Below are 41291 nucleotides of genomic sequence, written 5' to 3' on the forward strand. Positions count from 1 at the left end.
CTATTGCAATTAGTCGACTTGCTTTAAAGAAAAAACTTGATCAATGCTAAGGCCTTAAGGCGGTGGTTGTTACTTATACTGACGCATTAATTTATACTAATGCATTTTTTTTTAATACTGATGCATTTGTTATTTCAACCCACTCCCTTGTAATTTCGACCTTCGGTAAGAAATCATTTATTTGGGTTGATTAAGATCTCTTGTCCCCTTTGACAACCTATGGACTCATGAAGGTTTGCCCATCGGTGTGGTTCGATAAGTCCTACTCGACCCACAAGAACACTATACTTGTAATTACTAGACGCTTAATTATTATATAAATCACTTATATCTGATGCTGAAAGTGCTCGGTTATAGATCCTCACGTCATCCATTTCCCCTATGAAGTAATCTGCAGCTTGCGGTGAAGTGACAGGCATCGTAGCTACTCGGGTGATATCTGATGTAACTGCGGGAGTTCCCAGTAGGTTATCTACTGATACATCCGGTTGACCATTAATATAGATAGTCATCGTCCCATTACGATATGTCATGGCTACATGGTACCATTGGTTATGGGTTAATGAAGTTGTCGAGGTTAGATATTCTGGCTTATCAAGCCTAATACCAGCATAAATACGACTATCAGCAGTTAATTGTATAGAAAAAGGATGTATATAATGGCCTTTGCGTATAATGAAACCACCATCAGCATGTGTTTTCACCCAAATTGCAATTGTCAGCTCATTGGTTTCAGAGATTGCAAAGTCATTCTCTCCTAGATCTAAGTAATCCTGGCCATCAAAGAATAATGCACCTTCTTGGTTGTTTAGCCTATCAACGACCGGTTCAGTGCACGACCGGTTCAGTGCCAGAGTCTACCACATTATCGATATTACCTGTGGCGTCATTAATATTACCTGCACTTATTGGTAACCAAACTTGCAGTGCCTCATCCATAGAACATTTATCATACCAACACATATATGATTTATCGTCACACGCAATAGTTTCACAATTAGCGAGATTAGGACAAAGTGACGCATCAGCTGTAGCGATACAAACACCAGAGTTGCAATGAGAGGATTTGCCACACTCACCAGCAACGCTGCATGTATTGGCGTCATTTGGAATGTTCTCACAGCCTCCGCCTGAAGCTGCAATGCAGACGTCATCTGTACAGGGGTTGCTATCGTTGCATAGCTGGTTCATTGGCAAATATGGGCATTGTTGAGTTTGTGCATTACAGTCTAGCGTACAATCGAGGTCATCAGACGGGCAAGGTATAGGGCCTGCTACACATTTGCCATTATTGCAGGTCTCACCATTACACCAATTACATTCTTTATCACCTAAGCATTCAGCTTGACTGCAGAATAACTTAGCCCAGAGCACATAAAGACTTTTACCAAAGCGCAGCTCAGCTTCACTGGTATGTGGATGCCTGCCAGTCGTTTCGTTATATTCTTGACAACAAGTGCGTAAATTTGTGCCTTCAAATACACATTCACAATCTGGATAATTCCACCCTTGCTCGGTCTTGAGGCATAGTTCATTAGTAATCAGACTGCGTTCTCTAGTAGAGATAACGTCGGTGTAATCAAAGATAGGTACCATCCCATCATAATCTGCAAAAAGCATGGTATTAAAGGCGTTGGCAGTTGTAGTATCTTCATGTCCACCATAATCGCCACAGTAAATATTGCAGGCAAAATAAATAAAATGAATATAATTGAAATCAGCTCTTAAACCATCAAGCATTTCTGTATAGGCAATATATAACTCATCATAATAGTCGTAATTATCCCCATCGGCTCGCATCTCAAGCATGGCAACATCTATATCGTCATAATAATAATCCCTGACAGTACTCTCAAACTCAGGGATGGTTTTCGGTCTTGGCAACTCACAAAGGTTGAGAACAATGTTGCTTATGGCAAATGCATTTTCTGGAGGAACATTAGGATCAGAAGAAGTAGAAGAAATGTAAGGAATTTCACTGCCATCACGCAGGTTATATTGTTTTTTAGATATGTAGTACCTGTCATGATCGAGCAATGCTAATTCAAAAATACCATTAAGAAGATTTTGGCCATATGAACGACTGTGTAAAAGATATTTCTTGCTGCGAATGATTTCTAGGCATTCATCAGTAATGCTATCAAACTCAGTATTAGTCTCGTGGCCCCCAACATATATACCAGCTGGATAAAATACCGGGTCATGGTTATCTGGTTTATCATCACCGCCTGAGGTATTGTTATTGCCTGACGGCTCAGTATTTTGATTATTATTATTATTATTATTGCTACTGTTATTATTATTTACGTTTTGGCTGCTGGTATCATTATTCGGTTCAGAAACAATGTTGAGAGGCTCATTGCAAGCTGCACAGAATAACGAGCAAAAAACACAAATCTTTGAAAGCCAGTAGACCATATCATTACCTCGATATTAACTGAGTTTATTATTATTTGCTTACTCTTTTTAGTATACGTTGCCCTTTCCATACAGTATCTTTTTTTAACCAAATTATTTAAATAATTGACGAATTAATATTGCAAGCACCACTATTAATGAAAATAAATACCCACTAGCCGCAGCCTGACAACCAGATTGAGCACTCATAAAGCTTTTCTTTTTATTATTAGATTCTGATTCACTTTGTTCATTATCTGGTATATTATTTTGATTCGGATGATCTACTGCTGGGCCAGTATTTGCATCATCAGGAAAATCCGGCACGCTGTAACCATCATAGATAGCTTGAGCTACAGCGCTTTTGTTGCCGTTACTGTCAAAGGCGCGAGCGGTAATTATTTTTGCCGTGGTTTTAAAAGGGACGGTATAAAAATTTGAGTTTTCATCAGGAATACTATCATCTAAAGTATAACGAATCGTTGCAGTTGGCTCAGAACATACAATAGTAATTTCTAATGAATCGCTAGCATATACATCCGGCACCGGGCTGATACCCACATATGCGGTATCAATAGGGATAGGATGATTGCCCCCGGGTAGCTTATAGCGGTAAGTCTCCCACATGTATTTCTCAAATGGGTCAGAAAATTTATATAATTCATTTATAGTTGTTTTCGTGGTTATCCAGGTGGCAAATAAATTACCGGTATACTTTACTATTGTATCTTTTATGCTCTGCAAATCTGCCATGCGCCAACGGTCAGCATAAGCGAAAAAAGAAGCATGATTCCATAAAGGTTCTGCTTTCATCATACGAGCGGCAAGTGCTTGGCCTGACATGTATGGATTAGTACAACAAAGTTTATATTCATAACTATTAGCGTCATGCCCATCTCTTGTCCAAGTGCTGGGGTAGCGGGTATCTGTCCTTGACTCAAGCTGCGTAATATGGCTTTGAAAGGCTACATTTTCGCCACTCCAGGTAGGAGCAAAATAATAATGTTGATCTTCACTGAAGATCGCCCCCGCCAACGTCTGCATATCTTTATCTTCTAACATCATACCGGCAAAAATAATCGGCCACTTGCGACCGCTATGGCATCCTCCTATAGCTTGCCACTCAGTACGCGCGCCACTGTTGACGAGACCCCACAAATCAATACCTACTTGAATATAATTTATTAGCAGTCGTTCTTTTTGCAGTTGTGGATAATTAAGGTGCAGCATTAACGCCGCTTTACTAACAGCCCATACAAACCATTGACCATAAGATGGCATGTGATCATACGGCGCTTCCTTGCCAAATGGTATATGATCAAGCCAAGGTTGCTGAAATTTACGGATCCATTCTTCGATATCCGGCGCATTATCAGGTAGGGGCAGAGAACTTAAAAGCTCGCGTTTAAGATTACGAGCTAGATAAACATGACTTTTCGTAGGGTCATTAGCTGGTGGTGGCGCATAAGATGGCCTAAAAGCATCCGGTGGTTGCGGAGTAGCAACACAGGTAAGTATCGGCGCCGTATCAATGGGCCGGACATAATAACTATAATTTTTTTCTTCCATATTATATTCTGGTTCTAATGGCCGACTCTTAGTAGAAACCAACGAATCACCCGGATTTAATGTAATAATCGGTTTTTTAAAATTTTCAGGATGATAATAATCTCCTACGAAGCCTAAACGGCTGTCATAAGCTGCAGTACGGCAACAGGGATTTATCATCGAGCCATTGCGAGCCCACTGATTCGGCCAATCTATTACTTCATTAATATGACATTTACTTAAATAACCTTCTCCCTCTCGCTTTCCACCTGGTCCTCTTGGGCATTCAATTAATGTCCAACCTGCATCTACAACCTGCTGGCCGAACAACGGTGGAGGATCAATATCTATAATAGTTGCCTGGCCTACCACATACCAGTCGCCATTGATAAATTTACCAACCGGCATTGGTTTATCAAACGTCCAGGTAACTCCGTATTGTTCTATAATTTGTCTATTTTCTAACTGTGGGATCTGTATATCCATATCTTGGGTATAAACAGTAGTTGGAATAGGATCTATGTGCGAATAGCCCCAGTCCTCCTGCGCAAAACACTTTTGACTTGATAATAGTAAAATAGTAAATGCGAAAGAAAATAATGCTAGATAATATACAAATGAGCCACTTACAGAACTAACTTGTAAGCCTTTTCCTGCGTCGCTCCCGCGAAAGCGGGAATCTATAATGTACTGTTTTTGCTTTTTGTTATGGATTCCCGCTTGTACGGGAATAGCGTTTTTTCGATTTATTTTTAAAATTCTATTCAGTATTACAAATGGATTAAGTAAATAACATTTATTATACTGTTTCATTTGCTTACTCCTTGGTTGCTATCTCAAATTTCGAGATAGCCCCGGCAATACCAAATTTATTAATCGATCTCACTTCAAGATATGTTTCTACTGAATCAAGCTGCCAGAGATAAGACTCCTTATTATATTCAAACCATTCACCACCATCTATGCGGATCTGATAGGTTTTTAAATTAGGAGTGAATGTTTTAAAACTTAAGGTGATTGTTGCTGCGTCTTGTATCTCAGCGGTAACTTGTACTTGTTGCATAGCAAAGTAGGGGTCTTTTGCTGGGTCTTCGGTAGGAATTATTAATGATGATGCTCCAGAAAGCCATTCGGTGGTGTCATCTGAAGCTGAGCAGATATTTTGAGTACATCTAGTGATAATGCTCCATCCATATTGCGGCAGCTCATTCATAAAATTAGTATTGGGAAGATAGCAATTATTAGCGAATTCCTCCGCCGGGTAACCATCTTTTTTATAATATTTCTTGTTGGGGTCTTTTAGGTCTTCTGGAAAATCTAGAGTATCTTGAAATTCTCGATATTTATCTGGAGGTACTAGTGCTGCTATTGCCGCTGCCCCAACTTCAAGCGCCTTTTGTATTCTTGGCAGTTGATCGTTGAGATATTTTTTTCGATGTTCATAAATAATCAGATTGGCGCCATTGGTAGCAAAGAAATCCTGGCGAATCTCATAAGCATTTAGTGGCATACCCTTTAAATTAGTTACATAGACATCCTGCATTGGATCTAACATGATCCACTTGCCATATTGATTAGACCATAATTCAGTAACGCTATGCTGTGCAGTAGCTTTAGTATAATAACCTAAGCTAAAAACACTGGGCCGCTTTAAGGCCACATGGCGACAAATCCAACCCAACGAAGCTGCGGCTGACACCAAAATCTGCACAGCTTGACTACAATTGGCTCGATCACCATTCGCCAACCGCTCAAGAATAAATAAAGCCCCTGTAGGCACTTCTTTAGGATATTCTGGTTCAGGTGCCCCGTATAATTTAATTTGATGAAACACCCACTCCATAAGTAGTATTTGCCTTTCAAATTCTGTAGCGCCGGATTGAATTACTTCATCAAGCTTATACTTGGTGCGCAATGTGTGCAGTTTTTCATTTTCAAAGGTGTCAAAGCCGAACTGCTCAAACCGCTGTGTATATATATTATCTACATAGGGCTCGACACTTGGTTCGGTGATAGTTAATGTTGCCGTGTTGCCGATAGGTATTGTCTTAATGTTTTGTATCTGAGTGTCATGCGGCTCATATTCTTCGTATGGTTTTTCTTCTATATTTGGGTCTGATTGAGGTGTATCAGAAGTACTGACTTGTCCTACATTGCCGCACCCTAGACTGAATATAACGACAAGTATTACACTACTGGGTGCTACTATTAAGGAAAAATTCATTTTGAATTCTCGCATAGTTAGACATCACCTAATAAGAATTCAAATCGAATTCTTAACTGCATGCCCGTTAGTTCCAGTTAAGGGATAAAATGTTCAAAAAATGTAAGTTGATATTTATTTGATGAATATTTTTACGTATTTTCTTTTGATAAAGTTGGGTCTTCTGTTTTCTAATGTGGATCTTCTGTTATTGAAGGAGCACTTGGTCCTGATAAAGTCTGCTCTGTCATTTCATTGGATAGTGGAAAAACAAGGAGAGTTACAACCCGAAGAAAGCGCAAAAGTCTATGTCATAACTCAGCACTGGTGCCAACTCATAGCCAACAGGATCACGTTACGGCACAAGAGCATGTTTCTTACGACAAAACAGGTTCGAGGGTGAGTATCAGACCTCAAATAGGGGTTGTGCTATGCTAGATTTGGCCGTGTTGGTTTGCGAGGATGACGTTCGGTGCCATTGGCATTATCGAGCGTGGTGCACAAGTGTTCTCTGGATATCTCTTTTCATAGAAGAAGGAATTAGCACATATTTTTAAGTTACATCAGGTTGATCGTAGACCAAGAAACTTTGGCTTTCAATATTAGTGGCGATAAACCCACCTATCTTTGAAGCACCTCGCATAATAGCGTTAATGCTAACCAGCAACATTTTCCACGAATAAGACAAAGCAACCGCACCATAGTCGTACGGTACAATCAGCGATGTCTTTTCTTTTTCGCGTGGCATAAGATGGGTATAAGATGCAAGCAGGCTAAAACCATTTATTTCTCTGGTACGCAGCTCAAACTCGAGATCCTGGATAATCGATTCACCACTATTGCGATAGGGTAGATTGTTTTGTGGTGGCTGTATGAGATTGTCGATCTTAGTGTGGAAAAATGTCATTGTACCTTGAGCATAATCTAAAAACTTTTGTGCATAGCCATCGTCGCGGTAGTGCTTGACAAAGGCAGCTACTTTTAAAGCATCAAGTTTATTGGCAAGGTTGATAGCAACATAACGATTGTTGAGATCACCACTGGCTACCATTGAATTGTTACGCTTGCGATTGGTCTTTATATCAATAACTCCTAAAAAGGCATTAGCACCATATAGAGCAGAACCTGGTCCACGAATGATTTCAACCTGCTCAACATTCTCGATAGCGATGGGATTAATAGCGCCACCAGTAAACATGTCGTTAAGCCGTTGCCCATCAATCAACACTAAGACATAATCATGTTCAGTTGTATTGCGACCACGTACCGATATGCGAAACACTCCATTACCATTGTCAGTTGTACCCTGAAACCCAGGAACAAAGTTAAGCAATCGCTCTATAGTACGAACACCAAGACGCATAATATCTTTGCGCGTAAAAACCGTTACCGATGAAGGCGCTTCCAAATTCGTTGTTTGCTGCACAAGAAATGCCCAATTTACGCAACTCTCGATAAATGCGAGGGCTTCCATATTTACAATTATGCGCCATATAAATATTGCGTATTTGCACCAATAAAAGCTCATCTTGTTGCTGTCGTTTTTGTTGCATACCGTCATCAAGCCATTGGTAATAGCCTGAGCGCGATAGCCGCAAAAAACGGCAGAGCAAGTTAGTTGGGTACCTATTTATCAATTGATGCATCAAGCGGTGTACCTTACCGATGCAATTTCGCGAAAAAAGTTGTAGCTTTCTTGAGTATCTCACGCTCCATTTTTAGCGTTTTGTTCTCATGGCGAAGCTTCCTAAGCTCTTCGTCGCGCTCGGTTAGGCGGCCATGACCTGAAAAGAAAATCGTCGCTGCAGCGGTGGAGATCGACAAGCTATGCCAGTATGTCCCATCGCTCAGCCGCAGCTACACAGGCCGCCGTCCCGACCCACCACCCTGGGAGCTGTGCTGGCCGAGGCTTCGCTGGATTCGGGCTTGACAACGGGGGGCCTTCTCATGGAAGTCGGGATTTACCTATCTGTGTCAAGCATTGTTCATGTCCAATAGAATTGCAACTGCCAGGCACACAGTAGCGTATTAAAATACTATCTAAATAAGTGTATGCCTCACGACCACTGAATGTGAGACTATGTTCTCCTTTTAAAAGACTCCATATTGTTGGTTCACGATCACTACAGGTATCGCTGCAGGTCTCTTCAGTGCTAATATTGGTTACATTTACAGCTTGCCAAGAAAATTCAGATAACTGACCAGCATGATAAACGGTTGGTTCGTTGCCGGTTGTTGCGCCATCATCAATTGTTACAAAAAACGAATTACAGGCGCCACTGTTAGTACAGTAGGGTAATACAGGTTGGGTGCGTATGCGAGCATCGATGACATACTGGCCTGAATAAGGAGCAAAAAAAGTAAAACTAAATAAGCCCGCATTCTCTTCGTTAGTAAACACATAGTTACCTCCAGAGGCATTTACATCATCGCCAATTTGCATCGGGGTTACTATTTGGGCATCTTCAGCTTCTAAATAAATACAAGCAGATTCTGGATAGGCTTCAATGTTACGATAGCCACAGCCACTATTAGTTATAGCTGTAAAAAATATTGCGATTATAATTATATAGAGATTACTGGTCACTTTCTCGCCTCTAATGCACGCAATAATTGCACAGCATCGTTGTGAAAACGACCTTGTGGATAATTGGTAATATATTTTTTAAGTAATTTTAATCCACGCTGTTTGTTAGGCGAATGATCAATGGCAAGCTGTGCTGCAGCATAAAAAGCATCTTCGGCTTGAGTTGTGCCCGGGTAAGTGCGGGTGACGGTTAAATAACTTTCAATGGCAATAGCCGGATGTCCGTCAGCAAGTTCTGCCTCGGCTTCAACAATCGCCAGTTCGGCGAGCCAATGCTTATTATATCGAGTATTATTACGGGCACGGCGAATAAGTATACGCGCCTCTTTGATACGGCGTGCCTTAATACGTGTGCGTATTTCAGCTATACTTGGAGTTTTGGGTGCTAACGTTTTATCTGATTTCGTCGATTTGACTATAGCTTTATTGGTAGATGATGTGGCGCCTATAGCATTGTTTGTAACCGAAGACTTCATACTTAAAGAATTAGCTTTGATCCGTTGGGCTTTACCTGAACCAAGAATACTATTTTGACCAGTAGCGATCTCAGTGACTTCGATTTGTCCTTGCTGTACTGTAACCACTGTTGTTGTAGCAATATCATTGCGCTTTACGGTAAAGCGAGTACCGATTACACGTATTTTTGCCTCAGCAGTTGCTACGAGTAATGGTGCGTTTTGTGGCTGTGGCTTGACCTGTAGATTAATAGAGCCTTTATGAAGAACGATTTTTGTGTTTAATTTATTATTAATATAAACTTTGGTGCCTGTATTTAGTTGTATCTGTGACTTGTCTCTAAGTTGCAACATCGCATCGCTTTTGGCGAACAGCAGAACTTCATCAATGAACAAATCACCGTCTTTAAGTAACGATACGTTATCAATTGCAACTTGGCCAGCAATAATTTTATTGCCATGATTTTCAAACCGCTTCATGAAAGCAATGCCAATTACAGCGCAAATAAGTGTAGCCAAGGCCAAACCGAGAACTGGCCTAAGCATTATGCGGCGTTTGGGTGTGGCTATAGATAATCGGGCAATGGTAGAAGATAAAAGTCGTTGCTGCTCATTATCATTAAGTATTGGTGGTAAGGTTTGCCTAAGTTCATAAAGAGCAGTTTGTACTAAAATTTTGTATGAATGACAGCTTTTGCAATCTTGTAAATGTTGAGCTGACGCTACCGCAAGAGATGCATCAGGTGAGCCTTCTAAAGTTAGTTGCACTAATTCTTCGCGTATAATTTTGCATCTATCAATCATTATTATTCACCTCCTCCCCATATGAAACACAAGCATTAACTTCTTCAGTCATACCTCGAGCAAAAGCTTTACGCGCCCAATAGAGTCGCAAGCGCGTTGTTGAACGGCCTGCGTTCATCATCGTGGCGATATCGTCAACACAGTGTCCCATTGCCCGTAATACAAAAGCAATACGATGATTAACAGAAAGTTTTCCAAGTACACGATGGCATTTAGCAAGAGCTTCGCGAGCTTCTAAGCGTTGTTGCAAATTTTGAGGATCAACTACTTTCTCTTGCATATAATCCTCACTGCTTACAAATCCGCGTGTTTTTCTTTGTCGCCAAAAATCTCTTACAACATTCACACATATGCTACCCACCCAGCTAGAAAGCGCAGCTTCTTGGCGCAGATGTTTAAGACCAATAAGTAATCGTAGATAGACCGTTTGTTGCAGGTCATCGAGATCTGCCATTGAGCCCACGAGTCTAAATAAAAAGCCACGAACCAAATCAGAGCACTCATATAACACCAGTTTTTGAGCTGAACGATCTCCTTGGGTCGCTCGTTTAATTACCTCTTTACTCAAGTCTGAGACACGATTACACCTCTTTGTTGATTTGACGGAGCTTGAGGTCATTTGACTAAAACCGTGTTGCGATTGCGATCGCAAGGTTAGGTTGCACCCATCCAGACTGATATACAGGTTGTTTAAGTACTAGAATTCTCAGGTTTTTTCTGAGCACATCAGCTCCGAGGTGTAGCAGAATATCAAAATGAGATGTAGTATGAAGTACTCCTCCGACACCCACGGATATAAATGGAAGAAGTGTTGAAAGATGACGGGGCATAGTTTCACCTGCGTGCAATTTGGTATCGGTACGAAAATAAAGTACCCCACTTTCAAGATCGGTAAAAAATGAAAACATACCGCCAGCGATTCGTTGTGCAAAATAATAGCGCCCAAGCGCAGCAAATCGTGTAACTGCAGTATTACCTGCACCAGTTTGGGTTATTTCATGATGTCGCAGGCTTTGGGTACCGCTAATACCTGCTAACCATGATCCTTGAGCCCAAAATATTAATCCCCCAAAAGATGGTATTACCGTTTTAGAAAGAGTTAAGGTGCTACCCATGGCTATTAATTCAATGCCAACACCTTTTGCTGGTTGAGCATTTTTTTCATGCGCGTCGTTTTCATTAGCCAAAGCAAGCGGTAAAGTCGGCAAGGTTTTTTGTGCATTTTGTTCAATATGATTGGCATCTTCTTGATGAAGCATCATCGCGGTACGCAAGGCACTGCGTAACTTAATTGCAGCTAAACGATAAATCCGCGAATCATTAATCTGATTGCTATTAAAGTTTACTTCTACGGCTAAGGGTTTAGCATCAATTTGATTTACCACCATTACACAGGCAGAAAATCTAACACCAATATCCACAGCAAGACTTGACCACCAGGCGACATAAGTTGAACTATGTTGTTTTGCTAGTCTTAATGCTACCTGGCGCTGTTCGTCGATATTGTCGATAAATTTTGTTTTTACAATTTGGTGGGGGATATCATTTAAGTAAACAGACAAATATTTATTTAATATTGTTTTATTTAGACTTTGTTCTAGAGGGGTATATTCGATTAAAAGCACAGGTGGTGTCTGTAGAGCTAAGAGATCACCAGCACCTACGATGAGAGTAAAAATAACCACCAAAATTTGTAATAATTGGTGGATATATTGTTTGTAGGATGCTTTATTCTTCACAACAGACCTACACCAAGGGCTATCTCGAAAAGTGATTAAATTACATTAAAGATAAATAACTCCATTTCTCCGCGGCGGTATTTTAAATGAATTCAATGCTAAAGTGTGGCTAATTTCTGCAATGATTGCAAGTACGCCTGTGGTACACCAATGTCAAATCGCTGTCCTTGTACCATGTAACCAATAACTCCATCTTCTCGGCGTAGCCTATCAAGGCAAGAAGTAAGTTGAAATTCGCCTTTTTCCCTAATGTTGTTTGCTATATGCTCTTCTAAATAGTTGAAAATTTGTGCTGATAAAACATATTGTCCAAAAATAGTGCAATATTGATCTTCTGGTAGTCCTGCCATGCGTAAATACTGAGTGGCATATTCAATGTTAGGTTTTTCGGCAAACTCAGATATTGTCATTGTTGATGGCGGATCTAGCCAAGTGCCAACTACTGTTCCAAAATGATGAATTAATTCTGCGGGTGTAGTATGTAATCCTACAACGCTTTGTCCGTATTTTTCATAAACCTCAAGCAATTGGCGGGCGCAGGCCGTATCAGTATTTGAGGCATATAAATGGTCACCGAGCATTAACAAGAAAGGCTCATTACCTACCCATTCACGAGTGCAGTATACAGCGTCACCAAAACCATTTTGAGTTTCTTGTTCAATAAAAGTAATTTTATGTCCGATATTAAGTATATAATCAGATAATTCCTTAGCTTCTTTTGATAACTTTGCATAATGTTCTATTACTGGTGGTGTGTGAAAATAGTCTTCAAATAATTGCTGGTCACCTTTTTGTACTATAATGCATATTTTTTCAATATCAGCAGCTAGCGCTTCTTCAACTATTAATTGAATAACCGGCTTGGCTATGCCGTGTTTGTCAATTATTGGAAACATTTCTTTTTTCATGGTTTTAGTGGCTGGAAATAGTCTAGTGCCAAATCCAGCCGCAGGAATTACTGCCTTTCGTACTTTTTTTGCACAAGAGAGTATAAGCTTAAGGCATTTCATCTGCAGCTCAGATTCAATAATTTCAATTACTTTATTTTGAGTGTCTTCATTTTTAACCAGTAATTGTGCAGTGCCGTCTCCCTGTGAACCTACCCCTTTGCCCCCGAGAATATAGGGTTGCAATGCCGGGTAAGTTAGCAATTTATGCAATACCGGCGCCGTGAGTTGCGACGGGCATGCGGGTTGGCAGTACGTATCAAATTCTGCCTGCGATTTAGTCATTAATTTACCAAGAGTATTGGCGTCTCCAGTTTCAATAGCTTTCACTGCTTGTTTGGTAATATCTGTACTGATAACGCCTAAATATTTTTGTACACCACGCTGTAGTTCATTATCAGCGAAAGGATAACATTTATTTAATTTGCTAAGAATTTCGCGAGTGTCTTTGCCTGCGCAAAGATCTACAATGACAAAGTAAAAATTATCACCAATTGGTATTTCATCAACTTCAATGCGATCACCATCAAAAGTCATTATTACTGGGCGGGTGCCATAAGCACAACCTTGATCTAATCGACCACAACGAGATGGAGTAGTGATCTCACCCAAGTAACCAAATTCCATCTCGCCGCGTATTGTCATTTTTAAATCGTATATTCGATTAAAAGCACGAGCTACAAGGACGCAGGTGGCAGCACTAGAAGATAACCCCTTTTTCACTGGAAGATCAGTATGGTAATTATTAATTTCTAAACCATATACGCGATAATGGGTTAGTATTTGATAAGCAACTCCAGCTATATAGCTAAACATACCGCCGTTTTGCGCGGCGGCAAGGAGTTTTTCTCTATCCATGGGCAAATCTAAAACTTCATCATTTAGAGATGTTCTAAAAATGAGTCTAGATGGGTGAGGTGTTACTTCAGAATATAGGCCTTGATTTGTTCCAGAAATTAGAGCGAATCCCATTTCTAAATCGCCATTTATGCGACGATATCCACCAGCCCAATCAGTATGTTCCCCAAAAAGACAAATACGACCTGGAACAAAGATTTTCATTAATTTTCACGCTTTCAGTCTACAATTTGAATGACACACTAAAAATAACTTTTTTGGTAATTTTGGCTAAAATCGAGTATAAGCTTTTTAGATACTGACTTTGTTTTCTTTATGCCACAATTGTTGTCATTATCATTAGTTATTTAATAGCATCAAGATGTTAGTAGCGCAGCGAGATTGGTGCTTGTATTTTAAGGCAAAAACGCCGCTTATAGACAGCTACATATGAACCAGTCTCAATCAACAAAGCAGTTTGCAACTGCTAATTTAGATGAGCAATTTCGTTTTGCTTTCGCAAATTCCCCTATAGGCCTAGCTCTTTGCAACTCTGAAGGTATCTGTATTGAAGCAAATTATAAAATGATATCTATGCTTGAATATTCGATTTCAGACATTAAAGGAAAGGTAATAGCATCTTTTGCATATGCTGACGACTCCATTCTCATTACTGAAAAACAGCAACAATTAAACAACACTCAGACAAACTTGGTGTTTGAATCACGTTTTAAAACCAATTCAGGCAATATATTTTGGGCTGAAGTTAATATTTTTTTAATTCAAGATATTAATAGTGGGCCTGCTTATTTTCTTATTTCAATATTAGATATTACTAAATTGAAATCAGCTGAAACCGAAATTAGCTATCTCTTAAATCTGCAAAAAGAAGAAAAGGCGTTTGCTGAAAGCATAGTGCAAACCGCTCAAGCTATTGTGTTAGTTCTCAGTCCATTTGGTAAAATTGTTACCTTTAATCCATATTTAGAGAAATTATCAGGGTGGAGTTTAAAAGAAGTTATAGGTCGGGATTGGTTTGATGTTTTTTTGCCACAAAAAGTTCGAGAATACACACGCGAATTATTTCAACGTGCTATCGCTGATTCGCCAACTCAAGGTAATATTGATTGCATTGTCACACGTGATGGTCGTGAGCTTTATATTGAGTGGTATGATAAAACTTTAAAAGATTCAAATGGTTATATTACCGGTTTACTATCAGTTGGGCAGGATGTAACAGCGCGTAAAAAAGTAGAAGAGACTTTAAATTATCAAAAGATGCTGCTTGAATCACAAAATCAAGCATCCCTGGATGGTATTATTAATATAGACGTTCAAGGACGTATTTTGTGGCACAATCGTAGGTTTGTCGACATGTGGGGGATACCGCAAGAGGTGCTAGCAGTAGGACATGAAGGGGCAATTCTTAATTACATACGCACCCAAATTCGTGATCCTGATACATTTTTGGATAAATTAAATAACCACAATGTACTTGAAGATAGCAGAAGCCAAAATGAATTTTATTCAAATGATGGTCGAGTTTTTGATTGCTATTGCTCGCCGATGATGAATGATGAAGGCAAGCTTTTGGGTCGCGTATGTGTATTTCGTGACATCACCGAACGTAAACTTGCTGAAACCGAACGACAGCAATTACAAACTCGTCTGGCTCAATCTGATCGTTTATCTAGCATGGGGATGTTAGCCGCAGGTGTGGCACATGAAATTAATAATCCACTTTCATACGTATTATATAATATTGAAAGTTTAGTAGAGGATATACCAAAACTTTCTGAATTTACTCAGCGTTGTCATGCAGCATTATTAGCTCAGGTCGGCCAGGAGGATATATTAGAAATATTAGGGGATACCCAGCGTGTTTTTGACCGTATGTTATTTGATGATGTAAGTGATCGTTTGCGTGACGCTCTCTCTGGAGCTTATCGAATAAAAAACATATCACGTAGTCTTGGTACTTTTTCACGTGTTGAACATAATAGGTTGGCTCCAGTAAATATTCAAACTTGTATAGAACATGCCGCAGCGATGGGATTTAATGAAATCAAATATCGCGCTAGGTTCGTTAAAGATTTTTCACAAGTGCCGTTAGTGTTAGCTTCTGATGGAAAATTGGCACAAGTGTTTTTAAATTTACTAATTAATGCAGCTCATTCAATCGATGAAGGTCATGTTTCACAAAATGAGGTTCGCGTACGTACTTGGAGTATTGATGACAAGGTATTTGCTGAAGTGAGTGATACCGGTAAAGGAATAGCACCAGAAAATCAAAAGAAGATTTTTGACCCATTTTTTAGCACCAAAGGTATTGGAGTAGGTACTGGACTAGGTCTCTCCATATGCAAAAATATAATTGAAGAATTCGGCGGTACGATTTCTTTCACAAGTGAATTAGGTAAAGGCACAAAATTTTTAATTATCTTGCCACGCCTACCTGAAGATTGGGACAAAAATATAGAAACAAACGAAATTTATGATGACTCAGAAAAATCATCAATACGAGGCCGTATTCTTATTATTGATGATGAAGCAAGTATTAGGTCATCTATTAATAAGATGCTAAGACATGAGCATAATATTATATCTGTCGAATCAGGTCTTGAAGCAAAAGATTTAATCGAAAAAGATCAAAACTTTGATTTAATTTTTTGTGATTTAATGATGCCAGAAATGTCAGGCATGGAGTTACATTCTTGGCTAACAAAGCATCATAATAAACTAGCTGAGCAGGTAGTTTTTATTACCGGTGGTGCTTTTACCCCAGGCGCTTCTGAGTATTTATCGAAGGTTGGTAATTTACGTTTAGAAAAGCCTTTTGATACTAAAAATTTTAAAAAAATAACTAATGAATTATTGTTAGCTTCTAAAAGCCGTAACATTGTTTAGAGCAGTTCAAGAGGAAACTGCTCTAACGTCGAGGTCGCTTGCGATTTTTGCTTTTGGCCTTGTTTGTTCTTGAGTTTTTCTTTTTAGCTTTCTTTTTTGATTTTAATCTTTTTTTAGCTTTCTTTTTAGTAGATGCGTTATCTTTTGTCTTTTCTGCAATTACATTATTATTAGGATTTAGTACATCAACAAAAGCGTTATCTGCAGTTTTGGGTTCTGGTGCAATAGTATTAATTTTTTCTAATAGTTCTTTTGCTTTTTGGGCATCAAGTTGTTCAAGTGCGACTACCGCATTTTTTGCCCCAGCAATATCACCACCATTTAACTGAGCTAGGCCAAGTCCATAGTTCGTTTGTGCATCAGTCGGTTTGATCATTATTGCACGGCGAAACGCCTCAATTGCAGTTTTCCAGCGTTTGCGTTTAATGGAAGCCTCGCCTAAACGGTTTTGAAGTTCGAAATCATCGGTAAGTATCGCGGCTGCTTGATCAAGAAGACGTAAATTTTCACTATCGGAATCATTAGCTGGGTCTAAAGTCGAAACTAATAGTTGGTAACATTCGCTACTTGTCGTATCTAATTTTAATGCTTGCTTTGCTTCTGCTAGTGCCTGCGGCATTAGATGATAATCTCGATATACTGTTGCGAGTTCAGCGTGCACGCGTGCATCTTGCTTATATTGTCTGACTGCAGGTTTGAGAATACTTAAAGCATCATCAAGACGACCAAGTAATCGTAACGTACGCCCACTTCCTGCAATCGCTTCAATGTTGGTAGCATCATAGAGACGAGCTTTGTCAAACATATAATTAGCTTCAGTATAGCGTCGGCTTTTTTCATATAATTTGCCAAGGTTAACTTGCAGTTGGGCCAAATTTTGTTGGCTTATCTCAGCAGCATTATGTCTTATCGCACGTTTAAGTACATTAATTGCTGCTATACGCTGTTCATTTGCATCTTTTGCCAGTGCTAATTCAATAGTTGCATCAATCAGCAAAGGCTCAATTGATAGGGCAGTATTTAACGATGATATTGCTTCATTATATTGTCCGGCTTGTCTTAGTGCCATCCCAAGGCATAAATGCGATACTGCTGCATCTGGCATGTCTCTAAGTAATGATTGGCAAAAAGGTATCGCTTTATCGCCATGCCCCTGACGTGTAAGCAATAAAGCAATTGCATAAGTCAATTCGTTGCTTTCACCAATTGCTTTGGCTTTTGCAATATTTTTTTCAGCTTCGTTTAGATTTTCTAAACCAATTAAAGCTAAGGCTAAACCTATTAAGGCTGATTGTGACTGCGGATTTTTTTTGATTTCTTGATTATACTGCTGTTCGGCAGCCTTGTATTGGCCACTAGCAATTAAGCTGTCGCTACCACCACCACCAGCATGTTGGATGCTGGGAGCACAAGCCGACAACGCTATTACGAATAATGGCCATATCCAGCATATGCGCAAGTAAACAAACGACATACAACTTTGATATTCTATCATTATCGCACAATAACGCTATAGCTTGACTTCAAAAAATGAGAAAAACTTTTAAATTACCTGAGCGGCAGCGATGTAGTCTTTTACGGCTTGTTCTATTCCAACCTCTAATGCATGACAGATAAGATGATGGCCGATTGATACTTCTTCAAGGTTTTCCATCTCTTGCACGAGCAAGGGTAGGTTTTCGTGGGTTAAATCGTGCCCAGCATTGACTCCTAAACCTACCTTGTGTGCTTGTTGGGCACTTAGAATTACAGCACCTAATTCTGGTTCAACATGGCCTAAATTGAAGGCGCGAGCGTAAGGTTCAGTATATATTTCGATGCGATCAGCACCAATTTCACCTGCTACTTTTACGCTTTGCTCATCTCCTGCTTCAACAAATAAACTAACGCGAATACCTTCTGTTTTTAAACGTTTTATTACGGGTTCAAGTAAAAACGCCCATTTTTTTACCTCCCACCCATGATTGCTAGTTAATTCACCAGGTTTTACTGGCACTAATGTGCACTGAGTTGGATGACATTCAAGTACCAGAGCAACAAATTCTTCGCGAATATCACCTTCAAAATTAGTCTCAGCAGCTTTCACTTCACGTACTACCATGCGAGCATCGTCAGGAGTGATATGCCTCTGATCGGCGCGAGGGTGCACGGTTATGCCATCAGCACCTAACTTTACAATTTTACGAACAAAATGAATAAGGTTTGGTTCTTGTCCACCACGAGCATTTCGTAGTGTAGCAATTTTGTTGACGTTGACGCTTAGCTTAGCCATATTGCCATCCAAGAGGTTGATGGTTAGTAATTACTTTGTGTCAATAACAGACCTGTGACATTACTAACAGAGATCTGTGACCAAACACAGACGATCAATCGTTTTTTATATTTAATGCCTTGTGTCAGAAGGAGAAACTCTGTAAAAGACTTACTTTAACAGATGGTGGTTAATTTTTCGACAGTGGGGCTAGCATAACTTAGACGCAGTGAGCCGTGAAATTATTGGGAAAATGGCTTGACGTCCCTTGGTTGTGTCGCATATCGCCTGCCCTCATTGTGTAAAACTCGTCACAGATAACGGCGCTAACGGGGGGTGGTGCTATGGAGAGCGGTGCAATGGCCCAACGCGGTCTCGACTCTGATTCCCTTGAGCAAGTATTAAGGAGCATTTCGCAATTTGCGGCCAGATCGGTATCACTGTCTTGGCGACTAGCCACAGATGATAGCCATGAATTTCCTATCGATATAATTAAGCAACTAATGGGCCCTGAAGTTGGACTACATTTAATTTATATTCCTGAGGAATTCGGCGGTCTTGACGCTGGGGCTTATGATACTTCTCGTGTTAGCGAGGCAATGGCGCGTGTTGATCTTGGTTTAGCTACAGCGTTTTTTGCTATTTCCTTGGGTCTTGATCCTATAGCTGTTGGTGCGACACCAGAACAAAAACAAAAATGGATGACTAAAGTCGCCGAGGAGGGCTTACTTGTTGCCTATGGCGTTACTGAACCTAGTGCTGGTTCAGATCTGGGTGCCTTAAAAGCAAAAGCTGAACGTTTCGAGCGTGATGGCAAGAAGTATTATCGTATCTCGGGTAACAAACAATTTATTACCAATGGTGGTGTTGCAGACATTTATACAATTTTAGCAAACACCGAGGCTGGTCCAACTTTTTTTATTGTAGAAAAAGGTACTCCCGGTTTAAGCGCGGGCAAACCCGAGGATAAACATGGTATTCGGATGTCCAATACCTGCGCTCTTACCCTCGACGATGTTGAAGTTCCCGAAGAAAACGTAATTGGTGGTATTGAAGGTCGCGGATTAGCTCAGGCACAACAAGTGTTTGGTTATACCCGGCTAATGGTGGCTGCTTTTGGTCTTGGCGGCGGTGAAGCGGCATTGGCCCGCATGATTGGGTACTCACGTGAGCGACGCCAAGGTGGTAGCCTATTAGCAGAGAAGCAGGCCTATACTCATAAACTTATTGTTCCTAATGCAATTAGATTGGCAGCAGCTCGGGCTTATATAGAGTACGTAGCAACTCGACTTGATTCTGGCGAAGAAGATCTGCAAACCGAAGGGGCTATTGCAAAACTATGTGCCAGTGAAGCCGGTGTTGATGCTGCCGATGCCGCTATTCAAGCTCACGGTGGTTATGGTTACATTCGCGAATATGAGGTCGAGAAGATCCGTCGTGATGTTAGAATTACTACTATTTATGAAGGTACTAGCGAGATTATGCAGTGGACTATCGCTCGTGACCGTTGGCGCCTGTTTTTACAATCACAAGGCGGTTTCTATCGTGATTTAGCTAACAGCCTTGATAGTCTACATGCTCAAACACCAGATGTTGGAGCAAATATTGCTGCATTAGGTATACGTTCTTTACATGCGCTTTTTGACCGAGCTCGTGAAAAACGACTCACTCGCCATCAACATGTGCTTTTTAGACTTGGTGAATTATGCATGCAGGCCGAGACTGCCGCAACTTTAGCAAGAGCAGCAGCCGGAGCAGCACGTGGTCCAAAACCTACAGCTAATACACATAAAGCTATGGCGCGTGTTTATGCTCGCGAAGCAGCAGCAAAAGTTGTCAATGAAGGTATTAAATGGGTTAGAGGCTGTGACGCACAAGAAGATACAACTTTGCTTGAGCGAAATTTACGACTTTCTGAAATTAATGCCGCTTATAGTGGGATGATGGCCGATCTCGATACGATCGCGCACGAGCTATGCGCCGTCGAGTCATCGTTTGGACAATCTAAAAATAGGGGGTGTCCCTAAATGTCTCCCGTCGATCTTCACGAAATCCGCTACTTATGTCCACGTGCTCGCAGAAATCCTGCCTGCGACTTGCCACAAGCAAGCCTCAGCATGATTTTGCTGCGCGCGTGGCCATCGTTTACGCGTCTTTCGTGAATTTCTCGGTCCAACATTTAGGGACACCCCCTAATTAAGGCGGCATCATTAGTATATTTTTAAAGCATTCGAGACCATAGGGCCTTGAGAGAAGAGAGGTACGGTATGAACCACGATGAGCGTGGCGTAAAATCAGCTCAAAATGCTATCGCTGTTGTAGGCGTGTCGGCAATTTTGCCTGATGCGCCTGATGCGGCATCATTTTGGCAAAATATAGTTACTGGCCGCTACAGTATTACTGAAGTGCCACATAATCGTTGGAAACCAAGTGACCACTATGATCCGGATCCTAAAGTACCAGATAAAACTTATTGTAAATTAGGTGCGTTTATTCGCGATTATAAGTTTGATAGCTTAAAATATCGCATTCCACCCCCGGTTGCTGCTTTAATGGACCCGGCACAACAGTGGATGCTTGATTGTGCTCGTCAAGCTTTAATTGATTCAGGTCATCCTGACAACAAAGTTGATCCAGAACGTATTGGGGTAATTGTTGGTAATGCTCTTGGTGGTGAGCAGTATCAAGAAACTACTATGCGTATGACCTGGCCCTATATCGAGCAAGCCATGCTTGAAGCGCCAGAATTTGCATCGTTATCAGAAAGCGCTCGTAAAAATATTTTGGCAATAGCTAAGCAACGCTTTTTGTCTCATTGGCCTCCTATTAATGCCGATACCATGCCCGGTGAATTGGGCAATGTTATCGCAGGTCGTGTCACCAATGTGCTTGATTTACGCGGACCCAATTTTGCCACTGATGCCGCTTGTGCTTCTTCTTTGGCAGCACTTGATGCCGCGATTGGTATTCTTATACAAGGGCGTGCTGATGCCATGGTGCTTGGTGGTGTTGATCGCACCATGAGTCCGGCAACTTTTGTTAAATTTTCAAAAATTGGTGCCTTATCGCCAGATGGCAGCCGTCCATTTGATGTGGGTGCAAATGGCTTTGTGATGGGTGAAGGTTGCGTGGCATTAGTGCTGCGCCGTCTTGCCGATGCTGAACGCGATGGCGCTCGTATATATGGAGTTATTCGCGCAATTGGTGCTTCAAGCGACGGTAAGGGCAAAGGTATTACTGCTCCTAATCCTAAGGGTCAAGTAATAGCTATTCGTCGTGCTTATGAACAAGCAGGTATTTCTCCTGCGACAATTGGTCTGATTGAAGCACACGGGACATCTACCAAAGTTGGCGATGCGGCTGAGGCAGAATGTCTTGGCACTTTCTTTGAAGGTATGGGTTTGCCAACTCATAGTATTGCGCTCGGTTCGGTAAAATCGCAAATCGGCCATCTTAAGAGTGCAGCAGGTACAGCAGGGTTACTCAAAGCGGTATTTGCACTTCATCACAAAATTTTGCCGCCAACGATTAACGTACGCCAAACTGACCCTGATGTTCACTACGATAAATTGCCAATTTATATTAATCAAGAGGTGCAACCTTGGGAGCGCCCCAATTCTGGTGTGCGTAGAGCAGCGGTTTCGTCTTTTGGTTTTGGTGGCACTAATTTTCACGTACTGCTCGAAGAACACGTTCCCGGTATGCTTAAAGATTTAACCAAGGTACAAGTTAGCGTTCCTGGTAATGTAAAAAAAGGCAATGATGGTTTTGTTTGTTTGGGTGCAGTATCACCAACAGCATTACGCGAACGTTTGCAAGTGACAATTAATGATGCAGAGCGTGTGGCTACTGGACCATCAATAACCAACACTGATATCTGTGCTAATGAACGTATTGCTATTACATTCTCTAGTGCGTCAGAACTTGCCGATAAAGCTAAACAGGCACTGAACACCTTGGATAAAGATGACCCTCAATCATGGCGTTTTATGCGTAATCGAGGGATTTATCGTGGCCAGGGTCAAAAGCCTAAAATAGCTTTTTTATTCCCGGGGCAAGGTTCTCAGTATTTAGGTATGCTGCAAGAGCTTCGGGATAGTGAACCTGAAGTACGCGCCACATTTGATGAAGCTGATGCTACTATGGCCGAAAGTCTCAAAGGACTTTTGTCTAATTATATCTACGCCGAAAAGAGTGAAGCAGCAGATGATGCTTTACGTGATACCGCCATTTGTCAGCCAGCCATGCTCGCTGCTGATATTGGGCTTTATCGTTTGCTTGCGCGTTATGGGATCAACCCTGACTTAGTTATGGGTCATAGTCTCGGTGAGTATGCTGCCTTAGTTGCCGCTGGCATGATCACCTTTGCGAATGCAGTGCGCGCAGTGTCAGCACGTGCGCGTGAAATGTCTAATGTTAGTATTGCTGACAATGGTCGTATGGCTTCAATTTTTGCGCCGTATGAAGTTGTCGAACAAGTATTAAATGAAATCGATGGTTATGTCGTTCCAGCAAATTTTAATGGAAGCAAGCAAACGGTTATCGGTGGTGCAACTAAAGCTGTTGAAGAGGCTGTTGCCAAGTTTACTAATCAAAATATTAGAGCAGTTTTATTACCCGTTTCGCATGCATTCCATACGGAAATTGTTGCACCTGCAAGTAAACCATTAAGACAAGTGCTATCGACACTTGATTTGCAACCGCCAAAATTACCAATTATTAGCAATGTTACTGCACAACCATATCCAAAAGAAGCAGCACAACATGAAGAGCGTCTCGATTTATTAGGTCGTCAAGTTGCTTCGCCTGTGCAATTTACCCGAGGACTAAAGAGCGCATATCAGCTTGGTGTGCGTATTTTTGTTGAAGTCGGCCCTCGCAAGGTATTGGCGACATTTGTTGAAGATGTACTTGGTGATAAAGGTGACGTTATCGCACTTTGTACTAATCAACCTAAAGTTGGTCAACGAGAGTCTTTTATTCAGGCGCTTGCGGGACTTGCAGCGGCTGGTTTTGGCACATCAACGTCAACCAGTAATGATGAAACAATGGAGGTATCTAATTACGCTACTTCCATTACCAACAATTACTCAACGCAATTAGCTGCTAATCAACAACCAGCTATTGCAAATGCGAGTGATGCTATGCACTTAGAATTAGGTCGTGCGTTTGCACGTTTTCTTGAAGAAGGTACACGAATTTATCAACAGGCAGGTGGCACTGTTGCTGCAAATATTAGCAGAGCAGCTACTTCTACTGCCGCAACCGGATCAATAGTCGTTAGCGGTGCTTCATTGGGTCTGCCGGGGCGTACTCGTGAAGTATTTTCTGAAGATAATTTTGACCGCATTTTAAGAGGCGAGAGTTTTATTGAGCCGGTGCCACAAGACGTTCGTGAACGCATGGCTAAAAAGCGCATTACCCGTTTAGTCAAAGGCCGTGATGGCAGTGCTAATCTTGAAGCAATTAGTGATCCGTCAGAAGTTATTAAACTTGCTGGCCAAATGGGTCATCTTGACCTGATTAATGAATTTGGCATTGATAAAGATCGAGTTGCTGCATTTGATATTACTACCAAGCTAGCTGTTGGTGCGGCAATAACCGCTTTGCGTGATGCTGGTATTCCGCTTGTTCGACGCTATCGTCAGACCAGTCGCGGCACATATTTGCCAGAGCGTTGGGTTTTACCTGATTCACTCATGGATGAAACTGGTGTGGTATTTGCTTCAGCATGGCCAGCTGCTGAAGCTATGTTATCGGATAGTGCTAATTATTATACTGATAAGAGTTTACGCGACCGCATTAGCGATTTAATGAATATTCGTGAGCAAGTTAGCGGCGATGCTGCTCGTTTGCTTGACGAACAAATCACAGCGCTCACTGAAGAACTTGAAAAACATAACTTTACTTTTGACCGTCGCTACATTTTCCGTTCTTTAGCAATGGGTCATTCACAAGTTGCTGAGTTAATTGGCGCTCGCGGTCCTAATGTACAGGTTAATGCAGCTTGTGCATCAGCAGCAACCGCAATGAATGTAGCTACTGAATGGATCCGGAATGGGCGTTGTCGTCGTGTTATAGTAGTTTCTGCTGACGCTACTAGTACTGGTCATGTATTTGATTGGATTGGTGCTGGTATGTTGGCTACCGGAGCGGCTACTGCTGAGGCGGATGTTACTAAAGCAGCTTTACCGTTTGATCGTCGTCGTAACGGTATGATTATCGGTATGGGCGCCAGTGGTTTAATCGTTGAGGCAGAAGATGCGGTACGTGAACGTGGTATGCGTGGTATCGTTGAGATTTTAGGGATTGAACAATCAAATAGCGCCTTCCATGGCACTCGTCTTGATGTTGATCATATCAGCGCAATGATGGAACGGTTAATTACTTCAGTTGAGCAACGTTACGGAATTAACCGCGCTGATATCGCCAAAAATGGTGTATTTGTTTCGCATGAAACTTATACCCCTGCGCGTGGGGGCAGTGCCGCAGCCGAGATTCATTCAGTACGTCGTGCGTTTAAAGATCACGCTAACGAAATAATTATAGCTAACACCAAAGGTATGACCGGTCATGCCATGGGGGCTGGTGTTGAAGAAGCTGTAACAGTTAAGATACTCGAAACCGGTAATATTCCTGCGTTGCCAAACTTACGTGAACCAGATCCTGATCTTGGTCAGCTAAAATTATCAATGGGCGGGCAGCATAAAGTTCGTTACGCCGTCCGTTTTGCGGCGGGCTTTGGTTCACAATTGGTACTTAGCGTATTTCGTAAGGTTCGTGGCCCACGTCAGGCAGATAAAGCTTTATATCAACAATGGGTTGAAGCACTGTCTGGTCGTCCAGGCGCAGTTCTCGAAGTTGAGCAGAAGACTTTACGTGTACGCGATGATGGCCCACCAAAGGCGATTCCTGCTACGTCACGTTGGTCTTATGGGTTAGGACCATCTTTAAACGCCGAAGTTGAAGGTGTTGTCGGTAGTTCACCTACAATTACCCCAGCGGCATTTGTACCTACGTCAGTAGTTATGACTCCTGTGCAAACAGCTCCGGTAATAAATTCTGCGGCTTCATTATCTACTCCTGTATCTTCGGTTGCTGCACCAACAATGGCTGTTGCAGCTCCAGCTTCTACGGGTGATGCAATTGCAGATAAGTTATTAGCCGCAGTTGCTCAAAAGACAGGCTATCCAACCAGTATGCTTGCCTTAGATCTCGACCTTGAAGCAGATCTTGGCATAGATACTGTTAAGCAAGCCGAGGTTTTCTCAGAGATCCGAACAATATTTGATCTACCTCGCAGAGATGATTTACGACTTCGCGATTACCCAACCCTTGGTCATCTTGTTCGTCTTGTTAACGAGCTTCGTCCTGATTTAGTATCGGCCTCAATTTCTTCTCCAACAACATTAGCTATTACAGTACCAGAACAAACAGCTACTGTTGCAGATGCGGCTTCTGTTGGTGATGCAATAGCAGATAAGCTATTAATCGCAGTTGCTGACAAGACCGGCTATCCAACTAGTATGCTTGCCTTAGATCTCGACCTTGAAGCAGATCTTGGCATTGATACGGTTAAGCAAGCTGAGATTTTCTCAGAGATCCGAACAATATTTGATTTACCTCGCAAAGATGATTTGCGACTTAGAGATTACCCAACCCTTGGTCATCTTGTTCGTCTTGTTGGCGAGCTTCGTCCTGACCTTGCTTCTGCCCCAGCAGATTCAGTTTCTACTGCCGCGCCAACTTTAGCAACTCCGCCTGCATCACCACCGATAAGTGTAGCAGCAGTTAGTGGAGCATCAGCAAGCGATCAAGTAACAACGAAATTACTTGATATGGTTGCCGATACCACAGGTTACCCGCAAGAGATGTTGGCTTTAGATCTCGATCTTGAGGCAGATCTTGGTATTGATACAGTCAAGCAGGCTGAAATATTCAGCAAGCTACGTGAAGGTTTTGAGTTACCTAAGCGTGACGATTTAAAACTACGTGATTATCCGACCTTGGGTCATCTTGTACGTTTAATAGGTGAGTTACGACCAGAGCTTACCGCTCAAACTGCAGTAGGGAGCGCCCCAGTAGCGAGAGTATCTGCAACTCCTACAACAGCGCCGGCGTCTGCACCACAAACAAATACAACCTCTACTAGTGGTGATGAACTCACGGTAAAAATGCTATCTTTAGTGGCTTCTATTACAGGCTATCCCCAAGAGATGTTGGATTTAGACCTAGATTTAGAGGCGGATCTTGGTATTGATACAGTCAAGCAAGCAGAAATCTTCAGTAAACTGCGGGAAGAATTTGCTTTGCCACGACGCGATGATCTTAAGTTGCGTGACTACCCAACATTAGCAAAACTGCTTGAGCTAGTACGCACTTTAAAGGCTGAATCAACAACGACTACGGCAACAGTTGCAAATAATGAAGCCCAAACATCGGCTGTTGTAAAAACTGAAAAGACCAACCCACATGTTCGCCGAGTTCCTGTACCGGTTTTACGCCCTGATTTAACTTTGTGTAAGTTAACTTCAGTTAAACTTGAATCTGGTAAGCGAGTAGTTATTGCTCCAGATGAAAACGGTGTTGCTAGTAATTTGCAACAAGCATTAAGCAAACGTGGCGTTGAAGTACTGATGGTTGAGAATAAACCGGTTGAAGAACAAACCAAGGCTTGGTTAGAAGCAGGTGCCATCGACGGTATTTTTGATTTAAGTGCACTTGATCCTGAGCCTGATTTGTATACAGCGACTATCGAAGAAGTTCGCAGCTCCTTAAAAATAAGAGTTGATCGGCTATCGCGACTTTGTCGTGAGCTTTTAAGCTCTGTTGGTAAAGATGGTGGTTTTATTATCGCAGCTACTCGTTTGGGTGGTTTGCATGGCTACGGTTCACTACCAGCATTAGCTCCTGCAGGTGGCGCAATAACCGGATTCATTAAGGCAATTGGTCGAGAGCAACCACAATGCTTAGTAAAAGCAGTTGATTTTTCTGCTGATAGCGAAGCTTTGCAAATAGTAGCTACACTTATTTACGAAACTGAACGTGATCCAGAGCCAGTAGAAGTTGGTTATGCTTTTGGCGCTCGTCATGTAATCAGCTTTAATGAAGTAGCATTACCTGCAACTAGTGACATTAAACCGCTTAATAAAGATGCAGCGATTTTTGTAACGGGTGCTGCTGGTGGAATTACTGCAGCTATTGCCGCTGATATTGCTGGACGTTGTCATGGCACTTTCTATCTTACTGATATTGTTCCGGTGCCAGCTGAGAACAATCCAGATCGAGATCGACTAAAAAGTGATCGCGAAGGATTAAAGCGAGATATTTTTGAGCGACATAAAAGCACAGGTCAAAGAGTTACCCCGGCACAGATTGAATCTACACTTGCAGCTCTTGAACGCGAAAAGGCGCTTGTAGATGCAATGCAAGCTATCACTAATGCCGGTGGGCGTGTGCATTATTACTCGGCAGATTCGCGAGATTGGGCAGCAGTAAACGCTATTGTACAAGAGATTAAGAAGTCTCATAAAGGACTTGATCTTATCATTCATGCTGCTGGACTTGAACGTAGCCGTTTTCTTGCCGAAAAATCAGCCGATGAGTTCGAAAGAGTGTTTGAGGTCAAAGCTTTAGGTTTGGCTAATGTGCTGCGGGCAACTAAAGATATGCCAATCGGCGCGATGGTGTGTTTCTCTTCAGTTGCTGGGCGTTTTGGTAATGCGGCGCAGACTGACTATAGCTCAGCTAACGACTTTTTATGTAAAGCGATGTCAGGGTTAGCCATTGCTCGTCCTGAAGTAAGAGGTCTGGCCATCGACTGGACAGCCTGGGGTGACGTCGGTATGGCAACTCGTGGCAGCATTCCCGAAATGATGCGTAGGGCTGGTATTGATGTATTGCCTTTGGCAGAAGGTTTACCTGTTGTTTGGAATGAAGTTACTGCTGGCACTAAGGGCGAAGTTGTTATTGCTAAAAATTTAGGGCTTTTGGTTGCTCCACGTGATGCAACTGGTGGGATTGATCAAGAACTTATTAATGCGCGTATTGAAAGTAATAATTTGCCAATGATTGGTCATGTTGTTTCAATGCATATTTATGAGGGATTACGCATTGAAACAAACCTTGATCCCAAGAGTGAGCCGTTTTTAATTGATCATCAAATTGATGGCGTTCCGGTTCTTCCTGGGGTTATGGGGGTTGAGGGCTTTGTTGAGGTTGCCCATTTATTATTGCCTGAACATCGAGTTGAGAGCCTTGAGAATGTACGTTTTCAAGCACCACTAAAATATCATCGTCATCAATCACGACCTGGTATTTTCCGTGCAATGCTTCACTGTGAAAGTGATGATGTTGTAATTGCAGATATTACGCTTTCATCAACTCAAAGACTTGCTGATGGACAAGACCACGAGAAGCAACACTTCTGTGGTACTGTTAGAATGATACGTAGTACTACACCTCGTACACTTAAGCGTAATGGCAAACATTCTTCAGGTCGACGTCGTGGCAAAATTCAATCAGAAGATATTTATCGTATCTTCTTTCATGGTCCTTCATATCAAGTAATTGAAGGAATTGATGCAACTGAACGCGGTGCTCGTGGTCATATGCGTACACAATTGCCACCAGCATTAGCAAAGAAAGGCCACGCGACAGTCTTTTCTCCACGTGTCATTGAATTATGCTTACAGACAGCTGGTGTTTATGAAATGGGTACAAGTGGGCGTATGGCTTTACCTGCGGCAATAGATAAAATGATTACCCATGATATCCCAGGCGAGGCCGAAGAATTAACAGCAGAAATCGAACCCCGTAAGACTGATGATGGACTGTCTTTTGATGCTCGTGTTAGCGATGCAAAAGGGCGTATCTATTTTGAACTCAAAGGCTATCGTACTTCAGCCTTACCAACACCTTTGCCTGATACTTTAGTGTCACCGCTTCGTAATGCTTTCAATAAGGAAAGAGCATGATTTTTTGGCATCTGGAGGACTCTTCTCGTCAACTAGAAAATAGTGACGAGCCCCCAGCTTACTTGCTGTCAGAGGTAGAGTGTGAGTTTTTTAGGGCTTTACGCATACCTAAACGCCGTAGAGATTGGCTGTTGGGTAGAAAGACGGTAAAGTACTTATGTATTCATTATTTTTCACGGCAAGGAAAATCGTTTAAGCCAATACAAATTTCTGTAATTAATGCCGCAGATGGCGCGCCAGAGGTTTTTAATCAGGATGGTGAGCGTTTGCCAATTACAGTATCTCTTAGTCACCGTGATAGCATAGCAGTTGCAGCACTTAGTGCAGGATTAGAAGTTAAGTTGGGTATCGATCTCGAACTTTGTGAGAAGCGTCCAGATGGTTTTGCCTCTGATTTTTTTACTTTGTCTGAAGTTAGTTTAATTGAGCAAGCAAACGTAGCAGAGCGAGATCGATTAACAACTGAAGTATGGTCATTAAAAGAAGCAGCATTGAAAGCTTTGCGTGTTGGGCTTCGTGCTGACACTCGTAGTATTGAAGTTGAGCCACGATGTGAGGCTAATACTGGCTGGGGTTTAGCAAAAGTAAAAGACCGTGATGGTATTATTAATAAAGCTTTCGTGCATGATATTGGACCTTATGTAGTTTCGGTAGCATGGCTCGATAAGAGCTTTGTTGGTGCACCGATTGAGGAGCAAGAATTAGTATGAGTGAGCAATATACAGGTAAGTTCTCTCGTATCGCTATCATCAATCGCGGTGAGCCTGCGATGCGTCTTATTAGAGCTGTTCGTGATTGGAATGCATCTGGTAAAGACAAGATACAAACAATCGCGTTTTATACTGAGCCAGATCGTCAAGCTCTATATGTTCGCGAAGCCGATTATACTTATAATCTTGGCCCTGCGATGTTTGCTGATGAGAATGACTGTGATGAGAATGGCCGACCTCGCAGTAAATGCCGTTATCTTGATTATAAGAGTTTAAAAGAAGCTCTTATTGAAACAAAAGCGCAAGCTGCTTGGGTTGGATGGGGTTTTGTTGCCGAGCACGCTCAGTTTGCGCAAATGTGCCAGGATATGGGAGTTATTTTTATCGGCCCTAGTGCTGAGGCAATGCGACGCTTAGGTGATAAAATTGCTTCAAAACAACTGGCTGAAGGTGCTGGAGTTCCAGTAGCACCTTGGAGTGGTGGCAAAGTCACATCCATAAAACAAGCTCGTCAAGTAGTTGAAAAAATCGGCTATCCGCTAATGGTAAAAGCCAGTGCAGGTGGTGGCGGTCGTGGTATTCGACATGTTAAAAAACCTGATGAATTAGAATACGCCGTTGAATCCTCGATGAATGAGGCATTAAAGGCATTTGGTGATAGCACGATTTTCATCGAAGCGTGCGTGACTGGTGCTCGGCATATCGAAATACAAGTGATAGCTGATAGCTTTGGTGAAGTGTGGGCTTTAGGAACTCGTGATTGTACTGCTCAACGCTCACGCCAAAAAGTAATCGAAGAAGCACCTTCAACTGCCTTATCTGCTCGATCTGAAGCAGAATTACGTCAAGCTGCAGTGAATCTTGCAAAGGCGGCAAAATACTGCAATGCAGGTACGGTTGAGTTTTTATACGACCCGATTAAAGACGTCTCTTATTTTATGGAAATGAATACACGTCTGCAGGTCGAGCATCCGGTTACCGAAGAGACTACGGGTATAGATTTAGTCATAATGCAACTTGCAGTTGCGCAAGGTGAGCGTATTGTTGGTGAACCACCAGCAACCGTAGGTCATGCTATTGAGGTTCGTTTATGTGCTGAAGATCCTGACCGTGGTTTCGCTCCAGCACCTGGGCGAGTTTTAGGTTTTCGCCCACCACTCGGCTCAGGAGTAAGAACGGATTCTGGTGTACGTGAAGGTGACAACATACCTTTAGAATTCGATTCTATGATTCTAAAAATAATTGCTCGTGGTAGTACTCGAACTGAAGCAATTGCTCGCCTTAGAAGAGCTTTAGATGAAACGCGTGTGGTTATTGAAGGAGGCACTACTAATCGAGCATTTTTAACTCGACTTCTCGAACATCCAGAATTTATTTCTAATAATTTTGATACTCAATGGATTGATAATTTGATGCAACAAGGTGGAGTTCAAGCTGGTCCACAAGCATCAGTAGCGCTAATCGCTACAGCAATTCGCCTTCATGAGCGTCAACTTAGTGAACAAGCATTGAATTTCTTTGCAGCGGCGGCACGCGGTCGTCCAAATATGCCAGCACAAGAGCATCGTGCAATCGAATTACGTTATGACGGTGGTACTTATGAGTTTCGTGTTGCAAAACTAGGCCCGGATACTTATCGTCTTGCAATTGATAGCAACTCCATTGATGTTACCTATGAATCTGACGGGCAACATGAAGCTCGTTTATCATTCGTAACTGCTGATGGAAAATCTTGTCATCGTATTGTTAGTATGAATAGCGGTGCTGATTATCTCGTTGAAGTTGACAGCAATAGTTATCGAATTAGTGGTGATCCTGGTGGTGTAGTTCGTGCTCCTGCACCAGGTTTAGTTCTCGCAATGCATGTGGCTGAAGGCGATCACGTTGATGCAGGTGCGCGTTTACTTAGCCTTGAAGCCATGAAAATGGAAATGCCGTTAACAGCTTCTGTTTCTGGTCGTGTCAGAAAATTGTTGGTTAGCAAAAGTATGCAAGTTGGTGCCGGTGATGCTTTACTGATTCTTGAACCCGAAGGTACACAAACGACAGAAGCAAAAAAAGGCTCTCGTCTAAATTTTCCTCAACAGAATAGTGTTGATGATTTTTCTGCCGTTCTTGATGATATGCGTCGTGTGATGCTTGGCTTTGATGTTGGCAGTGTTTCTGTGGATGACCTTATTGCACGTTTTATTAAAGCACCATCATCAAATGCTACTGGTGAGGTCCGAGCAATAGCTACACAAGAATTGCTTGATTTATATTTAGATTTAGCTGGGCCCTTCTCGCGAAGATTATTAAAAGAAGCAGGTTCACTACATTTGTCTTATGGTGCATGTTTGCATTTATATTTACGCGAATTCCAAGCTGAAGGCAGCGGTTTACCTGGAGACTTTATTGCTACACTGAGAACTGCCTTAACTCATTATGGTGTTAATACACTTAATGATTCTGATAAATTGCGCGATGCTTTAGCCTGGCTTTACCGTTCACATCAAAATGCCACACGTAAAAATAAATTAGCCATCGCATTATTACAAAGATGTTTAGAAGACAGCGAATGGCGTGCATCAGCTAGTAACAATAAATTTGCCGACATGTTGCAGCGACTTGTTCGTGTTACTCGTGACCAACATCCATTAGTATATGAAGCGGCAGAACAAGCTCGATATACTTTATTTACTGGACGTGCATTAGAAAAGCGCCAGCAACGAGCATTAGCAAATCTTGATAAAGTCTTAAAAGAGCTTTTTACTAACAAGACTAATGGCATACGTAATACTTCTATTATTGAAGCGGCTTCGACACCATATACATTGGTTGATCATTTAGCACCTATGTTGACTAAGCTTGCAGCTGAAGAGCGCCAGTTGGTACTTGAAATATTACTTAGACATTTTTATCGCACGCGTAAGATTGCTGACGTATTCACTTTGAATATTTCAGAGCGCCCTCAGGTTATGGTGTCATTTGACGATAATATTAAGCAATCTGCACTTATGGCATATACTGATATCGATGAACTTAAAAATGCGCTTTCTGCTATTGAGGCAGCTGTTAACCAAATGCCGCAAGATGCATGCTTAGATGTTAACTTAGTTGTTAGTGTTGATAAAACAATAAATATAGATAGTGGCAATATTATTAATACGTATTTAGCTGAACTGAAAATTGATAAGCGTCTTAATGCTATTTGTTTTATTCTTGCTAACGATACAACAGTGCAGCCATATACATATCAGTTAGTGAATAATAGCTGGTGCGAGAACGAAATTCTTCGGGGTATTTATCCTACAGTTGCTGAACGTATAGAACTTTGGCGTTTAAAAAATTTCAAACTTACTCGTATACCTACAGTATTACAAGACCTTTACCTGTTTCATGCAATAGCTCATGAGAATGAACGTGATGAGCGGTTGTTTGCAATAGCCGAGCTGCGCGAGATACATCCAGTTCGTGATCCAATAGGTAAATTAATTACCGCTCCTGAAGTTGAACATGTTATTCAAGCGGCATTTCAAGCTATTCGTGAGCAGCAAGCACGCCGCGATGCCAAAAGGCGGCTACATTGGAATCGCGTCACTATATTTATGAGGCAGTCACTATTGGCACGTCGCGAAGAATTGCTAAGAATGGCTGAACGATTACATGTATCCGCCGAGGGTCTTGGACTTGAAAAAGTTGTATTGCGTATGAGTTTACAAGAACATCCAGAGCACGTGCCGCATGACACTATAGTATCATTTACCAACCCTACTGGTCATAAAGTAGATATGAATCTTAGTGAACCACATCGACAGCCATTGAGGGTTCTAGACGATTATTCTTTGCGTGTAGTTAGGGCAAGGCAACGTCGTCTTACTTATGCTTATGAAATTGTTAAAATGCTTGCTCCTGATGAGGCAACTATCGATTTACCTGCAGGCAAGTTTGAAGAATTTGATTTAGGTGATAATGGTGATCAACACCATCTTATTTCAGTAGCGGGTAGACCATTCGGTCGTAATATCGCCAATGTTGTTGTAGGGCTCGTAAGAAACTACACTAGTAAATATAGTGAAGGGATGACTCGCGTTCTAATAGTTGGTGATGGTACCCGCGACATGGGTGCGTTAGGTGAGCCAGAATGTCGCCGCATTATAGCATCTCTCGATTTAGCAGAAAAAATGGGATTACCTTTAGAGTGGTTCCCAGTTTCTTCTGGTGCCAAAATAGCTATGGATAGTGGTACAGAAAATTTAGATTGGACTGCTGCAGTACTGCGTCGAATCATCGAGTTTACTCAAAATGGTGGTGAAATAAATATTATTGTTGATGGTATTAACGTTGGTGCTCAATCTTACTGGAATGCCGAAGCTACAATGCTCATGCATACACATGGATGCTTAATTATGACTCCGCGTGGCAGTATGCTTCTTACCGGCAAACGAGCTCTTGATTATTCTGGCGGAGTATCAGCAGAAGACAACCTTGGTATTGGTGGATTTGAACGTATTATGGGGCCAAATGGACAAGCGCAATATCATGCTAATGATTTACGCGATGCTTGTCGTATACTTATGCGTTATTATGAGCATACATATATCGCCCCAGGTGAGAAACATCCACGTAAAAGAATAACAAGTGATACCCCAACTCGTGATGTTACCATAGAGAAATACTTAGGGCCTGAGACTTTTGAAAAAGTCGGTGATGTGTTAACCGATTCAGGTAATCCAGGACGTCATAAACCTTTTGATATTCGTGCAATTATGCGTTCAGTAGCTGATCAAGACGCTTTACCTCTTGAGCGTTGGTCAGCTATGCGCGATGGTGAAATGGCTGTTACCTGGGATACGCATTTGGGTGGATGGCCCATCTCATTAATAGGTATTGAGAGTAAATCATTGCCTCGTCTCGGTTGGGCGCCATCTGATGGACCAACTACATGGTCGGGCGGTACTCTTTTTCCTATAGCTTCGAAAAAGGTTGCTCGCGCCATTAACAGTGCTTCAAACAATAGACCAGTTGTTGTCTTAGCTAATCTATCAGGCTTTGACGGTTCTCCTGAATCGATGCGGTTATTACAGCTTGAATATGGTGCTGAAATAGGTCGAGCGGTAGTGAACTTCCGTGGTCCATTGGTATTCTGTGTTATTGCGCGCTATCATGGCGGTGCATATGTTGTGTTTTCAAAACGCTTAAATCCTGAACTTAGTTCACTTGCAATTGAGGGTTCATATGCATCTGTTATCGGTGGTCCTGCCGCTGCCGCAGTTGTCTTTCCGGATTCAGCTAGGACACTAGCTTTGAAAGATGAAGAAATTATAGCTCTTGATAAAAAAGTTAAACAAAGCGGTGATCCAAAACTCAAACGCGAATATCAAGAACTATATACTAAGATTTTAGCTGAAAAAACCCAAGTAGTAGCCAAAGAATTTGACAAGGTACATTCTGTACAACGAGCTCTTTCAGTGGGATCGCTCGATCGTATTTTAAGAGCGGATTCAATTAGACCTGCTTTGATTGAAACAATAGAACAAGAGTTAACTAAATCTACCGCGACCATAAAAAATGCTTATCTGCTAATGCAATAGCAGATCGAAATGGGGTGAAAGCCGTTTTTTGAGATTAGGATAGACTAAACTTTACTAAGGTTTGAAGCAGATGAGCGAAATGGACTCTCAAAATATTAATTCGCGTGATGTCTGGCAAGGGCGCATGCTAAAAGTCAGTATCGATACAGTTTCTCTACCAAATGGCAATAGTGTTGATCTTGAAATTATTCGTCATCCAGGTGCAGCTGCAATATTACCAATAGATGATCAAAATCGTGTCGTTTTAGTTCGTCAAGTACGACATGCTACGGGTGGGTGGTTACTCGAAATACCGGCAGGAAAACTCGATGATAAAGAAGAGCCTGAAACATGTGCTAGGCGTGAATTACGTGAAGAGACGGGTTTAGTGGCTGGCAAACTTACACCTATGGGGGTTATTTGGACTACACCTGGCTTCACTGATGAACGTATTTGGCTTTTTCTTGCAACAGAATTATCTGAAGTGAAACAGTCTTTGGATGTAGATGAAGTTTTAACTATTGAACGTTATGAGTTCGATGATGCTTTAACGATGGCAATAAATGGAGAAATAGAAGATAGTAAATCAATTTGTGCCTTATTGCGTGCTCGCCATTATCTTTAAAAAATTTAAGTCTTGGCGGTATAAAAAATAATACTGAACTAAATTAACACATTAGGGACGAGTAAGATGAAGAAAATTTTTGTAAGACTTGCCATCGGGTTTACCACTTTTTGGTTGGTTGTTTTTGTAATAGTAATTATCGCTTTATTGATGCATGAGACCGTAAAAAGTGACAGTATATTAAAGATTACGTTAGCAGGGCCACTAACTGAACAAAAAACGCCAAGACTAGCAGCTTTGTTTGATGAACAGCACTCTTTCAGCATACGTGAAATTATAGAGAGTATAAAATCAGCTGCCAATGATTCACGTATAAAAGGTCTAGTGCTTGAAGTTCAACAGAGCACAGGTAGTGTTGCTTCACTAAATGAAATAGAAGAAGCTATGGCTTATTTTCGCGAAAGCGGAAAATGGAACGCCGCCTTCATTGAAACTGCGGGAGAGTTGTCATCTGGTGATGCAATTCTTGCTCTAGCTGCGACTGCAAATGAGATCTATTTAGCGCCTAGTGGTCAAATTAACTTAACTGGTTTGCGTTTGGTGGTGCCATTTTTCAAAGGTACATTAAAAAAATTAGAAATTGAGCCTTATGTTGCTAAACGCTATCAATATAAAAACGCTCCTGATACCTTTACTGAAAATAGTTTTTCAATAGCTCATAAAGAATCAATAAAAACTCTCACCGATGACTTAGAATCAACAGTTGCTGAACATTTAGCAAAACGGCGTAAAGTAACAACCGAAGTAATTGCAAAATGGCAAGAAGCTAGCCCAATAAATTCAAAAGAAGCACATGAAAAGGGGTTGGTTGATCACTTGGCCTATTGGAATACTGTTGCTACAATAGCCCAAAAAAAAGCTGGCCGTGATGATTGTTTCGTATCGTTATCCAATTATATCAATGCTCATACGTTACATAAAAATGGAAGAAAAATTGCACTAATTGTTGGTAGCGGTGAAATACATCGCGGCAATAGTTCATCACTATTAAATGGTGGGCCAGATATTGGCTGTGCAACAATGGTTAAAGCATTTAGTAATGCTCGTCAGCAAAATGTTGCTGGTATTTTATTTAGAATTAATAGTCCGGGGGGCTCATATGTGGCAAGTGATATTATTCGTCATGAAATTGAGTTGTGTCATGCTCAAAAAATTCCCGTAGTAGTTTCAATGGGAACTTATGCAGCATCTGGAGGATATCTTGCTACATTAGGTGCAGATCATGTAGTTGCAACACCAGGAACGATTACAGGTAGTATAGGGGTTTATGCCATGTCGTTTGCAACTCGACGTTTTTGGCAAAATCTATTAGGTGTAACCTTTGATGTTTATGCAACAAATCCTAATGCAGTAGACCTGTGGTTTCTTGACCCGCCAAATAAACGAGAACGCATGGCTCTCGATAGAGATCTCGATCGTATCTACCAAGATTTTATCGTTAAGACAGCTACTGCACGTAAAAAATCCTCAGATGAGATAGATGCCATTGCTAAAGGTAAAATATGGTCAGGCAAATCAGCGGTCGCCAATGGCCTTGTTGATGAATTAGGAGGTATAGAGGTTGCATTAAATCGTTTGAAATCATTAGCAAAAATTAAAGATACAGATGATGTCAATATAATTGAATTACCTATTGACGATGGACCTTTTGCTATGCTGCAGCAACTGACAAGCAAAGCTAGTTATTTCAGTAATATCAGATCATCAAAACTACGTCAGGCGATTAATACCGCTGCTCGTTGGTCAAATTCAGACAACGAAAGTTTGCTTATGTTGCCAAAAGGATTTAGCGTTCGGTTCTAATTTGAGTTATTATTCTGTTCTCTTAATTCTTTTTTAACTTAAGGAGGGGTTAATGATGACTCGCAAATTAATCGTGGTTTCATTCTCATTAGCGTTAGCGCTTTGTCTCCCAACTTTAGTAAAAGCTAATGCATCTGGAGTAGGATTAGGTGTTGCTATCGGTGGAGCTTATTCAGGAACAGAGGTGAGCCGCGCAAATGTAAGAGAGTCTGTAGGTGTTAGGCCGGCCTGGGGGTTTTTCGTAGATATTCCACTGCTACAAACATTTTATATTTCGCCAGCAGCAATGCTTTATACTTTCGAAGATATTAATGGTGATGGGAAAGATGATGCTGTTACTGATGTTGATATAAATTTTAAATTCATTGTCCCAGTTGGTACTTTACATTTTGGTGCAGGAGTTACAGCGGGATTAACCTCTGGTGTGCAAGATAGCTATGCCTATCATTATGGTGCTTTAGGATTTGCTTCTGTTAATTTAGTGGCTAATCTTGATGTGTTTTTTCTTGCGCAATACAAACACTTAGTGCTTGAAGATATTACAGATATTGAAGATTGGCATGGATTTGTAGGCGGTATGTTTCATTTTTAGAAATTTACCTATATTGATAAAACAAACGAAGATATCATAGAAATCTATGGCAATGGTAACAATCTCCTATGCGAAAATTAAGAATTATAATCTGCATATTAATTAGTTTAAAATGTGCAATATCATGCGCCACCGTTTCAATTTATTCACAACCAACCAGCGTTTTTTTTAATCAAAAGCAAAGAGATCTTATTTTGCTTGAGAGATTTGATGCCGCATTAGCTCGTTTTGTAGATAATGCACATAGACGACCTGAATTATTTTCAGTTAATCGCAGTAAATTATACTCGCTTGCCGAAAAGCAAGAATTATTGACTACTTGGTCTGAATTATTTGCATATTTCTCATCTATTGAACAAATTAGAAGACGGTATATAAACTTTTTGATTTTAAGTCCTGATGACCCACGTTTTGCTTGGGGCTTTTTGCTCACTCATGCAGCGCTTGCATCTGAGTTAGCACATGGTTTGGTTTTTGCAGACATTATTTTAGACAATCGACAAATTGAAACACTTTTTGATGAGCGTAATGACGAGCTTGGATTGCCATTAAACTCATTTGCCGCTTTTAAATTGCAAACAATACATGTAGCCACAACATCGCAGTTTTATGCTGGTATGATGTGGATGAAAATTGCTCATAAAGAGCTGCAAAAACAACAAGCATTTACTTCAGATATTGTGACTCGTTTATGGGATACAGCGACAGTTAATACTGAAGTTGCAGGCAATAGTTTAAAACAAAAAGGAATTAAACTATACACGGGCAATGCTCTTGATATTTTAAAAGAACAAACAGCTAAAGTTGTTTTTCCGATGCAAAAGTCATTTGCAACTTGGGCCGGAGATACTCGTGTAGCTCGTGATGGACAGCCACTAATTCAACAAAAATTACGTGAAGCTTTAATAAAAAAGTTAAGACCCGGAGACATTATTGTCACCAGACAAAATTGGTTTTTATCAAATATTGGCTTACCGGGTTTTTGGCCACATGCAGAATTATATATTGGCACACCAGCAGATCTGAAGGCCTATTTTGATTCTGATCCAGAATTCAAAGCTTGGTTAGAAATTCAACCAGAGGATGTAAGAAGTTTTACCGATTTACTTGAAAGAAGGTTTAACCAAAAGTGGAGTGTCTATGCAAATGGTAAAGACTTTCAAGGGCATCAGCCGATTCGGATAATTGAGGCGATCAGTGAAGGGGTAAGTTTTACTGCCACAGAACATGCATTTGGTGTTGATTATCTTGGCGCAATGCGACCAAAGTTATCCCGCTTAGCCAAAGCTAAAGCCATTATTCGTGCTTTTGCTTTTGTAGGCCGACCATATGATTTTGATTTTGACTTTTTTTCAGACAATACTTTGGTATGCACTGAACTCGTATATAAATCATATCAACCAACTGGTTTGAGCATTCCTTTAGTTAATATCGCTGGTCGACGAACATTACCAGCCAATGAAATAGTTAAATTTTATGCAAATCAAGCAACAAACAAACTACATCAACTTGATTTTGTTGCATTTATCGATGGAAGAGAGAATCAGGGCGATGCAGTTTTCTCAGATGAAATAAGTTTTCGTGATTCATATAAAAGACCTAAATGGGACATTGTACAAAAATGAATAGGCTATTGATCGATTAATGAAATAGCATCTCTAATAGCAACTGATTTTTTTCGTTATTTTAAAAATAGTCTCTAAACGAATATTATTGTATTTATTATTTATTAAAAAAAGGCGCAAAAATAATTATGATATCAACTACAGATTCATCTGCTTTTGAACTTTGGTCTATGCATTTTTGGTATGATCCAATTAATGATGTCGTTATGATGACTTTTAATAATTGTGTAATTAGATCTGCCGAAGATGCTATTGATTTTATGAAAGTAGTATTTATCCAAATCCAGCGTCACAAAACCCCAACAGATGTACTAATCCCCGACTTTGACGCTTGTAAAAATAAAGTTGTTTAAAATCAAGGCAATAGAGACTTAGAGGCATTTTGTGTCACTACATTTTCATCTTTTATCGTACGCAAGACTTTGGGCGGTAGTTTGAGCCCAATCGCTGAAAACAACGTAACCAGTGTTTTAAGGGGTAGTAGCAATAAATGCTATCATCAAGTAAACAGTGGTTGTTTCCAACCACTGCTCCTTTTACAGAACCTTTACGTGCGCAATTTACGCATCCGGCTCTTTAAGTTTGTGAATTCCATCAGGACGTTGTTCGATTGTCAAGTCGAGCAATTCTGTCGTATACAGGGGTATAGGAAGCGGTTGAAACCGTAGCCGTTGCCGAAACTGCTCCCAAGTATATGACCGTTTCTGGCTACGTCGGTTAAACCATTTGAATA

At 41.2% G+C, this 41291-nt stretch carries 22 protein-coding genes; 10 read left to right on the plus strand and 12 right to left on the minus strand.

Annotated elements, in window-relative coordinates; translation table 11 throughout:
- Nucleotides 1-305 precede the first annotated feature (305 nt).
- The 10 genes from JW841_06500 to JW841_06545 form a co-directional block, all read right to left on the minus strand.
- On the minus strand, nt 306-854 hold the full coding sequence (locus tag JW841_06500) for a LamG domain-containing protein (protein ID MBN1960577.1): 549 nt from the start codon (nt 852-854) through the stop codon (nt 306-308).
- Nucleotides 829-2418: a hypothetical protein gene (locus JW841_06505; GenBank protein ID MBN1960578.1), complete on the minus strand. Its 1590-nt coding sequence runs from the start codon at nt 2416-2418 to the stop codon at nt 829-831. Before JW841_06505 ends, JW841_06500 begins: the two co-directional genes overlap by 26 nt.
- A 93-nt stretch (nt 2419-2511) precedes the next feature.
- A complete protein-coding gene (locus tag JW841_06510) occupies nt 2512-4431 on the minus strand; it encodes a chitobiase/beta-hexosaminidase C-terminal domain-containing protein (GenBank protein ID MBN1960579.1) in 1920 nt (639 codons plus the stop codon).
- A 331-nt stretch (nt 4432-4762) separates the two neighbouring features.
- Nucleotides 4763-6169, minus strand: coding sequence for a hypothetical protein (locus tag JW841_06515; protein ID MBN1960580.1), 1407 nt, complete (start codon nt 6167-6169; stop codon nt 4763-4765).
- A 532-nt stretch (nt 6170-6701) separates the two neighbouring features.
- Complete coding sequence (locus JW841_06520; protein ID MBN1960581.1) at nt 6702-7574, minus strand: TonB-dependent receptor plug domain-containing protein; 873 nt, start codon at nt 7572-7574, stop codon at nt 6702-6704.
- Nucleotides 7575-8093: 519 nt separating this feature from the next.
- Nucleotides 8094-8735 (minus strand): hypothetical protein, encoded by a 642-nt coding sequence (locus JW841_06525; protein MBN1960582.1) that lies wholly within the window; start codon nt 8733-8735, stop codon nt 8094-8096.
- The gene (locus JW841_06530; GenBank protein MBN1960583.1) at nt 8732-9994 is read right to left on the minus strand and encodes a FecR domain-containing protein; all 1263 of its coding nucleotides are present in this window, start codon (nt 9992-9994) and stop codon (nt 8732-8734) included. Before JW841_06530 ends, JW841_06525 begins: the two co-directional genes overlap by 4 nt.
- Nucleotides 9987-10562: an RNA polymerase sigma factor gene (locus JW841_06535; protein ID MBN1960584.1), complete on the minus strand. Its 576-nt coding sequence runs from the start codon at nt 10560-10562 to the stop codon at nt 9987-9989. Before JW841_06535 ends, JW841_06530 begins: the two co-directional genes overlap by 8 nt.
- 55 nt (nt 10563-10617) lie before the next feature.
- Entirely contained in the window at nt 10618-11733 is a 1116-nt protein-coding gene (locus JW841_06540) for a hypothetical protein (GenBank protein MBN1960585.1), read from the minus strand.
- Nucleotides 11734-11831: 98 nt separating this feature from the next.
- Nucleotides 11832-13742 (minus strand): GHMP kinase, encoded by a 1911-nt coding sequence (locus JW841_06545; GenBank protein MBN1960586.1) that lies wholly within the window; start codon nt 13740-13742, stop codon nt 11832-11834.
- Between the two features lie 225 nt (nt 13743-13967).
- On the opposite strand from JW841_06545, the gene JW841_06550 reads away from it, so the two are divergent.
- Nucleotides 13968-16424, plus strand: a complete 2457-nt coding sequence (locus JW841_06550; GenBank protein MBN1960587.1) for a PAS domain S-box protein — start codon at nt 13968-13970, stop codon at nt 16422-16424.
- 22 nt (nt 16425-16446) lie between these two features.
- Here the strand turns inward: JW841_06550 and JW841_06555 are convergent, their stop codons facing one another.
- On the minus strand, nt 16447-17919 hold the full coding sequence (locus JW841_06555) for a tetratricopeptide repeat protein (protein MBN1960588.1): 1473 nt from the start codon (nt 17917-17919) through the stop codon (nt 16447-16449).
- 48 nt (nt 17920-17967) lie between these two features.
- Complete coding sequence (locus JW841_06560; protein ID MBN1960589.1) at nt 17968-18696, minus strand: pyridoxine 5'-phosphate synthase; 729 nt, start codon at nt 18694-18696, stop codon at nt 17968-17970.
- Between the two features lie 338 nt (nt 18697-19034).
- Here JW841_06560 and JW841_06565 point away from each other — a divergent pair, with 338 nt between their 5' ends.
- From JW841_06565 to JW841_06605, 9 genes are all read left to right on the plus strand, one after another.
- On the plus strand, nt 19035-20702 hold the full coding sequence (locus JW841_06565) for an acyl-CoA dehydrogenase family protein (protein MBN1960590.1): 1668 nt from the start codon (nt 19035-19037) through the stop codon (nt 20700-20702).
- Between the two features lie 240 nt (nt 20703-20942).
- On the plus strand, nt 20943-29651 hold the full coding sequence (locus JW841_06570) for an SDR family NAD(P)-dependent oxidoreductase (protein MBN1960591.1): 8709 nt from the start codon (nt 20943-20945) through the stop codon (nt 29649-29651).
- Nucleotides 29648-30361 (plus strand): 4'-phosphopantetheinyl transferase superfamily protein, encoded by a 714-nt coding sequence (locus tag JW841_06575; protein MBN1960592.1) that lies wholly within the window; start codon nt 29648-29650, stop codon nt 30359-30361. Before JW841_06570 ends, JW841_06575 begins: the two co-directional genes overlap by 4 nt.
- Nucleotides 30358-35934: an ATP-grasp domain-containing protein gene (locus tag JW841_06580; GenBank protein MBN1960593.1), complete on the plus strand. Its 5577-nt coding sequence runs from the start codon at nt 30358-30360 to the stop codon at nt 35932-35934. The genes JW841_06575 and JW841_06580 overlap by 4 nt, the downstream gene beginning before the upstream one ends.
- 79 nt (nt 35935-36013) lie before the next feature.
- Entirely contained in the window at nt 36014-36538 is a 525-nt protein-coding gene (locus JW841_06585) for an NUDIX hydrolase (GenBank protein ID MBN1960594.1), read from the plus strand.
- 66 nt (nt 36539-36604) lie between these two features.
- A complete protein-coding gene (locus JW841_06590) occupies nt 36605-38341 on the plus strand; it encodes a S49 family peptidase (GenBank protein MBN1960595.1) in 1737 nt (578 codons plus the stop codon).
- A 52-nt stretch (nt 38342-38393) separates the two neighbouring features.
- Entirely contained in the window at nt 38394-38933 is a 540-nt protein-coding gene (locus tag JW841_06595) for a hypothetical protein (protein MBN1960596.1), read from the plus strand.
- Between the two features lie 194 nt (nt 38934-39127).
- On the plus strand, nt 39128-40558 hold the full coding sequence (locus JW841_06600) for a protein tyrosine phosphatase (GenBank protein ID MBN1960597.1): 1431 nt from the start codon (nt 39128-39130) through the stop codon (nt 40556-40558).
- Between the two features lie 128 nt (nt 40559-40686).
- On the plus strand, nt 40687-40911 hold the full coding sequence (locus JW841_06605) for a hypothetical protein (GenBank protein ID MBN1960598.1): 225 nt from the start codon (nt 40687-40689) through the stop codon (nt 40909-40911).
- Nucleotides 40912-41291: the final 380 nt, after the last annotated feature.

Source organism: Deltaproteobacteria bacterium (genome assembly GCA_016931625.1).
In the GTDB taxonomy this organism is placed as follows: Bacteria; Myxococcota; XYA12-FULL-58-9; order XYA12-FULL-58-9; family JAFGEK01; genus JAFGEK01.

Coding starts and splice junctions, on each gene's coding strand:
- JW841_06555 (MBN1960588.1), bottom strand. CDS start 17,919: ATGATAGAATATCAAAGTTGTATGTCGTTTGTTTACTTGCGCATATGC.
- JW841_06530 (MBN1960583.1), bottom strand. CDS start 9,994: ATGATTGATAGATGCAAAATTATACGCGAAGAATTAGTGCAACTAACT.
- JW841_06605 (MBN1960598.1), top strand. CDS start 40,687: ATGATATCAACTACAGATTCATCTGCTTTTGAACTTTGGTCTATGCAT.
- JW841_06570 (MBN1960591.1), top strand. CDS start 20,943: ATGAACCACGATGAGCGTGGCGTAAAATCAGCTCAAAATGCTATCGCT.
- JW841_06505 (MBN1960578.1), bottom strand. CDS start 2,418: ATGGTCTACTGGCTTTCAAAGATTTGTGTTTTTTGCTCGTTATTCTGT.
- JW841_06595 (MBN1960596.1), top strand. CDS start 38,394: ATGATGACTCGCAAATTAATCGTGGTTTCATTCTCATTAGCGTTAGCG.
- JW841_06510 (MBN1960579.1), bottom strand. CDS start 4,431: ATGGATATACAGATCCCACAGTTAGAAAATAGACAAATTATAGAACAA.
- JW841_06580 (MBN1960593.1), top strand. CDS start 30,358: ATGAGTGAGCAATATACAGGTAAGTTCTCTCGTATCGCTATCATCAAT.
- JW841_06590 (MBN1960595.1), top strand. CDS start 36,605: ATGAAGAAAATTTTTGTAAGACTTGCCATCGGGTTTACCACTTTTTGG.
- JW841_06515 (MBN1960580.1), bottom strand. CDS start 6,169: ATGAATTTTTCCTTAATAGTAGCACCCAGTAGTGTAATACTTGTCGTT.
- JW841_06575 (MBN1960592.1), top strand. CDS start 29,648: ATGATTTTTTGGCATCTGGAGGACTCTTCTCGTCAACTAGAAAATAGT.
- JW841_06585 (MBN1960594.1), top strand. CDS start 36,014: ATGGACTCTCAAAATATTAATTCGCGTGATGTCTGGCAAGGGCGCATG.
- JW841_06565 (MBN1960590.1), top strand. CDS start 19,035: ATGGCCCAACGCGGTCTCGACTCTGATTCCCTTGAGCAAGTATTAAGG.
- JW841_06545 (MBN1960586.1), bottom strand. CDS start 13,742: ATGAAAATCTTTGTTCCAGGTCGTATTTGTCTTTTTGGGGAACATACT.
- JW841_06550 (MBN1960587.1), top strand. CDS start 13,968: ATGAACCAGTCTCAATCAACAAAGCAGTTTGCAACTGCTAATTTAGAT.
- JW841_06560 (MBN1960589.1), bottom strand. CDS start 18,696: ATGGCTAAGCTAAGCGTCAACGTCAACAAAATTGCTACACTACGAAAT.